Source organism: Thermoanaerobacter thermocopriae JCM 7501, assembly GCF_001310975.1.
Classification (GTDB): Bacteria; Bacillota; Thermoanaerobacteria; order Thermoanaerobacterales; family Thermoanaerobacteraceae; genus Thermoanaerobacter; species Thermoanaerobacter thermocopriae.
Genome location: NZ_BAZY01000009.1, coordinates 1 through 57,671, shown reverse-complemented (window position 1 = coordinate 57,671; position 57,671 = coordinate 1). Strand labels below are relative to the sequence as shown.

The 57,671-nt window shown below is 33.6% G+C and carries 39 protein-coding genes, 14 pseudogenes and 2 riboswitches (1 of these 55 running past the window's edge); of the genes and pseudogenes, 36 read left to right on the top strand and 17 right to left on the bottom strand.

The annotated features are described in order from the left end of the window. Both JCM7501_RS05485 and JCM7501_RS05480 read right to left on the bottom strand, forming a co-directional pair. Positions 1-902, bottom strand: partial view of an aminotransferase class I/II-fold pyridoxal phosphate-dependent enzyme gene (locus tag JCM7501_RS05485; RefSeq protein ID WP_028992127.1) — the 5' portion only. Its footprint begins 265 nt before the window's first position; the window shows 902 of its 1,167 coding nt (coding positions 1-902); the start codon lies at positions 900-902; the stop codon falls past the left edge of the window. Then, positions 899-1,385 (bottom strand): annotated as a pseudogene (locus JCM7501_RS05480) (Lrp/AsnC family transcriptional regulator). The gene JCM7501_RS05485 and the pseudogene JCM7501_RS05480 overlap by 4 nt, the downstream one beginning before the upstream one ends. Before the next feature lie 209 nt (positions 1,386-1,594). Between JCM7501_RS05480 and JCM7501_RS05475 the strand changes: the two are divergent. The 3 genes from JCM7501_RS05475 to JCM7501_RS14315 all read left to right on the top strand — a co-directional run bounded on the left by JCM7501_RS05475 (position 1,595) and on the right by JCM7501_RS14315 (position 4,062). Next, positions 1,595-1,834 (top strand): FeoA family protein, encoded by a 240-nt coding sequence (locus tag JCM7501_RS05475; protein ID WP_054644804.1) that lies wholly within the window; start codon positions 1,595-1,597, stop codon positions 1,832-1,834. An 18-nt stretch (positions 1,835-1,852) separates the two neighbouring features. Continuing rightward, positions 1,853-3,826, top strand: coding sequence for a ferrous iron transport protein B (feoB, locus tag JCM7501_RS05470; protein WP_028992124.1), 1,974 nt, complete (start codon positions 1,853-1,855; stop codon positions 3,824-3,826). Between the two features lie 131 nt (positions 3,827-3,957). Further along, positions 3,958-4,062 carry a nucleotidyltransferase domain-containing protein gene (locus tag JCM7501_RS14315; protein ID WP_245522845.1) on the top strand — a complete coding sequence of 35 codons (105 nt, stop codon included), beginning with the start codon at positions 3,958-3,960 and terminating at the stop codon, positions 4,060-4,062. A 228-nt stretch (positions 4,063-4,290) separates the two neighbouring features. Here JCM7501_RS14315 and JCM7501_RS05460 read toward each other — a convergent pair whose 3' ends face one another. The 5 genes and pseudogenes from JCM7501_RS05460 to nikR all read right to left on the bottom strand — a co-directional run bounded on the left by JCM7501_RS05460 (position 4,291) and on the right by nikR (position 7,289). Further along, complete coding sequence (locus JCM7501_RS05460) at positions 4,291-5,019, bottom strand: energy-coupling factor ABC transporter ATP-binding protein (protein WP_028992122.1); 729 nt, start codon at positions 5,017-5,019, stop codon at positions 4,291-4,293. Between the two features lie 11 nt (positions 5,020-5,030). After that, positions 5,031-5,845, bottom strand: a pseudogene (gene cbiQ, locus JCM7501_RS05455) (cobalt ECF transporter T component CbiQ). After that, positions 5,838-6,155, bottom strand: coding sequence for a PDGLE domain-containing protein (locus JCM7501_RS05450; protein WP_028992120.1), 318 nt, complete (start codon positions 6,153-6,155; stop codon positions 5,838-5,840). The pseudogene cbiQ and the gene JCM7501_RS05450 overlap by 8 nt, the downstream one beginning before the upstream one ends. After that, entirely contained in the window at positions 6,152-6,844 is a 693-nt protein-coding gene (cbiM, locus tag JCM7501_RS05445) for a cobalt transporter CbiM (RefSeq protein WP_028992119.1), read from the bottom strand. Before cbiM ends, JCM7501_RS05450 begins: the two co-directional genes overlap by 4 nt. 13 nt (positions 6,845-6,857) lie before the next feature. After that, positions 6,858-7,289 (bottom strand): nickel-responsive transcriptional regulator NikR, encoded by a 432-nt coding sequence (nikR, locus tag JCM7501_RS05440; protein ID WP_013149714.1) that lies wholly within the window; start codon positions 7,287-7,289, stop codon positions 6,858-6,860. 164 nt (positions 7,290-7,453) lie between these two features. Here nikR and trmL point away from each other — a divergent pair. From trmL to JCM7501_RS16540, 15 genes and pseudogenes are all read left to right on the top strand, one after another. After that, a pseudogene (trmL, locus tag JCM7501_RS05435) lies at positions 7,454-7,923 on the top strand (tRNA (uridine(34)/cytosine(34)/5-carboxymethylaminomethyluridine(34)-2'-O)-methyltransferase TrmL). Between the two features lie 17 nt (positions 7,924-7,940). Then, positions 7,941-9,110, top strand: a complete 1,170-nt coding sequence (locus tag JCM7501_RS05430) for a DNA polymerase IV (RefSeq protein ID WP_028992116.1) — start codon at positions 7,941-7,943, stop codon at positions 9,108-9,110. 56 nt (positions 9,111-9,166) lie between these two features. Beyond that, positions 9,167-9,511, top strand: coding sequence for an MATE family efflux transporter (locus JCM7501_RS14310; RefSeq protein WP_256201184.1), 345 nt, complete (start codon positions 9,167-9,169; stop codon positions 9,509-9,511). Further along, positions 9,502-10,479: an MATE family efflux transporter gene (locus JCM7501_RS05425; protein ID WP_256201183.1), complete on the top strand. Its 978-nt coding sequence runs from the start codon at positions 9,502-9,504 to the stop codon at positions 10,477-10,479. Before JCM7501_RS14310 ends, JCM7501_RS05425 begins: the two co-directional genes overlap by 10 nt. Positions 10,480-10,570: 91 nt before the next feature. Then, positions 10,571-12,382 (top strand): efflux RND transporter periplasmic adaptor subunit, encoded by a 1,812-nt coding sequence (locus JCM7501_RS05420; protein WP_028992114.1) that lies wholly within the window; start codon positions 10,571-10,573, stop codon positions 12,380-12,382. 3 nt (positions 12,383-12,385) lie between these two features. Continuing rightward, a pseudogene (locus tag JCM7501_RS05415) lies at positions 12,386-13,077 on the top strand (ABC transporter ATP-binding protein). Further along, entirely contained in the window at positions 13,074-14,249 is a 1,176-nt protein-coding gene (locus tag JCM7501_RS05410) for an ABC transporter permease (RefSeq protein ID WP_028992112.1), read from the top strand. The pseudogene JCM7501_RS05415 and the gene JCM7501_RS05410 overlap by 4 nt, the downstream one beginning before the upstream one ends. A 117-nt stretch (positions 14,250-14,366) precedes the next feature. After that, positions 14,367-14,765 (top strand): bacteriohemerythrin, encoded by a 399-nt coding sequence (locus JCM7501_RS05405; protein ID WP_028992111.1) that lies wholly within the window; start codon positions 14,367-14,369, stop codon positions 14,763-14,765. A gap of 84 nt (positions 14,766-14,849) precedes the next feature. Next, a complete protein-coding gene (locus tag JCM7501_RS05400; RefSeq protein WP_028992110.1) occupies positions 14,850-15,578 on the top strand; it encodes a fumarylacetoacetate hydrolase family protein in 729 nt (242 codons plus the stop codon). Between the two features lie 147 nt (positions 15,579-15,725). Continuing rightward, positions 15,726-19,185: pseudogene (gene addB, locus JCM7501_RS05395) on the top strand (helicase-exonuclease AddAB subunit AddB). Next, positions 19,163-22,855 (top strand): helicase-exonuclease AddAB subunit AddA, encoded by a 3,693-nt coding sequence (gene addA / locus JCM7501_RS05390; RefSeq protein ID WP_028992108.1) that lies wholly within the window; start codon positions 19,163-19,165, stop codon positions 22,853-22,855. Before addB ends, addA begins: the two are co-directional and overlap by 23 nt. Before the next feature lie 10 nt (positions 22,856-22,865). Then, a pseudogene (locus tag JCM7501_RS05385) lies at positions 22,866-24,082 on the top strand (exonuclease SbcCD subunit D). After that, the gene (locus tag JCM7501_RS05380) at positions 24,063-26,642 is read left to right on the top strand and encodes an AAA family ATPase (protein WP_256201182.1); all 2,580 of its coding nucleotides are present in this window, start codon (positions 24,063-24,065) and stop codon (positions 26,640-26,642) included. Before JCM7501_RS05385 ends, JCM7501_RS05380 begins: the two are co-directional and overlap by 20 nt. Then, a complete protein-coding gene (locus tag JCM7501_RS16545) occupies positions 26,608-27,447 on the top strand; it encodes an SbcC/MukB-like Walker B domain-containing protein (protein ID WP_256201181.1) in 840 nt (279 codons plus the stop codon). Before JCM7501_RS05380 ends, JCM7501_RS16545 begins: the two co-directional genes overlap by 35 nt. Further along, a complete protein-coding gene (locus tag JCM7501_RS16540) occupies positions 27,444-27,596 on the top strand; it encodes a hypothetical protein (protein WP_256201180.1) in 153 nt (50 codons plus the stop codon). The genes JCM7501_RS16545 and JCM7501_RS16540 overlap by 4 nt, the downstream gene beginning before the upstream one ends. A gap of 147 nt (positions 27,597-27,743) precedes the next feature. On the opposite strand, the gene JCM7501_RS05375 is transcribed toward JCM7501_RS16540, so the two are convergent. The 3 genes from JCM7501_RS05375 to JCM7501_RS05365 are packed head-to-tail and all read right to left on the bottom strand — an operon-like array spanning position 27,744 to position 29,037. Beyond that, positions 27,744-28,406: a peroxiredoxin gene (locus JCM7501_RS05375; RefSeq protein ID WP_003867082.1), complete on the bottom strand. Its 663-nt coding sequence runs from the start codon at positions 28,404-28,406 to the stop codon at positions 27,744-27,746. Positions 28,407-28,409: 3 nt separating this feature from the next. Next, complete coding sequence (locus tag JCM7501_RS05370; protein ID WP_012994387.1) at positions 28,410-28,844, bottom strand: Fur family transcriptional regulator; 435 nt, start codon at positions 28,842-28,844, stop codon at positions 28,410-28,412. A gap of 16 nt (positions 28,845-28,860) precedes the next feature. Continuing rightward, positions 28,861-29,037, bottom strand: a complete 177-nt coding sequence (locus JCM7501_RS05365) for a MarR family transcriptional regulator (protein WP_012994388.1) — start codon at positions 29,035-29,037, stop codon at positions 28,861-28,863. Between the two features lie 330 nt (positions 29,038-29,367). Between JCM7501_RS05365 and galT the strand changes: the two are divergent. From galT to JCM7501_RS05345, 4 genes and pseudogenes are all read left to right on the top strand, one after another. Beyond that, positions 29,368-30,331 (top strand): annotated as a pseudogene (gene galT / locus JCM7501_RS05360) (galactose-1-phosphate uridylyltransferase). 25 nt (positions 30,332-30,356) lie between these two features. Beyond that, positions 30,357-31,934, top strand: coding sequence for a hypothetical protein (locus JCM7501_RS05355; RefSeq protein ID WP_028992104.1), 1,578 nt, complete (start codon positions 30,357-30,359; stop codon positions 31,932-31,934). Beyond that, positions 31,927-33,088: pseudogene (gene glgA / locus JCM7501_RS05350) on the top strand (glycogen synthase). Before JCM7501_RS05355 ends, glgA begins: the two are co-directional and overlap by 8 nt. An 81-nt stretch (positions 33,089-33,169) precedes the next feature. Continuing rightward, on the top strand, positions 33,170-33,790 hold the full coding sequence (locus tag JCM7501_RS05345) for a DedA family protein (RefSeq protein WP_012994393.1): 621 nt from the start codon (positions 33,170-33,172) through the stop codon (positions 33,788-33,790). Positions 33,791-33,887: 97 nt separating this feature from the next. Here the strand turns inward: JCM7501_RS05345 and JCM7501_RS05340 are convergent, their stop codons facing one another. Then, positions 33,888-34,634 carry a DUF881 domain-containing protein gene (locus JCM7501_RS05340; RefSeq protein WP_028992102.1) on the bottom strand — a complete coding sequence of 249 codons (747 nt, stop codon included), beginning with the start codon at positions 34,632-34,634 and terminating at the stop codon, positions 33,888-33,890. Positions 34,635-34,926: 292 nt separating this feature from the next. Here JCM7501_RS05340 and JCM7501_RS05335 point away from each other — a divergent pair, with 292 nt between their 5' ends. From JCM7501_RS05335 to JCM7501_RS05320, 4 genes and pseudogenes are all read left to right on the top strand, one after another. Further along, a complete protein-coding gene (locus JCM7501_RS05335) occupies positions 34,927-35,862 on the top strand; it encodes an L-lactate dehydrogenase (protein ID WP_012994395.1) in 936 nt (311 codons plus the stop codon). Between the two features lie 84 nt (positions 35,863-35,946). Next, positions 35,947-36,405 (top strand): ferritin family protein, encoded by a 459-nt coding sequence (locus JCM7501_RS05330; protein WP_028992101.1) that lies wholly within the window; start codon positions 35,947-35,949, stop codon positions 36,403-36,405. A 1-nt stretch (position 36,406) separates the two neighbouring features. Continuing rightward, positions 36,407-37,507, top strand: a pseudogene (locus JCM7501_RS05325) (dehydrogenase). A gap of 2 nt (positions 37,508-37,509) precedes the next feature. Beyond that, a complete protein-coding gene (locus JCM7501_RS05320; RefSeq protein WP_028992100.1) occupies positions 37,510-38,577 on the top strand; it encodes an NAD(P)/FAD-dependent oxidoreductase in 1,068 nt (355 codons plus the stop codon). Between the two features lie 8 nt (positions 38,578-38,585). Here JCM7501_RS05320 and JCM7501_RS05315 read toward each other — a convergent pair whose 3' ends face one another. Continuing rightward, positions 38,586-39,014 carry a PPC domain-containing DNA-binding protein gene (locus JCM7501_RS05315; protein WP_013149730.1) on the bottom strand — a complete coding sequence of 143 codons (429 nt, stop codon included), beginning with the start codon at positions 39,012-39,014 and terminating at the stop codon, positions 38,586-38,588. Positions 39,015-39,262: 248 nt separating this feature from the next. Between JCM7501_RS05315 and JCM7501_RS05310 the strand changes: the two genes are divergently transcribed. The 7 genes and pseudogenes from JCM7501_RS05310 (at position 39,263) to JCM7501_RS05280 (ending at position 48,523) form a co-directional block, all read left to right on the top strand. Further along, entirely contained in the window at positions 39,263-40,270 is a 1,008-nt protein-coding gene (locus JCM7501_RS05310) for a sugar-binding protein (RefSeq protein ID WP_028992099.1), read from the top strand. Positions 40,271-40,279: 9 nt separating this feature from the next. Continuing rightward, positions 40,280-41,788 carry a sensor histidine kinase gene (locus JCM7501_RS05305; protein WP_028992098.1) on the top strand — a complete coding sequence of 503 codons (1,509 nt, stop codon included), beginning with the start codon at positions 40,280-40,282 and terminating at the stop codon, positions 41,786-41,788. Then, on the top strand, positions 41,781-43,394 hold the full coding sequence (locus JCM7501_RS05300; RefSeq protein WP_028992097.1) for a response regulator: 1,614 nt from the start codon (positions 41,781-41,783) through the stop codon (positions 43,392-43,394). Before JCM7501_RS05305 ends, JCM7501_RS05300 begins: the two co-directional genes overlap by 8 nt. Continuing rightward, a pseudogene (locus JCM7501_RS05295) lies at positions 43,384-44,461 on the top strand (sugar ABC transporter substrate-binding protein). The gene JCM7501_RS05300 and the pseudogene JCM7501_RS05295 overlap by 11 nt, the downstream one beginning before the upstream one ends. Positions 44,462-44,631: 170 nt before the next feature. Further along, entirely contained in the window at positions 44,632-45,777 is a 1,146-nt protein-coding gene (locus JCM7501_RS05290) for a sugar ABC transporter substrate-binding protein (protein ID WP_028992095.1), read from the top strand. Between the two features lie 17 nt (positions 45,778-45,794). Continuing rightward, the gene (locus JCM7501_RS05285; RefSeq protein WP_004400238.1) at positions 45,795-47,318 is read left to right on the top strand and encodes a sugar ABC transporter ATP-binding protein; all 1,524 of its coding nucleotides are present in this window, start codon (positions 45,795-45,797) and stop codon (positions 47,316-47,318) included. Between the two features lie 14 nt (positions 47,319-47,332). Beyond that, positions 47,333-48,523 carry a sugar ABC transporter permease gene (locus tag JCM7501_RS05280; protein ID WP_003870809.1) on the top strand — a complete coding sequence of 397 codons (1,191 nt, stop codon included), beginning with the start codon at positions 47,333-47,335 and terminating at the stop codon, positions 48,521-48,523. A gap of 54 nt (positions 48,524-48,577) precedes the next feature. Here JCM7501_RS05280 and gcvPB read toward each other — a convergent pair. The 4 genes and pseudogenes from gcvPB to gcvT all read right to left on the bottom strand — a co-directional run bounded on the left by gcvPB (position 48,578) and on the right by gcvT (position 52,877). Next, positions 48,578-50,031 (bottom strand): annotated as a pseudogene (gene gcvPB, locus JCM7501_RS05275) (aminomethyl-transferring glycine dehydrogenase subunit GcvPB). Continuing rightward, positions 50,028-51,370 (bottom strand): annotated as a pseudogene (gene gcvPA, locus JCM7501_RS05270) (aminomethyl-transferring glycine dehydrogenase subunit GcvPA). Before gcvPA ends, gcvPB begins: the two co-directional pseudogenes overlap by 4 nt. Before the next feature lie 4 nt (positions 51,371-51,374). Then, entirely contained in the window at positions 51,375-51,755 is a 381-nt protein-coding gene (gene gcvH / locus JCM7501_RS05265; RefSeq protein WP_028992093.1) for a glycine cleavage system protein GcvH, read from the bottom strand. A gap of 15 nt (positions 51,756-51,770) precedes the next feature. Beyond that, positions 51,771-52,877: a glycine cleavage system aminomethyltransferase GcvT gene (gcvT, locus tag JCM7501_RS05260; RefSeq protein ID WP_028992092.1), complete on the bottom strand. Its 1,107-nt coding sequence runs from the start codon at positions 52,875-52,877 to the stop codon at positions 51,771-51,773. Positions 52,878-52,951: 74 nt separating this feature from the next. Further along, positions 52,952-53,022: riboswitch (glycine riboswitch) on the bottom strand. A gap of 2 nt (positions 53,023-53,024) precedes the next feature. After that, positions 53,025-53,130: riboswitch (glycine riboswitch) on the bottom strand. A gap of 101 nt (positions 53,131-53,231) precedes the next feature. Between gcvT and JCM7501_RS05255 the strand changes: the two genes are divergently transcribed. The 3 genes and pseudogenes from JCM7501_RS05255 to JCM7501_RS05245 all read left to right on the top strand — a co-directional run bounded on the left by JCM7501_RS05255 (position 53,232) and on the right by JCM7501_RS05245 (position 56,556). After that, complete coding sequence (locus tag JCM7501_RS05255) at positions 53,232-54,212, top strand: lipoate--protein ligase (protein WP_028992091.1); 981 nt, start codon at positions 53,232-53,234, stop codon at positions 54,210-54,212. A gap of 157 nt (positions 54,213-54,369) precedes the next feature. Continuing rightward, a complete protein-coding gene (gene lpdA / locus JCM7501_RS05250; protein WP_028992090.1) occupies positions 54,370-56,025 on the top strand; it encodes a dihydrolipoyl dehydrogenase in 1,656 nt (551 codons plus the stop codon). A gap of 88 nt (positions 56,026-56,113) precedes the next feature. After that, positions 56,114-56,556: pseudogene (locus JCM7501_RS05245) on the top strand (OsmC family protein). A gap of 99 nt (positions 56,557-56,655) precedes the next feature. On the opposite strand, the pseudogene JCM7501_RS05240 reads toward JCM7501_RS05245, so the two are convergent. Beyond that, positions 56,656-57,508: pseudogene (locus tag JCM7501_RS05240) on the bottom strand (Rpn family recombination-promoting nuclease/putative transposase). Positions 57,509-57,671: the final 163 nt, after the last annotated feature.

Sequence of the window (57,671 nt, the reverse complement as noted above, 5' to 3'; positions counted from 1 at the left end):
AATTTCCTTCTCTTGTCATATGTTTCTCTCATTTTTACTATATCTTCTTCACATTCATATATACCCCTTATTGCAGCGTACTGTGCTGTAATTGGGGCGCATATAGTTGTATACTGGTGAATTTTATTCATTGCTTCAATAAATCCATGTTCTGCTGCGATGTATCCCAGCCTCCAACCTGTCATGGCGAAAGCTTTTGAAAAACCGTTTATAAGTATTGTTCTTTCCCTCATGCCTGGAAGCGAAGCTATGCTCACGTGTTTTCCTTCATATGTCAATTCACTGTAAATTTCATCTGAAATGACTATTAAATCATGCTCAATTATTATGTCTACAATTTCTTCTAATTCTTCTTTTTTCATGATGGCACCTGTAGGATTATTGGGGTAAGGAAGAATTAATACCTTTGTTTTCGAGGTTATTTTTGATTTTAAGTCATCGGGGGTTAGTATGAAATTGTTTTTTTCATCAGTAGGAACAAATACAGGGATACCTCTTGTCAAAGTTACACATGGTGCGTATGATACGTAACTTGGTTCAGGTACTAAAACCTCGTCGCCGTCATTTAAAAGAGCTCGCAGAGCAAGGTCAATGGCTTCACTAGCACCAATAGTTACCATTATTTCTTTTTCAGGGTCATAGGTTAAATTGTAATGAGTTTTTAAGAAATATGATATAGCGATTCTGAGTTCAAGAAGTCCTAAGTTTGAGGTGTATGTTGTGCTACCTCTATCTAGTGCGTTAATGCCTTCTTTTCTTATTTCCCACGGAGTTACAAAATCTGGTTCGCCAACACCCAGTGATATTATGTCTTTTGAATTAGTCACAAGGTCAAAAAATTTCCTGATTCCGGATGGTGGAATACTTTTTACTACGTTGGATATGTATTTATCTACATTCATGGTGTTATCACCAATCTTGTGTCGTCTTGTCCTTCTTCATAAAAAACTCCGTCTTTTTTATACCTTTTTAAAATAAAATGTGTGGTAGTGCTTAATACGCCATCAATGGGGGCAAGTCTTTCAGCAACAAAGAGGGCTATTTCTTTCATTGTTTTACCTTCTACTTCAACGGAAAGGTCATAAGTCCCTGAAATTAAAGATACAGATTTTACTTCTTCAAACTGGCATATTCTTTCAGCTATTGCATTAAATCCAAGTCCTTGCTGGGGTGCTACTTTTACATCTATGAGGCAGTTACGACTTCCCGGCCAGCCTTTTCCCAATCTACGAGAGCAGTGTATTTTAACAACACTTTTTTGTCCTCAAGACTTTTTATTGTGTTTTTAACTTCTTCTTCACTAAGCCTGTGATTGCTGCCATTTGCTTTTCTGTAAGACGGCTGTTTTCGCACAGAAGGTCAAGGATCTCCATGCTTTTATCCATTTTTGCACCTCCTAAAAATATATTTTATGCACATTATAATACAAAGATAGGCGTAATTCAATAATTTAATAAATTGAAGTATAAAAATTTAAATAAAAACGTTTGAAATTTAACGAATGTGTGAATTCTGGGTTGACATGTATGCATAAAGAATGTTACAATTTTTATATAGATATTGATAATTATTTTCAATTATGGAGGCATCACAAATGGCAGAGAATACTATTATAAATCTTATACAATTAAGGGAAAATCATGAAGGAGAGATTATACTAATAAAAGCTGGAAGGACAGCTATGCAAAGATTGAATGAAATGGGACTTGTCCCAGGGACAAAAGTTAAGGTAGTTAGAAAAGGCCTTTTAAGGGGGCCTGTTGAGCTTGAAGTTAGAAATTCTCACCTTGTGATTGGATATGGTCTTGCTTCAAAGATATATGTAAAAACTTGATGGGAAGGGGGATATGCGGTGAAAAAAGAAATAGTTATAGCTTTAGCGGGAAATGCTAATGTGGGAAAAAGCGTCATATTCAATCAATTGACAGGTTTAACTCAGATAATTGGTAATTGGCCGGGGAAAACGGTGGAAAGGGCAGAAGGGGTTTTGAGATTTAAAGGACGAACTATAAAAATTGTTGACCTTCCCGGCATTTATTCACTTTCTGCTTATTCTCAAGAGGAAATTGTCTCTCGTGAGTTTATAGCTTTTGAAAAGCCAGATGTTGTAATAAATGTGGTGGATGCCTCTAACCTTGAAAGAAACCTGTTCTTTACAGTTCAGCTTTTAGAGCTTCATGTGCCTATGGTTATGGCTTTAAACCAAGTAGATTATGCCATTAAAAAGGGTATAGATATAAATGTAAAAAAGTTAGAAGAACTTTTAGGGATTCCTGTTGTAAAAACTATTGCTACAAAGGGAAAAGGCCTTGAAAAATTGATAGATAAGGTTTTAGAAGTTGTAGATTCAAATAAAGAAACGACTGTAAATGACTATGACATAAAGCAAGAGAAAATTCTTAAATATGGAAATGAAATAAGCGAGTATGTAATGAGAATTTACAATATTCTTTTAAAACACAATGTAGTAAACATTATAAATTTGTTTCATCCTCTGTGGATTTCTCTAAAACTTATAGAAGAAGATAGCGATATAATTGAAAAGCTAAAAAGAGAGCCTGATGGTAAAAAAGCTTATGAAGAGATTCAAAAAGAACTAGAGGGATTAAAGGCGAAGACAGATGGCCCTCTTGTGACTTTAGTTACAGCAGCCAGGTATGATATTGCCTCTTTTATAGCCAGGCAGACAGTATCAGAAATTCACCATAGAATTACATGGACTGATTTGATTGACAATGTTGCTCTTCATAAAATATTTGGCTATATATCAATGTTTGCTATTGTCTTCATATCATTTTACGGCATATTTAAATTTGGAGAGTATTTCTCTGGCGTGTTGGAGGGATTTTTTGATGTATTAAGACCTTTGGTGTATAATTTGCATATTCCAAATATGTATAAAGATGTTTTATGGAATGGACTTGTTGAAGGACTTATTTCTGCTATAACCATCGTACTACCTTATATACTCCCATTTTATGTATTTTTATCAATACTTGAAAACACGGGTTACCTCGCAAGAATTGCCTTTTTAATGGATGAGATAATGCACAAAGTGGGACTTCACGGCAAAGCTCTCATTCCAATATTGATGGGCTTTGGGTGCAATGTCCCGGCAGTACTAGGCACAAAAATTTTAGAAACTGATAGAGAAATATTTGTTGCGTCTTTTATGTCCACTCTTGTGCCTTGTTCTGCAAGGATTGTGATAATTTTAGGTACAATAGGGGTATTCATGGGGCCGCAATACGCACTTGCTGTTTTTGCCTTAGATGTTTTGGTAATTTATATAGCAGCGTATTTTGCAGATAAAATAGCGCATGGAAAACCCTATGATTTGATAATGGAACTTCCCGGTTACAGAGTACCCGCGTTAAAACCAACATTAAAGCAAATATGGATTAGGATTAAAGACTTTTTGTATGTGGCACTTCCTATAATTGTTGTAGGAAGTCTTGTGCTTGAAATATTGAAATACACAGGTATATTTAAATATGTGACGTATGTAACGGACCCTATTGTAGTAAAATGGTTGGGATTGCCATCAATAGTAGGAATAGTATTGATTTTTGGGGTTTTAAGGAAAGAGCTTACCCTTATAATGCTTTTAGCTCTTTCTGGGACAAGTCATATTTCACAGATTTTGACTCCAAAGCAGATGATTGTCTTTGGTGTTGTTACAATGCTTTATATTCCATGCATTGCTACAATTGCGGCATTAAAAAGGACAATTGGCTGGAAAAAGACATGGTGGGTAGTTTTTGTTGACATTTTCGTTGCAATATTGGTAGGAGGAATATTAAATCAAATTCTTACTTTTATATAAATATGGTATAATATGAATAGGTGATAAAATTATGCCATATATAATGCCTCAAAAAGAAAAAAGATTAAAAGTGTTGAGAGATGAGTTGGAAAAAGCTATTGATTCTATTATATCTTTAAATCCCAAAAAAAGTGGTATTATTTGGTTCATTGGAAAAAGAAGATGTACATTTAAGAAGCGATATAGACCTCTTGGTAGTTTGGGAAACTTATGAAAAGATTGGAGATTTTTTATGATGCTATAAAACCCAATGTAGCTATGAAATATACTGGTATATACCCCAAAAGAAATCGAAGAATTATACAGGAAAAATAAATTTATAGCAAAAGTATTAGATGAAGGGCGTGTATTATATGAAAAGAAGCAATGAAGAGGATGCTATTTCGGCATTAATAAGGCGTCAAAAATAATAAAATTTGTAGAAGAGAAAATAGAGTAGGGGATAAAACCTACTCTTATTTTTATTAAATAAGATTAACTTTAAGCAATAACTCCTTATCTTTAAGAATTTCATCAGGCTTGCCTATAGCTTCTATGGAGTGGTTTTCGTTTAATACTATTATCCTGTCTGAAAGCATTGCTGCTATATCAAGGTCATGGGTTGCGATTACTATGGTAGTACCGTTTTTATTCAATTCTTGTAATTTTTCCAAAAGCCACTTTTTTGACCGTGGGTCAAGACCATTTGTAGGCTCGTCAAGAAGCAAAACTTCAGGATTTATCACCATGACTGACGCTAATGCGACTTTTTTCTTTTCTCCGCCGCTTAATCTGTGAGGGGGCCTATCTTTTAACTTTTCAATTCCAAAAGAGTTAAGGGTTTCTTCTACGGTTTTTTGAACTTTATTTCTTTCTAAACCCATTTGAAGAGGAGCAAATGATATTTCGTCAAAGACTGTAGTGCTGAAAAGTTGCACATCGGAATCTTGAAACACAAAACCCACTTTTTTTCTAAATTCATATTCATCAAAAGTTTTTTTATCGCCAAGCAATTTGCCAAATGCCCATATTTCACCGCTGTCAGGAGAAATTAAATTGTCCATCAATTTTAAAAGAGTGGATTTTCCACTGCCATTTGCACCGAGAAGAATTAATTTTTCTCCTTTTTTTACTTCAAAAGTTATGTCAGTTAAAGCAGGAACTGATTTATTATAAGAGTAATAGACATTTTTTAATTCAAATACTGTGCTCAATTTAAACCTCCTTATGGGTGGATATACCATAAGATGAATAAAAAAGTTATATTAAAACCTGTCCATATATAGTCATAAAAAGTTATTTTAAAAGGAGTTAGTGTTTTGTAATCTCCATTATAACCTCGTGAAATCATAGCGTTATAACTTCATCACTCAGTTGTTGAGATCTTATCAAAACATTTGCCATAGCAGAAGCGACAAATTTCCGTCCTTCACTACTATTACTTTTCCCGACATTTCTACTTTTTCTTGCGAGAAACATGTTTGTAGCAATTTCTAAAAGCAAAAAGATGTAACGTAAGGCCATTTCAAGTGTAGCAGTAAAAATGCGGGGGAGCTTAAAAGACCTCAATCCTTTTAATATTTCTACCCATTTTGTGGACAGTGCTAGTATATATACAAAGGATAAAGATATAAATGACCTCATCATAAAAATAATGGCACTATACAAACCTTCTTTTGTTATATAAAAATTTTTTGTGAAATATACTAAAGGATGTCCTTCTTTTACTACATTAAAAAGTGAAGGTATCAGGACAATACCTGTAAAAAATATTGAGACTGCTGATACCCTCATAACATATGCTCTTATAGGTATTTTAGAAAAATAAGCCAACAAAAGTGTATAAATAAGAAATATGGTCATAAAAGATATTGTTTTTCCAAAATTGACTATAATGATTAATATAAAAACGGAGACGAGTTTTATTCTCGTATCAAGAGACTGCATAATACCTTTTTTAGCAGAAATTGTGTCAGAATAAAACATATCTTCAAATGCATTTTGTATACTTAAGATTGTCTTTTCTAAAAAGTTATCCATTTTTCTTCTGGGGTTTTCCCATAATCCTCCCTAATATTGCAAATATCAATACAATAGCTGCAATTCCTACGATTGCTGAAAAAATATAACCTAAAGCTTGTTGGAAGAAATTAGCATCAAATCCTGGTATACTGTAATCGGGTAATATTGCTTTTATGACTTCTGAGAATCTATTCATTCCCTCAGGTACATATCCTATCATGTTCTTAATTTCATCAAGGCCCCATTCTCCCCATGCCGAACCAGGAGCTAAAAGCCCGAGAGGGGTGAGAAGTATTATAACTATAGCTGCAATGTGGAATTTTTTCATCTATTATCACCTCTAAGCTTGGATGAAAATTTATACAGTATATTTTCCTCATCCGCTTTTTGTAGATAATATACTACAAGGCCTGTTATAATAGCTTCTACAATACCAGCTACAGTAAGATGAGCAAACATCATTGCAGGTATTGCTACGTTTACTCCATAAGGAAAATATAGGGGTGTTCCATTTGCTGTATGAAAAAGCAATGGCTGAAGTCCAAGTTCTATTGCTGTAGCAAGAGCTGCAGCATTTATTCCTACATATCCCCCTATAGCAGATGATATGACTTTATTTAACTTAAGTGCCAACATAAGTTTATAAATTCCATATCCAACAAAAGGAGCTATAAAAGCTATATTAAAACTATTTGCACCTAAAGCTAAAATTCCTCCGTCACCAAAAAGCAATGCTTGAATAAATAAGGCTATAGTAAGAGATATACTTGCTGCCCACGGCCCTAAAGTTATTGCAAGGAGAGTTGCACCAATGGCATGGGAAGTTGTACCACCTGGTATTGGTACGTTAAACATCATTATTGTAAATGCAAAAGCAGACCCTATAGCCAAAGTAGATATGTCTTTTTTGTCAAAACTTTCATTGACTTTTTTTGCTGCAACTGAAATGACCGGTACCATAGCAGCACCCATAACAGCGCAGGTTTGAGGACTTATATAGCCTTCAGGTATGTGCATAAAAAATTCCCCCTTACAAATTTTTACCCGTTGTTGTCATCACTAGTTTTCCATGTTTTACTCCTTTTGTACTTATAATTTCATCTGCAATTTTTGTAATTTCCTTTGCGGTACCTTTTAGTACCATTATTTCGAGACAGTTATGCTTATCCAAGTGCACGTGCATTGTTGAGATTATGTTTTGATAATGTTTGTGTTGTATGTTTGTCAGCTTGTCATTTATTTCCCTTACTTCATGGTTAAAAACATAAGTAATTGTACCAATGGTCTCCGTATTTTCTGCTTCCAACTGATTTTCTATTATAAAATCTCTTATCAAATCTCTTATGGCTTCAGACCTGTTGTTATAGCTTTTTTTCTTTATAAGCTCGTCAAATTGATAAAGAAGTTTTGATTCCATTGAAACTCCAAAACGTGTTATTTCTTCCAGACTTATCACTCCCATAAAATAGTGTTATCTTCTTAAAAATAATAACACTATTATGAGGAGTCAATTTAAAAATTAACTAAAAGCTTCGCTATGAGTGGGAAAATTTTTCACTCTTTTTTTAATTATAAAGCTCTTGTGATATAATAAAATAAAGTTAGTTACAATACAGGAGGTAGAGCATGCCACTTAATGTAGTACTTGTTGAACCTGAAATACCACAAAACACAGGGAATATTGCAAGAACTTGTGTACTTACAGGCAGCAGGCTTCATCTTGTAAAACCTTTAGGTTTCAGTATAAACGAAAAATACGTAAAAAGAGCTGGCTTAGACTACTGGCCTCTTTTAGACCTTACTGTTTACGATAATCTCGAACAATTTCTTGAACAAAACAAAGGGAAAAAGTTTTATCTTGCTACCACAAAGGCTAAAAAGTATTATCATGAAGTAAAATATGAAGATAATTCTTATATACTTTTTGGGAAAGAAACTGCTGGACTTCCTAAATGGTTGATTGAAAAATACTACGAAGACTGTATACGGATACCAATGCATGAAGTGATATCTACAAGGTCTTTAAATTTGTCCAACTCTGTAGCTATAGTACTGTATGAGCCTTGAGACAACTGGGTTTTCCTAATATGAAATAAAAAATCGAGGGATGATTATGAAACGAAAGATTATTCATGTTGATATGGATGCTTTTTTTGCATCTGTAGAACAACATGATAATCCAGAATATAAAGGAAAACCTGTTATTGTAGGCGGTCTGTCGGGGAGAGGAGTAGTTTCAACTTGCTCCTATGAGGCAAGAAAGTACGGAATACATTCTGCAATGCCGATGTACATGGCGAGGAAACTATGTCCACACGGTATTTTTCTTTCTGTAAGGAGAAAAAGATATGAAGAGGTCTCAAAACAAATTTTTGATATCCTGTACAGTATAACTCCTCTGGTGGAACCTGTTTCTATAGATGAAGCCTATCTTGATGTTACAGATATTGACAAAAATCCTGAGGTTATTGCCAAGGAAATAAAAAAGAAAGTGAAAGAGACGACGGGACTTACCATTTCTGCAGGAGTTTCCTATAACAAATTTCTTGCAAAACTTGCTTCTGACTGGAATAAGCCAGACGGATTTATGGTCATAACAGAGGACATGATTCCCGACATTTTAAAACCACTTCCTGTTTCCAAAGTTTATGGCATAGGGGAAAAATCCGAAGAAAGACTTAAATCTATGGGAATAAATACAATAGGTGACCTTTTAAAACTGTCACAGGAGAATCTTGTCGAAATTTTTGGTAAAGTAGGTGTGGAGATATATTTAAGGATCCGCGGCATTGATGAGAGGCCTGTTGAGACTATGAGGGAGATTAAATCTATAGGAAAGGAAAAAACGTTAGAAAAAGATACAAAAGATAAAAAACTTTTGCTTCACTATGCGAAATTATTTTCCGACATAATATCGGAAGAATTGTTTAGAGCGGGGCTTTATGCCAGAACAGTTACTGTTAAGATAAAGACATCAGATTTTGCTATTCACACCAAAAGCAAAACTTTAAATAAATATATACGATTAAGTGAGGACATATACAATGTAGCCTACGAAATTATTGAAAATATAAAATTGGACCAGTATATAAGGTTGATTGGACTATCTGTTTCTAATTTGAGCGCAGTAAAGTATGAGCAATTGTCGTTTTTGGATAAAAGTGTTGTCAAGTCTATTAAGGCAGAAAACATAGTCAGAGAAATAAATAAAAAAATAGGGCAGGAGATAGTGAAAAAGGCCAGTGAACTTTTAAATAATAAAACGAAACAATGGAGGGATTAAATGGAAGCTAAAGAAAGGCATAAACGCAATATTGCGAAAGAAATTATAGAACTGGCATGGCTTCTATAACAGAACAAATGCTTATAATGACAGTTGGAATGGTGTCAACTATATTTGTAGGACGTGTGGGAACAAATGCAATTGCAGCTGTTGGGATGATTAATTCTCTTATTTTTTTCTTTCAAGCTATTTTTGCAGGTCTTGCTATTGGATCTACAGTAATTGTAGCAAGGCTTATTGGCGAAGAAGATGAGGGAAGTGCTCGCATTGCTGTTATGCAATCCCTTATTATGAGTATTGCTGTTTCTATAGGTTTTACTGTTCTTGGATATATTTTTGCGGTACCTCTTATTAAAATTTTTTTGGTAGTGTATCTCCTGATGTTTTTAAATTGGCTTTAATATATTATAAAATAGTGATTTTAGGTATACCTTTTATGATAGTTGAAATTGTAATAGCAGGAGCATTAAGAGGAGCTGGGGATACTAAAACACCAATGTATATAACAGCTATAGTAAATGTCATAAATCTTTTATTAAACAGTATACTTGTTTTTGGAGTACATTTTCATAGTGGATATGTAGTACCTCCTTTAGGCGTAAAAGGTTCTGCACTTTCTGCTACAATCGCAAGAACGATAGGAGGTTTTTTGCAATTATATATCTTGTATTTTGGCAAAAGAAGGATTAATCTTGACATAAAAGAAAAAATACGGCTGAACTTTGACATGATGATGCGGATTATACGGGTAGGGATACCAGCCTCTTTAGAACAAGTGATAATGCAAGGTGGTTTTCTTGTAGTTCAGATTATTGTCTCTACAATGGGAACAGTTTCGATGGCAGTATATCAGATTGGTATGAATGCGAATAGCCTTGCTTTTATGCCTATATTTGGTTTTTCCTTAGCTGCAACTAGTTTAGTGGGTAGAAGTCTTGGAGCAAAACGTTTGATGTTAGCAGAAATATATGCAAAGGTTTCAAGGAATATTGCTGTTGTTGTGATTTCTATTATAGGCTTTTTTATGTTTATATTTTCAAGACAGCTTGCAGCGCTTTATACTACTGACCCTGTTGTAATAAAGATATCTTCTGATATTATAAAGATTTTTGCGGTGGTAGAACCTTTGCTTGCTATATTAAATGTCATGGCAGGAGTATTAAGGGCTGCAGGCGACATTCCTTATATTGTTCTCACAACTTTTATTGGTTTATGGCTTTTTAGAGTGACAATTGGATATATTCTTGGTAAAGTGTTTGGTATGGGAGTATATGGAATATGGACTGGTATATGTATCGACTTTGTTGTAAGGTCAGTAATGTATAGCTATAGGTTTAAAGCCGGTAGATGGAAATATATTAAAGTTTAGAGTACACAAATTTATCACATATTCTTAATTTTTACATAACATTTTTCTGTTATTATAATGACAAAAGTCAATTTTTAAAAGAGGTGGCTTTATGAAGAGAAAATATTTATATGCAATTGTTGCTGTTTTAATCATTGGCATTGTCACTTTTTACTTTGTAGCAAGAGCAAAATCATCACAACCCCAGCAGCTTTCATATGTTACAGTTACTCGCGGTAATATTTCTATGAAAGTCACTGGGACAGGAAACTTAAGTGGCGATATAAGAGCAATTACGTTAAAAGGCAGTGGAACAGTAAAGAAAGTGTACTTTAAGGTAGGAGATACTGTAAAGAAAGGAGACCTATTATACGAAATTGAAGATGACAGTTTAAACAATCAGCTGGAGCAAGCGAAAATAAATCTTGACTTAGCTGAGCAGCAATTAAATCAAGACACACAAAACTACAATAGTAGCATTGCAAATTTAAACATAACTTCTCCTTCTAACGGGATTATAGATAATATACTTGTAAAAGAAAGACAGAATGTTACACCGGGAACACCTGTTGCAACCATTGCAGATTATTCCCATGTTACTGTAAAAGTTCCTTTCAATGGTGTTCAAATAAAGAATATAAAAGTTGGACAAAAGGCGGATATTTTTTTATACGACTCATTTACAAGTGTAACAGGTACTGTTGAATACGTTTCAGAGCAGCCGGTTCCTAATAATACAGTGCAATACTACTATGTGACAGTAGGGCTTGACAATCCGGGGGCATTAAGCGATGGAATGAGGGTACAAGTATCAATACACACAGATAACGGAATAGAAACAGCATTAGAAGATGGCACGTTAACTGCCAAAAACACAGTCAATGTCACAGCGCAAACATCAGGTACGGTAGATAAAATATATATTTCTCAAGGGCAAAGTGTAAAGAAAGGACAGCTTTTAATAAAACTTTCATCAGACAACATAAGCAATCTGCAGATGCAGATAGAAAATGACAAATTAAAAGTTATGGAAGCACAAAACAACTACAATCAGATTTTACAGCAAATCAACGACTTAAAAATTTATTCTCCTATAGATGGGAAGATCATTAGCCAGAACATAAACGAAGGAGATATATTAGGTACTTCTTTAGCGAGCACTAACATAAGCAATACAAATAGCCAATCACAGCAATCGAGTTTTGTGCCCGTTTTAGATATAACGCAATTATCTACTTATGAGAGTCAACCAGAAACTGCGGTAATAGCAAACAACAACAAATACATCATTAACCTTTCAGTGGACGAAACAGACATAAAGCACATAAAAGTAGGGCAACAAGCACAAATTACAACAGATGACTTACCAGGCAAAACATTTACAGGTACTGTTTCAGAAGTGTCACAACTTCCAACAATACAAAATGGAGTTTCTTCTTACAACGTAATTATTGAAGTCGATCCAAGCGAAGGATTAATGTTAGGCATGTCAATGAATGTTTCAATAATTGTTGCAGAAAAACAAGATGCTTTAATACTTCCAATACAAGCCGTTCAGACAAACGGAAATAGAAAATACGTAATACTCTATACAGACGATTTAAAAAATCAAAATATCAATAGCACTAACAATAGCACTAATAACGGGAACTTTTTCAGGAACAACATAAGATTTGTGGAAACAGGTATTTACAACGACAACTTTATAGAAATTGTGAGCGGTTTACAGGAGGGAGACAAAGTATTAATTCCAACACTTAATTCCTCAACAAACGCAAATAACCGTAATCCAAGTGCTTTTGGTATAATGGGTGGCTTTAGGCCAGAAGGCAATTTCAACAGGAATATGACTAATCAAGGTGGCAGTTACCAAGGCAGAAGCTTTAATGGGACAGGGCAAAATAACACTTCCACAGGGAGGTAAATGATGGATAACATTTTAATAAAAATAAGGAATTTAACAAAGATTTACAAAATGGGAGAAAATGAAGTAAGAGCGTTAGATGGTATAAACCTTGACATTGAAAAAGGAGAATTTGTATCAATTGTCGGTCAATCAGGTTCAGGTAAAACTACTTTAATGAATATAATAGGGTGCTTAGATGTAAAAACTTCTGGAGAATACTTTTTAAATGGCATAGACACAAGCAAACTTTCTGACAATCAATTAGCAGATTTAAGATGTAGCGAAATAGGGTTTGTTTTTCAAAATTTCAATTTGCTTCAAAAAATGACGGCTTTAGAAAACGTGGAATTGCCTATGATATACAAAGGTGTACCTACGAAAGAAAGGCGGCAAAGAGCAGAGATGCTTTTAGAGATGGTAGGACTTAAGGAAAGGATGCACCATAGACCTAATGAATTATCAGGAGGTCAGCAGCAAAGAGTAGCAATAGCAAGGGCGCTAGCAAACAATCCCCATCTCATATTGGCAGATGAGCGACGGGAAACTTAGACTCAAAAAGTGGTAGTGAGATAATGAAAATAATAAAAGAGTTAAACGAGAGAGGGAATACAGTAGTACTCATAACTCATGACCCTAATATAGCTGCACAAGCCAAAAGAATAGTAAAAATAAAAGATGGGCGTATTTTAGAAAACGAGGTGGTAACACCGTGAGATATGTAGAAGCTTTGAAAATAGCTATACGCAGTATTTTAAGCAATAAAATGAGGTCTTTTCTCACCATGTTGGGGATTATAATAGGTGTCACAGCTGTTATAGCCTTAGTAAGTATAGGCCAGGGCTCTACAAGAAGTGTTACTTCTCAGATACAGAGTATGGGTTCAAACCTCATAATGGTAAACGTAATGGGGAGAGGGGGAGAAAGCTCTTTAACTTATGACCAAGCCATTGTTTTAAAAGACTCAAACTTTATAGCTGCTATCTCTCCGGTCATATCTACCAGTGTAACGGCTATGTACGGAAATAATTCAGTGGACAACACAACGGTAAATGGAGTAAATGGAGATTATCAATCAATACGCGATATACAAGTAGCAGCTGGCAGATTCATTTTGCCAATGGATGATGAAGGAAGGAACAGGGTAGCAGTTCTTGGCAGCAATGTAGCGAGAGAGCTTTTTGGCTTTACTGATCCTATTGGCAAGACTATAAAATTAAATGGCCAAAACTTCACGGTAGTAGGTATTTTGTCACAAAAAGGTTCTTCAATTGCAGGTTCTGATGATGATTCAATATTTATACCCCTTAAAACAATGTTCTACTTTGCGAAAAATAGAGACATAAGACAAATATATATAGAAGCTACAAGCCCAGATACCGTTGAACTCGCTAAAAACGAAATAAACAGCAAACTGCTAACTATATTTAAAGGCGATACAAATGCCTTTAGAATAATTGATCAATCACAAATTTTATCTACAGTAAATAGTGTTACTGCTACATTGAGCTTGCTCCTTGGAGGAATTGCAGGAATATCCCTTTTAGTCGGTGGAATAGGCATAATGAACATAATGCTTGTATCTGTTACTGAAAGGACCAGAGAGATAGGGATAAGAAAAGCATTAGGAGCCAAAAAGAAAGATATATTACTTCAGTTTATAATTGAATCATTAACTTTAAGCGGATTAGGAGGAATAGTGGGAATTATAGTAGGATACGTATTGTCGATGGTACTAGGCTCAGCTATGAATATAAATGCTAAGCCTTCTCTCTCTACAGTATTAATATCCTTTTCCTTCTCAGTAATTGTGGGATTGTTCTTTGGCGTATATCCTGCAAATAAAGCTGCCAATTTGAATCCAATTGAAGCTCTAAGGTACGAGTAAAATACAAAAAAGGACAAATTTCTTAGTTTTACTTAAGAGTTTGTCCTTTTTAATATTGCTTTTTTGTCGATAAAAGTTTACAATGTAGTTAATGATAAAATCGGGAGGAGAGAGTAATTGAAGTGGACTGAATCTTTATCAGTTGGAAATGAACTCATTGACAGTCAACATAAAGAGTTAATAAAAAAAGTAAATGATGTTCTGGAAGCTTGCAATCAGAAAAAAGGAAGAGAAAAAATTGAAGAAGTGATAAAATTTTTAAAAGATTATACTATAGAACATTTTAGCGCTGAAGAAGACCTCATGAAAAAATATCAATACCCTTCTTATGAAGAACACAAAAAAATTCATGAAGATTTCATTAAAAAAGTAGATGAATTGGACGAAAAAATAAAGAAAGAAGGCATAAACTTATCAATCATAATGCTTGTTAATAAAACGTTGGTGGATTGGCTTATAAATCACATAAGCAAAGTAGATAAAAAATTAGGAGAGTACATAAAAAGCCAAATGTAATTGAGCCTGTAAATGCAGGCTATTTTTTAATCATAAAATTATATGGTAAAATATTTTTAAATCTAAGATTTAGGGGGTTTTATTGTGAGACTTGTGAGAATAGACAAGGCGCCAAATAAATATGGAATAATTAAAGGGGATAAAGTCATTACATTTGAAAGTGAAGGCTTTGATTCTTACAACTTGGAGGAAGTAAAGCTTTTGCCTCCTTGCCTGCCTACAAAAGCTATATGTGTAGGGCTAAATTATAGGGACCATATAGAGGAAATGGGTGACAAAGAGCCGGCGGAGCCGACATTATTCATAAAACCTTCAACGGCAGTTATAGGCACTGATGATTTTATAGTCCTTCCAGAGATGTCCGAAAGGGTTGACTATGAGGGGGAATTGGCTGTTGTCATTGGCAAGAAAGCAAAAAATGTATCTGAAAAAGATGCATTAGATTATGTCCTTGGATATACAATAGCTAACGATGTTACTGCAAGGGATTTGCAGGCAAAAGATGGTCAATGGACAAGAGCGAAGTCTTTTGACACCTTTTTGCCCATAGGCCCTTGGATTGAGACAGACTTAGACCCATCTTCTTTGGACATAACTACATATGTGAATGGTGAAGTAAAGCAAAAAAGTAATACCAAACACCTTATATTTAACGTTCCAAAACTTATAAGTTTTATATCCCACATCATGACTTTAAACCCCGGTGATGTTATATTGACGGGAACACCTTCTGGCGTCGGGCCATTAAAATCTGGAGATATTGTAACTATTGAAATAGAGGGGATAGGCAAACTGACAAACAGAGTAAAATAAAGATGGTTGCGACAGGGCTTATTTCGGCTGCTGACAATATTGTGATGTCAAGTATTGGATGCCAAATAAAGTCTGAATCTCTTCACCAAACCTCAATAATGTGGTAACATTTATATAGATGTCTTTTCACTTATAGAGGTGGACGATATGAGCATAAGGTTTATATATGGAAGAGCAGGTACAGGCAAGACTAGCTTTTGCCTTAATGATATAAAAAGAAAATTAAGTGATGGAAAATCCCATCCCCTCATACTTTTTGTTCCTGAGCAGTTTACTTTTGAGGCAGAAAAATATCTTTTAAATACAATTGAAAAAGATGAGAAGATAAGGGCGCAAGTTTTAAGTTTTAAAACTTTGGCAAACAGGGTATTTACAGAGGTAGGGGGTCTCACTCATCAACACCTGAAATCCTGCGGAAGGTCAATGCTTATTTACAAAATAATGGAAGACGCGCAAAAAGACTTAAAAGTTTATTCTCAAGCCTCCAAGCAGCAGGGTTTTATCAAAAAAATTTCAGAAACTATAACAGAGCTTAAAAGATTTGAAGTGTCCCCTGATAAGTTGCTAGAGATAGCTGAAACAATAGATTATTTGGGATTGAGAGAAAAACTGAGGGACATAAGTTTAATATATTCTAAATTTGAAGAGAGTTTACACCAAAATTATATAGACCAAGAGGATGAGTTGACTCTTTTAGCAGAGAAACTGGAATATTCTTCTCAATTTGAAGGTGCTGAATTTTGGATAGACGGTTTTACGGGTTTTACGCCAAAGCAGTATAGGGTGATAGAAAAGCTTTTAAAGAAAGCTTCAAGAGTAAATGTAACTCTTTGTATGGACACATCTTGCAATTTCTCTGAAATTGATACTACAGACCTTTTTTACACTACTAAAAAGACAGAAGATAAGCTTTTGGAAATATGTCAGAGAAATAATATATCTTATGAAAAACCGGTGGATTTAAATGGAGGAATACCTAAAAGATTCAGAGAAAGTGAAGAGCTAAGCTTTCTAGAAAAACACTTTTTTTCCTATCCTTACAAAGTATATCCAAGTGAGACAAAGGATATAAGTCTTTTTAAAGCTGTCAACGTATATAGTGAAGTTGAAGAAACTGCGAGAGATATCATAAGACTGGTGAGAGATAAAGGACTTAGGTACTCTGACATTGTGGTAGCTGCTCGCGATTTAAATAGATATCATAAACTTGTTAAAGCTATATTTTCTCAATATGGAATTCCTTACTTTATAGACCTAAAGATAGAAATAAAAATAATCCCATCATCGTTTTTATAACCTCCCTTTTTGACATTCATTTAAAAAGATGGTCTTATGAATCTGTTTTTAGGTATTTAAAGACAGGTTTTGCAAATTTAGAAATAGAGGACATAAGCCTTATTGAAAATTATGTACTTGCCAATGGCATAAAGGGAGATAAATGGAAAGAGGAGGCTTGGAATTATAGGCTAGATTACAGATTCGACAGATTGACAATGGAGGAAGAGGAAAAAGAGATAATAGAAAAAGTAAATGAGATAAAAGGGAAAATTACAATTCCATTGCAGGGTTTTTATAAAAAGTTTTCCAAATCAAAAAATGTTAGAGAAGCTTGTGGTACTTTATACGATTTTCTCGTTGAGATGGGGTTGCCTCAAAAGATTCAGAAATTGATTGAAAAATTCAAAGAAGAAAAGGAATATGATACAGCAAATCAATACGCACAGGTTTGGGATATTGTTGTAGATGTTTTAGATCAATTGGTAGAAGTGATAGGGGGAGAGAAAGTTACAGTAGAACAGTTTGCGAAGATACTCAGCATAGGATTTGACGAATACCAGATTGGGACTATTCCTCCTGCCTTGATGAAGTGCTGGTTACTAGCGTTGATAGGATGAAAAGCCACAATGCAAAAGCACTTTACATAATCGGTGTAAATGACGGTATATTTCCGGCTTCCCATTTTGATGAGGGAATTCTCACAGATGAAGATAGAGAAATTTTAACTTCTCACGATGTGGAGTTAGATAATGATACAAAGACTAAAGTTTTTGAAGAGCAATTTTTAGTCTACACTGCTTTAACTTCCACAAGCAAATTTTTAAGGATAAGTTATCCTATTGCTGACCATGAAGGCAAAAGCATGAGACCTTCCATAATAATTTCCCGTTTAAAAAAGATTTTTCCAAAAATAAAACAATTTAGCAACGTGGTAGAAATGGATACAGCCGAGGAAAATTTAAATCGCGTATCAACACCTTCACCTACTTTTAATGAAATGATAACTGCGATTAAAAAATGGGATGTGACAGATAAAATACATCCTCTGTGGTTGGATGTGTATAAATGGTATGCTAAAAATGATCGTTGGAAACCGAGATTGACAAGAGATTTAGAAGGTATTTATTACACTAATCAGGTGGAAAAAGTACCTGCTCATAAGATGAAAAAGTTGTACGGGGATAAATTACGTTTTAGCGTATCCAGACTTGAAAAATACGCAGCTTGTCCTTTTGCCTATTTTGTCCAATACGGACTTAAAGCAAGAGAAAGAAAAATATATAGTTTTGAGCCACCTGATTTAGGAATATTTATGCACAATATCCTCGATAGATTTTCAAAAGCGTTGGAGGAAGAAGAACTTACATGGCAAGAGGTTGATAAAGAGTGGTGTGATGAAGCCGTATCAATAATTGTTGATGATATGATACAAAAAATACCAGGTTATATTTTAAACAGCAGTCCTAGGTATAAGTTTCTTGCTGAAAGATTAAAAAGAATACTTTCTAATGCGGTTTGGATTGTATCTGAGCATATCAAGAGGAGTTCTTTTAAACCTGTTGACCATGAAGTTGCTTTTGGTGATAATCAAAAGTATCCTCCTATAAAGATTGAACTATCAAATGGTGAAGAGATAAATCTCATAGGGCGGATAGACAGAATTGACATATTTAAAAAAGAGGATGAAGCTTATATAAGAATAATAGATTACAAGTCTGGCAACAAAACTTTAGACCTTTCTGATGTTTTCTATGGTTTAGAGCTTCAACTTTTGATATATTTGGATGCCATATTGGAAAGCGCAATAAAAGAGGGTACGACTTTGAATCCGGCTGGTGTGTTTTACTTTAAAATAGATTACCCGATTATAAAGGCAGATAAGGATATGTCGGATGAAGATCTGCAAAAAGAGATTTTTAAAAGATTAAGACTAGAAGGGCTTGTTTTAAAAGATGAGCAAATTATAAAAGAGATGGACAAATCAATTGAAGGCACTTCTTATATAATTCCAGCAACAATCAATAAAGACGGGAGCATAGGCAAAAACACCAAAGGAGCTACAAAAGAGCAGTTTGAATTGTTGAGAAAACATGTTAAAAAAACTATACAGCGATTGACTGAAGAAATGCTGGAAGGGAACATCTCAATTTCTCCTTATAAAAAAGATAAAGAAACTCCTTGCAAATATTGCCCTTACTCTTCTATCTGCCAATTTGAAAAGAATTTTAAAGATAATGATTACAGGGTTATAAAGACTAAAGATGTTGAAGAAATATGGAGTATGTTAGAACAGGAAGTGAAAACAGATGGAGACTACGTGGACTCATGAACAGCAGTTAGCTATAAATACAAGGGGAAATAACCTATTAGTTGCTGCTGGTGCAGGTTCTGGCAAAACAGCCGTTTTGGTTGAAAGAATTATAAGACTTATTACAGACAAAGAAAATCCTGTAGATATTGATAGATTGTTGGTAGTGACTTTTACAAATGCTGCTGCCTCTGAAATGAGAGAAAGAATAGCAGATGCGCTGATTTCTAAGTTAGACCAAAATCCGGAAGATAGGCGGCTTAGTAATCAGCTAACATTACTTAACAAAGCTACAATCACTACAATTCACTCCTTCTGCTTAGAGGTTGTGAGAAATAACTTTTTTCTCGTAGATTTAGACCCTAACTTTAGAATAGGGGATGAAACAGAGACTTTGCTTTTAAAATTAGAGGCGGCAGAAGAGCTTTTTGAGGAATTGTATCAAAAAGAAGATAATCAGGATTTTTTGATGTTGATTGAAAGTTATGGAGGTACAAGAGACGATAAACCTCTTGTGGATGTTCTTTTAAGATTATATAATTTTGTAAAGTCACTTCCATGGCCTGAAAAATGGCTTATGGAGATGCTATTAAATTTTGAAGTGAAGGAAGATTTTAATTTTGAAAAGTCTCAATGGGCACAAGTCATCTTAGACAGTTTAAAAGTAGAAATATCGGGACTTTTAAATGGAATGTATGTGGCAATTGATAAGCTTCATGCTGAAATTGGGCTCCAAAGTTATCTTGATAATTTTGAAATAGAGGCGGGAAACTTGGAAAAACTTCTAGACTGTGAAAATTGGGAGGAATTTAGAAAACAGATAAATGCCATAAAATTTGATAGACTTCCCAGAGCAGGTAAAGATGCAGACCCTAAAGTAAAAGAAGAAGTGACAAAAATAAGGAATGAGGTTAAAGCTAAAATTAAAGAGATAAGAAATAAGTTTTTTTCAGATGACATAGAAAAGATTGAAGAAGAAATTAAAGTTTTGTACCCTATCATGAAGGCTTTGGTGGATTTGATTTTACTTTTTGATAAAAAATATGCTGATAAAAAAAGGGAAAAAGGCATTATAGACTTTAATGACATTGAACATTTCGCACTAAAAATTTTGACAGAAGTCGATGAAAAGGGTAAAATGAAGCCTTCAGAGGTAGCTTTGATGTATAGAGAAAAATTTCAAGAGATTTTTGTAGATGAATATCAAGACTCTAATTTAATACAGGAAGTTATACTAAGCACTATAGCCCGAGAAGATACACCTAACAGGTTTATGGTAGGGGATGTAAAACAGAGCATATACAGGTTTAGGCAAGCAAATCCGTATATATTTTTTGAAAAATACAATACTTATTCTTCAAAAGAGGAAGATAAAAATAAAAAGATACTGCTTTATAAAAATTTCAGAAGCAGATCCCAAATCATAGATGCGGTAAATTTCATTTTCAAAAAGATAATGTCTAAGAATGTAGGGGAGATAGATTATACGGATGAAGAAAAGTTAAACTATGGAGCAGATTTTGGAACACCTCCTCTTGGTGCCATTGTAGGTGGACCTGTAGAAATACATTTAATAGAGAAAAATGATGAAATCCCTGAGGAGGAAGAAGTAGAGGCTTATGAGGAAGAAGAGGAAGAGGTTATTGATAACATACAAGGAGAAGCAAGGGTTGTATCTCAAAGGATAAAAGAATTAGTCAACCAAAGCGAAAGAGGCATCTTTATGGTTTATGATAAAAACCTCAAAAATTACAGGCCTGTTGAGTATAGGGATATAGTAATACTCTTGAGGGCTACAGAAAGATGGGTACCTGTATTTTTAGAGGAACTTATAAATGCCGGTATTCCTGCTTTTGCGGACACAGGAACGGGATACTTTGAAACAACAGAGATAAAGACTATAATATCCCTCCTTCAGGTGATAGACAATCCAATGCAAGATATTCCCTTGTTGGCAGTCTTGAGGTCTCCTATTTTTTCCTTTACTCCTGAAGAGCTAATTGACATAAGGTTAGAAGAGCCTAATAAGACCATATATGAAGCTCTTAAAAAGGCAGCCCAAAGGCAGGATGAATTAGGACAGAAAATTGTGTTCTTCTTGAAATCTTTAAAAAAATGGCAAGAAAAAGCCATTTATATGCCGGTAGATGAGTTTTTGTGGTATTTATATCAAGACACTGGTTATTATGCCTATGTAGGGGCAATGCCTCAAGGAGTGCAGAGGCAGGCAAACTTGAGGATTTTGTTTGAAAGGGCAAAGCAGTACGAGGAAACAAGTTTCAAAGGATTGTTTAATTTTATTAATTTTGTAACTCGGCTAAAAGGCAGCAGTGGCGATATGGGAAGTGCTAAAATAGTAGGAGAAAATGAAAATGTGGTCAGGATAATGAGTATACACAAAAGTAAAGGTCTTGAATTCCCAGTAGTTATAGTGGCAGGGTTAGGTAAACAGTTTAATTTAAAGGATTTGAGTCAAAGCGTATTGTACCATCATTTATTAGGATTAGGCCCTGAGTTTGTGGACTTCAAAAGAAGAATATCGTATCCCAGCATTGTGAAAGAGGCAATAAAAAACAAAATAAAGTTAGAAAGCCTTTCTGAAGAGATGAGGGTTTTGTACGTTGCTTTGACAAGGGCAAAAGAAAAGTTAATATTAGTTGGAAGTGTCAAAGACATAAAGGAAAAAGTGAAAAAATGGTGCAATATTGCTATGTTGGGAAGTAAAGTGCCTGAGTATGAAATTTTAAAAGGCAAAAGTTATATAGACTGGATAGGGCCTGCTGTCATAAAGCATCCTGATTTAAAACCTTTGAGAGATTTTGCACATGTACAATGTGCTGCTTTGGAAGAGGATCGTTCTCAGTGGCAAGTAAGAATTTGGGATAAAAAAGATGTAATTATTGATAAAGAAAAAGCTGAAGAAGAAACAAGTTTCTCAGAAAAGCTTAAAGATATAGATTTAAATAGTCCCAGCAGTGAATTTTATGATGAAGTAGCAAGGCGTTTAAATTACGTGTATCCTTATGAAAAGGCCTGTCATTTGCCTGCAAAACTTTCTGTCACAGAAATTAAAAGAATTTTAAATGAAGAAGTAATAGATGAAGATACTACTTCAATATTTGAAAAAACAGTTCTTAAAACTCCTGCTTTTTTGGAGGAAAGAAAAGGGCTTACTGCTGTAGAAAAAGGGGTAGTTATGCACCTTGTTATGCAAAAATTAGATTTAAATGGGGATTTGACTGCAGAGGGTATAAAAAAGCAAATTAAAAATATGGTGGATAGAGAGATTTTGACAGTGGCACAGGCTAAGGAAGTGGACGTAAAGAAGATTGAAGTATTTTTTAAAACTCCTCTTGGAATGAGGATGTTGAATTCTCAAAATGTGAGAAGGGAAGTGCCTTTCCACATAAAGCTTAAAAGTACAGAAGTTTACAAAGATTTGCCTGAGGACTATGAAAATGAGTTCATTGCTGTCCAAGGCATTGTCGACTGCTTTTTTGAAGAAGAGGGAGAGATAGTCCTTGTTGATTACAAGACGGATTATGTTACAGAGGAAACCTTGGAAAAGATAAAAGAAAAGTATAAAGTGCAAATAGAACTTTATGGAAAAGCCTTAGAAAAGATTACGGGTAAAAAGGTTAAAGAGAAATATATTTATTTGTTTTTCAATGGAAAGATTCTGAAATATTAAGGGTGATAAAATGAGGATTTTACATACATCTGATTGGCATTTAGGTAAAAGCTTGAAAACTTTTCAAGGATTGAAGAGCAGGAAAAATTTTTAGAAGATTTTGTACAAATTGTAGAAGAGAACAATGTAGACCTAGTTATAATTGCTGGAGATGTATACGACTCTTCAAATCCTCCTGCGAAAGCAGAGATGCTTTTTTATAGCACCCTAAAAAGGCTTTCTAGTGGCGAGAGAGTGATTTTGGTTATTGCAGGAAATCATGACAACCCTGAAAGGCTTTCTGCAGCAAGTCCTCTTGCCTACGAGCACGGAGTGATACTTCTAGGTACTCCTAAAAGTATTGTGCACAAGGGAGACTTTGGAAAGTTTAAAATTTTAGATTCGGGAGAGGGATACTTAGAAATAGAGATAAAAGGTGAAAAAGCTGTAGTTATAGCCCTTCCTTATCCCAGTGAAAAAAGATTAAATGAAATTTTCACAGAGGAAATGGAAGAAGGTAAGAGGCAAAAAAGTTACTCTGAGAGAATTGGAGAAATTTTTAAAAGGCTTTCTGAAAAATATAGGGATGATACTATAAACATAGCAGTCTCTCACATTTTTGTTGCTGGAGGAGAAGAGGCTGGTTCTGAAAGACCTATTCAGTTAGGAGGGAGTTTCACTGTTGAAATAAAGCATCTTCCACAAAAAGCTCAGTATATCGCATTAGGACATCTTCATCGGCCTCAAAAAGTTTCTTCTACACTAAACGCCTATTATTCAGGTTCAGCCCTTCAATACAGCAAAAGCGAGATAAACCATTCCAAATGTGCTTATTTAGTAGACATAAAGGCTGGCACCTCACCTATAGTGAAAGAAGTTTATTTTAAAAATTACAAACCTATAGAAATATTTAAGTGTGACAATATTGATGAAGCAATTGAAATTTGCAAAGAATACCAAGATAAAAATATATGGGCGTATTTTGAAATAAAGACAGATTCTCCTTTGCCACCTTCTAAGATAAAAGAAATGAAACAAATTTTGCCGAACATAGTTGAAATAAAACCTATTTTGCCAGAAGATGAAGCTCAAGTAGAAGATTATGAAATAACCGAAAAAAGCATGCTGGAACTTTTTGAAGAATTTTACTTAAAAGAAAGAGGAGTAACTCCTTCACAAGACCTTATAGACCTTTTTGCGAGTATAGTAAAAGAAGAGGATGAGGAAGATGAGACCTTTGAAGCTTAGAATATCAGGACTTAACAGTTTTGTTGAAGAACAAGTTATAGACTTTGAGCGTCTTACTGAAAGAGGGCTTTTTGGAATATTTGGTCCGACTGGAAGTGGCAAATCTACTATCATCGATGCTATTACTCTTTCAATGTATGGGAAAATTCCTAGAAACAGCAGAGAATTCATAAACACTAACTCTACTTCTACATCGGTAAGTTATGAATTTGAAATAGGAATTGGTGCTGAAAGAAAGAGGTATATAGTAGAAAGAAATATAAAGAAAGATTTGAAAACTGGCGGTTACAAAACTACTTTAGCGAGAATAAGAGAAATGGGGGAAAAGGGAGAAAAAGTTCTATGTGAAGGAGATAGAGAAGTACAAAAGAAAATAGCCGAAATAATAGGTCTTACAGCTGAAGACTTTACACGCTCTGTGGTATTGCCTCAAGGAAAGTTTAGTGATTTCTTAAAGTTGACAGGTAAAGATAGAAGAGATATGTTAGAAAGAATTTTTGGATTGGAGAAGTACGGCAATAACTTGCTTAAAAAAATTAGAGAAGTAAAAAATGAAAAGAATCTTATTTTAAATAGAGTAAGTGGAGAACTCAGCCGTTATGAGGGAGTATCTTCTGAGGCTTTGCAGGAAATGACAAAAAAGTTGGAAATCCTTAAACAGCAAGAAGAAAAATTAGCCGCCGAAAAGAATCGGTTGGATCTAGAAAAAGAAAAATTAAAAGCAATATGGGAAAAGCAGCAAGAATTAAATCAATATCTTCAAAAAAAGGAACTTTTAGAAGGAAAAATTGAAGAGATAGAGAGAAAGAAAGTAAAAATTAAAAAAGCAGAAAAAGCCTTGTCAGTAAAACCTTATATAGATGCAGTCAATGAAACTAATTCCAAGATAGCTCAAAATAAAGAAGAAGTAGAAAAATATACAAAAGAATTGACGGTAATTGAAGAAAATCTTAAAAAGATTGAAAAGGAATATGATATAGCATTACAGAAAAAAGAAGAAAAAATACCTTTGTTGATTGAGAAAGAAGAGAAATTAAAAAGGGCTTTGCAAATTCAAAAAGAAGTTAAGACGATGAATGAAGAAAGAGAGAAGCTTTTAAAGAAATACAGGGCTGTCGAGAAAGAAATTGAAAAGCTAAAAAAGGAACTAGAAATATTATCAAATGATATAGAGACCACGAAAAAAGTATTAGAAGATAAAGACAAAAAAATAGAAGAATTAAAAATTAGCTCTGGGCAGAGAGAAAAAATATTCTCTGCGTTAGAAGTCCAAAAAGAATTTGAGAGAATCGAAAAAGACAAGAAGGAAAAAGAGGCAAAGATTTTTGAGTTGGAGGAAGCTATAAAAAGGCAACAGAAAGAGCATGAAAGACTTAAGAATCTGATAAAGCAAAAAGAGGAGGAAATACAAGCTTTAGAAGAAAAAATTAGAAATCTTGAAGGGCATATGCCGCCGACTAGCGATGAACTTCTTATCATGCAGCAGCAGTTGGAAGAACAAAAAAGTAAATTTTTAGAGGCAAAAGAAAATGATGAGTTAAGGCAAAACATTAAAGGAATTTTAGATGAAATTTCTGATTTAAAAGGGAAATTAAAAGAGCAAATAAATAAACTGGAAGATGACATAAAAACAAAAAGCAAACAATTGGAAAATCTAACTAAAGAAATAGAAGAGATTCAAAGACAAAATATAGCAGGGGAATTGGCAAAAGATTTAGAAGAGGGAATGCCTTGTCCTGTTTGTGGCTCAGTCCATCATGTAAAATTGGCTCAAAAAATAGATGAAGAATTAATAAATGAAAAAAGAGCTTTTGAGGAGATTTTTAAAAGAGAAATTGAAGAATTTCAAAACCAGCTTCTTAAATTAAAAGGGGAGTTGGTAGCTTTAGAAGCAAAAGAAGAACTTCATAAAAAGGAATATGATAGATTAGAGGAAAAACTAAAAGGTATTGATATAAAAGCCTTTGAACAAAATGTAGGGCAGTTGCAACTTACATTTGAAAAGGCGAAATTAAAAACAGAAAGATGGAATAAAGAAAAAGAGGAAATAAATGCTTTACTTAAAAAGTTGGGAGAAGAAAAGGCACAGTTAGATTTGGAGGAAGCGAGACTAAAAGAAAGCCTCGGCAAGGATGTCAAAGCTCTAAAAGAGTTGAAAGTATCAGTAGAAGAGCTTAGTAGAGCATATTCATGTATTTTAGACCAATTAGAAAGTTTAAAGACAGAATTAGAGATTAGAGATTTTAAACAAAAGGTTGTAGAAATAAATGAAAAAGATAGAGAAGTAGAAAAGCTTCAGAAGGAAAGTGAACTTTTAGAGAAGAAACTGGAGGAATTGGTGAATAAAAAAGAGATTTTGTCAAATAAAATTAATGAACTTTTAATAAAAAAAAGCTCAGATTGTAGAGATAGGCAAAGAAAAGTCAAAGTACCTCCAAGAAAGACAAAAAGAAATAGATATTTTATCAGAGGGCAAAGAAATAGAGAATTATTTAAAGGAAGTGCAGAGAGAAAGAGAAAATATATTGAAAGAAGAAAGAATATTAAAAGAGCAGTTTGAAAATGAGAAGAAGAAAAAGCAGGAGACAGAAAACAAAAAAGTATCAGCTTTAGAAAATCAAATTTTATTAAACAATATGTTAAAAGATCAGTTTGAAAAACTTAATGCTTCTATTTCGAAAAAAGGATTTAAGGATGAAAAAGAAGTTATGGAATGTTTTTTAGATGAAGATACGATAAAGTCCTTGGAAGAGGAGATAAAAAATTTTGAAAATGAGTATATATCCATATGTTCAAACATTGAGAGGTTGGATTCTACTTTGAACGGGCAGAGGATTGAAGAAGAGGTTTGGAGAAATTTAGAAGAAAAAATCAAAGAGACAGAACAAGCCTTAAGTGAAAAAAGAAAAGAGATAGGTGCTACACAAAAGGCACTTGAAGATATACAAAATAATCTCCAAAAAGTAGAAGGGCTAACTGAGCAAAAGAAAGAATTAGAGCAGTTATTAGATATGTTAGAAGATTTGGATAAACTGTTTCAAGGGAATCATTTTGTGGAGTTTGTGGCTACAAGGCAACTTAAGCTTATTACTTTTTCTGCTTCTAAAAGGCTAAAAGAAATTACAAGAGGAAGATATGCATTAGAATTGGACTCTGACAATAATTTTGTCATGAGGGACGACTTTAATGGGGGGACAAGGCGGTCTGTTGACACTTTATCTGGGGGAGAGACTTTTTTGACTTCTCTCTCGTTAGCTTTGGCACTTTCTTCTCACATACAATTAAAAGGTAGGGCGCCTTTAGAGTTTTTCTTCTTGGATGAAGCTTTGGCAGCCTTGATTCAGAACTTCTTGATGTGGTTATGACATCACTAGAAAGACTTCGCAATGATAAGATGGTTGTAGGTATAATAAGCCATGTTGAAGAGCTAAAGAATAGGGTGCCTGTAAAACTTATCGTAATTCCTCCCTCAACTGCAGGAGAAGGAAGTAAGGTGAGGATAGAGTATAGTTAAATAAAGAGAAGGAATATCTTATGTAATAAAGGGTTACGAATTTATTTAGTCTCATAAAGATTTCATTTGTCAACAAATTAAAGCGACGACCTACTTTGTTAAAGAGGTCGTCGCTGTCGAAAAGAAGGGATATTTTATGAGGGACCTTTATTTCAAAGGCTTGTGTACAAACCACCAGTCAAAAGCTTCAATTTCTTTTGATTTAATTTTTTCTTTTCTTTCATTTGCAGAAGCTTCATCAGTGGAAGGTGGGACTATTACATGGTCTTTAATCAAGTAGTTATTTGGCCATTTCTCAGGGAGTGCCACGCCGTATTGGTCTGCTGTTTGCAATGCTTTTAATGCTCTTAATATTTCATCCACATTTCTTCCAACTTCTTGTGGATAATACATTATAAGTCTTATTGTTCCTTTGTCGTCTACTATAAATACTGCTCTTACAGTATTGGTGCCTTTGCCTGGATGAATCATTCCTAATTGGTTAGAGACTTTTCCTAAGTCATCGGCTATGACTGGGAAAGGAATAGCTATGTTTGTGTTGTCCTTTATCCACTCTACCCATTTTATATGGGAGAAAACTTGGTCAACTGAAAGACCTATTAATTCAGTGTTTAATTCTTTAAAGTCATTAGCTTTCCTTGCAAATTCTACAAATTCTGTTGTGCAAACTGGTGTAAAGTCTGCTGGGTGGCTAAAAAGTACAAACCATTTTCCTGCGTAATCTTCAGGCAGTCTCTTTACTCCCTGAGTTGTTACTACCTCCATAGATGGGAATTTTTCTCCTAATAATTTCATTCTAATTTCCTCCATTTTTTAAGCCTCCTTATTTTTCTCATTACATTTTTTGCATATACCATAAACATTTATATCGACATTTTTAATTACAAATCCTTTTAATTCTTCCACATTTATAATTTCCTCTGATACAGGAAAATCATATACCTTGCCACATATTTCACATTTAAAGTGTCCGTGAAAATAAACATTGATATCATATCGCAATTCCTTTTCTTTCAAAGATAGAGCATTTACAACTCCTTTTTCCATAAACAATTCCAATGTGTTGTAAATACTGGTTTTTGAAAGGGTTGGTATTTCGTTTATTAAGTATTGATAAATATCATCAGCTGTTGGGTGTATTCTATTGTTTAAAAGGTATTCTAATACTTTTATCCTTATAGTAGAAGGTTTTATATCATGTCTCTTTAAATAATCTTTTAATTGCTCTATTGTATAAGTCATTTTCATTACTTCTTTCTCACGATTATTTTGCTGCGTAGTAGCATCTTTTGGGAGAGATTATCAGATCCTCTTTCTTAAGTTCTTTTATAGCTTTGTCTACTTCTTTTTTGTCTAAATTAGCTTTTTGTGCAATATCTCCTGGTCTTAAAGGTTCAGAGGATTCTTTTAAAATTTTTAACACTAACTCTTTTACTTCCATTTATCTCACCTCGTTTGTATTAAATTTAATTTTGTACTAATTTCAATTTTATTATAATATTAATTTTCTTTTTTGTCAACAGTTTTTTTAAAAATTTATTTTTATTTTTACCACTTAAAGGAGGATTATTAAATACAGAGAAGTAATCTTCAAAAAAACATTGACAATTTTAAAGGAAAAGTATATTATAGTAATAGAATGCATTCGGTTGCATAAAAGTTCTTGACATTTCTCCCCGATTTGATTAATTGTCAAAATTAATCAAATTCTTTTTTTAATATTGGATGCATTCGATTGCATTTACTAAAAAGAATAGGAGAGGTCTTACAAATGTCCGAAATAAGATATGACCTTATAACTGGTAAAAGGGTGATTATAGCTACAGAGCGAGGTAAAAGACCTCATGATTTCAATGTAAACTATGAGGAAAAGAAAAATAATACTTGTCCTTTTTGCCCAGGAAACGAAGAGATGACTCCTCCTACTTTAGTTGAAATTAAGGATAAAAAAGGGAACTGGTTAGTTAGAGGATTTGAAAATAAATTTGCAGCAGTGAACACAGATTTAAAGAGTTTTGAGGCCCCATCCTTTATAAAGCGGAATATGGCTATGGTGTAGCGGAAGTGATAGTAGAGTCACCAGAACACGATGTAACTTTTGGAAGTTTATCTTTAGAACAAATGCAAAAAGTTTTTATGGCAATAATTGAGCGTTATGAAAAAATTGCTAAAGACGATAAAATAAAATACATTCAGGTGTTTAAAAATTTTGGTGCAAGAGGAGGAGCTTCCTTAGAACACGGGCACTGGCAAATTATAGCTACTTCTTTTATTCCAGATGTAGTAGAAAAAGAAGTAGCAGGTACACAAGAATATATTAAGAAGAAGGGCAAATGTCCTTATTGTGAAATTGTCAAATATGAAAAAGAAGAAGGCAAAAGGATAATAAGTGAAAATGAGAATTTCATTGTTATCGCTCCTTATGCATCTCAATATCCTTATGAATGTTGGATAATACCCAAAGAGCATCAAGAGAGATTTGAAGAGTCAAAAGAAGAAAATGTTGCAAGTTTGACTAAAATTTTGAAGACTCTTATAGTAAAGTACGAGAGAGAATTTAACTTTCCGCCATATAATATTGTGGTTCATACATTACCAATTTATGATACAAGAAATTACCATTGGCATTTTGAAATTGCCCCAAGGCTTACTGTGGCAGCTGGTTTTGAGTTAGGGTCAGGAGTTTATATAAATCCAGTGCACCAGAATTGGCAGCATCAGTTTTAAGAATATAAAAATTTTATTGAAAGAAGTGGTCAAATGTATATTAGTAAAACTTTCGACTTTGAAGATATACCTACAAAACTGAAAGATATACTTAAAAATATAAATAAAGACAATTTTAAAAAGTTTAGGTGGTTTCAGGAAAAGGCTTATGATATTTTAGATATATTTTTATTTGATTATGCAATATTGTCTAAAAAAGAAGCTGAGGTCATAATTGCAGCTATTATAGCTTTTGTAGTGAAAGCTTCAACGAGTAATAAGGAGATTATGGTGCTTTATTATGTACCTTTAGTTATAACTCCTTATTTTAGGAATAATGATTTAATAGATATTATTGAGAGTCCAAATTTAAAAGCTTTTATATATGATGGAATCGACGATATAAATTATGTTAAGTTTTTAAATAAAGCGTTAAGTGAAGAAACAGTTATAAAATTTGAGTCTGGTGCCAAATTAATTCCTTATAATCTTAAAAAAGACGATATATACAGTTCAAGAAGGCTGAGCAATAAGTCCAGTAATAGTCTAACATTTTTACAAAAAGATGAAATAATAAAGACTTATAGGAAATTTGTAAAAGGAGTTAATCCTGACCTTGAGATGACTTTTGAACTTAAAAATGCAGGTTTTGGAAATGTTCAAGATATAAGAGGATATTTTTTATATGAAGACAGGAACAGAGAAAGGTATACTGTTGCTATAATAGTGGAACACATTAAAAACATGGGAGACATGTGGCAATATACCCAAGAGTATTTGTCTTCTGTAATTTCTACTTTATGCGATTATGATGAAATTAAAGAAAGTTACGTAGAAGGCTACTTGAACGATTACCTTGAAGAGGTAAGAGAGGTAGCAAGGATAATTGCCAATATGCATATTAAATTGTCTTATATTGATAAAGAAGATTTTGTTAAAAGAGATGTGGAAATATCAGATGTTGAAGAAATAGTAAAAAGTATAAAAAATAATTTTACTAAACTTCTAAATTTTGTAAAATTATCTACATTTGATGAACAAATAACTTCTATGATAGAAGAGATTATAAAGCAACAAGAGTTTTTAATGAGCAAATTAGAAGAATTTAAAAATAGTGCTGTTCTTGGCAAATATATAAGATGTCATGGAGACCTACACTTAGAGCAGATTTTAAAGACTGAAGAGGGATATGTGATAATAGATTTTGAAGGGGAACCGACAAAACCTATTGAGGTGAGGAGAAAAAAAATATCTCCCTTAAAAGATGTAGCAGGCATGGTGCGCTCTTTTAGTTATGCTGCTTATGCTGCTTATTTTAATTATCTTAATGCAAAAGGTAAGTTTCAGGATGAAAAAATAGAAAAAGCGCTGTTATGGTGGGAAAGAGCTGTCACAGAGACTTTTGTAGAAAACTATTTGGAATTGGTGACAAGGGAAGCACCAGACATTATACCAGATGGTGAAGATTTCGATAAGGCTTTAGCTATTTTTAAATTAGATAAAGCTCTTTTTGAAGGAATTTATGAGGTAAATAATAGACCTTCTTGGTTTAGAATACCTTTAAAAGGTATTTTAGAGTGTATTGAGGATTTGAAATTAGAAAAACACGGATCGGAGGTAAATTATGGATAAGTTAAAAGTTACAATGTTTACAAATGAATATCCTCCTAATATTTACGGTGGAGCAGGAGTGCATGTAGATTATCTTGTCAGGGAACTGTCTAAACTGATGAAAGTAGACGTAAGATGCTTTGGTGACCAAGATTATACAGCTGATAATCTAAGAGTCCGTGGATATAAGGAGTGGGATAAGTTAAAGGAAAATTCAGATCCAAGATATCAGAAAGTTTTGGGACCTTTTTCCATAGATTTGGCAATGGTGAAAGATGGGATAGACTCAGATATTTTACACTGCCATACCTGGTATACTTTCATGGCGGGCTTTTTAGCTAAAATTGTATGATAAACCCCTTGTGGTTACAATTCACAGCTTGAGCTTTAAGGCCATGGAAAGAGGAACAGTTAGGCAATGGATATAAATTAAGTTCTTGGATGGAAAGAACAGGGATTGAAGCAGCCGATAGGGTTATAGCAGTATCACAAGGTTCAAAAGAAGATATATTAAAGTATTACAATATTCCAGAGGAAAAAGTTGAAGTTATATATAACGGCATAGATTTGAACCAATACCAGAAAACAGATAGAAATATTGCTCGCAAAAAATATGGAATTGAGGGTAAATACATTTTCTTTGTAGGAAGAATATCAAGGCAAAAGGCATTACTCATTTAATAGATGCAGTAAAGTATCTACCTAAGGATATAAAGGTTGTACTATGTGCTAGTTCTCCAGATACACAAGAGGTTTTAGAAGAAGTAGAGCAAAAAGTTAAACTTTACGACAATATTATTTGGATAAATAAAATGGTGGAAAAAGAAGAAATTATAGAGTTATACAGCAATGCGGAAGTTTTTGCTTGCCCTTCTATTTATGAACCTTTCGGCATTATAAATTTAGAAGCAATGGCTTGCAAAACGCCGGTTGTTGCAAGTGCTACAGGAGGAATTAAAGAGGTTGTGGTTCATGAAGAGACAGGATTCCTTGTGGAACCAGGCAATTCTGAAGAATTAGCAAAATATATAAACATACTTTTGAATAACAAAGATTTAGCTATAAAGTTTGGAGAAAATGGGAGAAAACGTGTTGAAGAGATGTTTAGTTGGGAAAGTATTGCTAGAAAGACTTATGAGATGTATAAAGGTGTAATAGAGAAATATAAAAAATAAATGCGCTAAGGCAGGGGTGACAATTGCCCTGCTTTGTTTATTTGTGTTATAATAAATTTAAAAATAATGGATGGTGTGGCGATGGAAGGACAATCTTTTCTTTATAATGCGATAATAAATTATGGTTATATAGCGCTTTTTATAGGACTTTTAATTGAAGGAACTGGAGCACCAGGGCCAGTGCAAATACTGTTTTTTGCTGCGGCGTATTTGGCTACAAAAGGAGAAATGAACCTTTTTTATGTTATAGTCATCGCTACATTAGGAAATATAACAGGAAATGTGATAGCTTATTTGGTAGGCTATTATAAAGGTAGGCCTGTTGTTGAAAAATACGGTAAATATTTAAAAATAACAGTAAAAGACCTTGAAGCTATGGACAAATGGTTTGCTAAATATGGAGGTTTTACAGTTTTATTAGGTAGGTTAATAGGACTTCCGCGAACCCCGGCTATTTGGGCTTCAGGTATAACCCGTATGAATTTTACTGCGTATGTAATATTTTCTGCTATTGCTGATTTTATATGGTCTACTTTTTGGACAGTAGTATCTTATCTTGCCGCTGTACAATTGATTAAAATAAACTTTTTTGTAAAAAGCTACTCGGCTTGGGTGTATTTTGCTTCCACAATAGGGTTTATTATATTTTTATATATGGTTTGGAGGATACTTCTTTGGATGAAAGAAAGGTATCTGACATAGATATTTAAAAGATAACCACTTTAAAGTCATCAGAAAAATTAAGACAGGTTTAACAAAGGATAAACCTGTCTTTTCTATATCAACAAAATGAAAGTGCTTAATGAGTCACAGGTTTAGCGTAAAAGAATTTAATAGGCTCACTGTATTTAGGTATTACTATTCTATCAGAAATTTGTATGTCCACTTTAATACCATAAAATTTTAAAGTATCTATTATTCCACCTTTTATATTAAGAGCTGCTTTAAGTGTCTCAGGATCTCCTATTGCTTTTATCACGTAAGGAGGAGCATATCGGGTAGAGTTTATGTTTATTGTGGGACCCACACATCGTATTTCGGATGTTGCAATTAATCTTTGGTCGTTTATAGCTATTGCTTCAGCTCCACCCGCTTTCAATTCATTTACAATATTTAGTAAATCTTCATCATGAACTAAGTACAAGTTAGGGTCTTCCCCGTCTCGGGGCTGTAAGTCGCTGTCATTTACAGTTACTATAACTCCTGGGCCTTCCATATCTGTAAGTCCCGCTAAAGATTTATATTTTTCTATATCCTGTTGTAGATTTTTTAAAGCGGCATCATTTTTTGAGGCAGCATCTTCGTACTCTTTGAATCTTTTAGTGAGTTCTTCTAATTGTTGTTCTAAGTTTGCCTTTTCTTCTTGAACTTTTTTGAGCTGCTGAGTAAGTTCTTCTGACCTTGCATAATTTGTAGCTACAGTAGGGGTAGAGGTTCTATTGCTACCTTGAACAGTTTTAAATTGAATAGAAATCATTAAGCCCATTGCAATAAATACAAGCATAAAAGATAAAGTTTGCAATACCTTTCCTTTCAATTTTTCCACATCCTTTCTCTATATAAAAAGACGTCTTCGTCTTGCTTTTGTTTCAGCTTATGTTGCTTTTGTAAATAACTATGCCACTCTATAAATACTATAACATGGAAAATGTTAAAATTTATTAAGAAATTATTAAGTTTTTATTACAAGAAGGTTACAAAAGCCTTAATATTCCCCAGAGGAATCATTTTAAACGTGAATATATTAATTAATTTAGAGAAAAAATAAACTTGACTATTTTTTGAAATCTGATAAACTTTTATTAACAGAAAATTAATATTGAAAAGGAGAGAGTATTATGAACAAAATATCTATAATAGGTTCTGGATTTGTTGGTGCTACTACTGCATACACACTGGCTTTGAGTGGATTTGTCAAAACTATTGTATTAATAGATATTAACAAAGACAAAGCAGAAGGTGATGCTCTTGACATAAGCCACGGTGTACCATTTATTAGTCCAGTTGAAGTGTACGCGGGAGATTATGGTGATGCTGCAGGTTCTGACATAATAATTATTACAGCGGGAGCAGCACAAAAACCGGGGGAAACCAGACTTGACTTAGTGAAAAGAAATACAATGATTTTTAAGGACATAGTGGCAAAACTTATTAAAGTAAATGACACAGCCATATATCTTATAGTTACAAATCCAGTAGATATTCTTACATACGTTACCTATAAAATATCTGGCTTGCCATACGGAAGAGTATTGGGGTCTGGCACAGTTCTCGACAGTGCGAGATTTAGATATCTTTTAAGCAAACATTGCAATATAGATCCGAGGAATATACACGGATATATAATTGGGGAGCATGGCGATTCTGAACTTGCAGCTTGGAGCATTACAAACATAGCAGGTATACCAATAGATGATTACTGCAATTTATGCGGAAAAGCATGTGAAAAAGATTTTAGAGATGAGATTTTTAATGATGTTGTAAGAGCTGCCTATACGATAATAGAAAAAAAAGGGGCGACATATTATGCGGTTGCTCTTGCAGTAAAGAGAATTGTAGAAGCTATTTTAAAAGATGAACATTCCATTTTGACTGTGTCATCTCCATTAACCGGCCAATATGGCGTTACAAATGTGGCTTTGAGCCTTCCTTCCGTTGTTGGGCGAAATGGAATCGTGAATATACTTGAATTACCACTTTCACAGGAAGAAATTGATGCTTTTAGAAGATCAGCCGAAATTATTAAAGGTGTAATACAAGAGCTTGATATATAAGAGGGGAAACCCTCTTTTTTGTATATAAAAAGTCACAGTGTGAAAACATAATAATTAAATAATGATATTTAGGGTGTGATAAAAATGCAGAAAATAACACAGCAGGAAATTATTCTAAGTTCATTTGTTGAAGCACAAAATTTAGAAAAGATATTGCTAGATAAGGTCAGGGAATATGGGAAAGAGTCAGTTGACAATCAAATAAAGGGATTATTAAAACAAATTGAAATAATGATAAAAAACCATAAAGAAGATATACAGAAGGCACAAAAGACTATGCATATTAGTTCTCTTGTTAAAAAAAATATGTCTCAAGAGCCATTAGACATGCTTCAAGATTTATTAAAAAATTTAGTTAATATTCAAGCTTTTTACAATGAAACTGTTGTGAATGTTACTAATCCTTACGTTAGGCAGTTGTTTACTGAAATGAGGGATGATGTTATGAGATTCATTTCTATTCTTCAAATTGAAATTGAAAGTCTGGAATCGAAACCTTCTATTCCAAATAACACAGTTTTAAATACACCGGAGATGAGTTAATATGAAAGTGGCTATTATTGGGGCTGGAGTTTCAGGGCTGGCTGCGGCAATTACTTTTCAAAGGTATGGTATTATACCAGATATTTTTGAAAAAAGTGCAAAATAGGTGATTTGTATAACCATGTGGGAGGGTTATTAAAAGTAATAAACCGGCCTATAAAGGATCCACTTCATTATCTTAAAAATGTTTATGGAATAGAAATAAAACCAATTAACACAATTGACAAAATAGTAATGAAAGGACCAACTGTAACTGCTTCTGTAAATGGGAATAATCTTGGGTATATGATTTTAAAAGGACAGGATGCAAACTCTCTTGAAAATCAATTGTATAATAAGTTAGAAATACCAGTTAATTTCAATATAGAAGCTGATTACAAAAAGTTAAAAGATAATTATGACTATCTAATTATTGCTACGGGAAGTTCGCAGATTCCAAAAGAATTGGGCTGTTGGCAAGAGCTGGTGACGACCTGGGTGAGGGTAGCAAGTGTTTTAGGGAATTTTGATACAAAAACTCTTATAATGTGGATAAACACTCTTTACACTAAAAGCGGTTATGTTTATTTAATTCCTTATAATGAAAAAAGAGCCGTCTTAGCTATGGTAGTGCCTTATATTTCTAAGGAGGAATTGCAGTATTATTGGGACACATTTCTAAAGGTAGAAAAGATGAATGTGGATATTGTAAATATGGTGGATTTGGAGCATATTTCTGGCAATTGTTTTCCACATCAATATGAAAATCTGCTTTTTGTTGGGAATGCAGGGGGAGCGATAGAGCCTTTTTTAGGATTTGGGACTTTTAACTCTATTGTAAGTGGAGCTATAGCAGCAAAAAGTATTGTTCAAGGAGTTGATTTTGAAAGGGAAATAAGATTTTTGTCTGAGGCCAATATAAAGATGCTGGAGTTTAGAAAAGCTTTAGACCTTATAGACAATGATAAGTTGGATAAATTAATAAAAATTCTTACTTTTCCTCCTGTAAAAAAAATTGTATACCATACTAATTTTAATGTTATAAAATATGGCTCTATTTTTATGAGATATACAATGAATAAAATGAATAATAAACCCTTATGAACACAGAAAGAAGGTATGAAAATGAGAGTAGCAATAATTGGAGCAGGAGTAGCAGGGCTATGTTGTGCATACACTCTTGGAAAATTAGGAATATCTTGTGATATTTATGAAAGAAAACATACCATTGGAAGCCTGTATTCTTATGGAGAATTGTTATTGCACATTGCACATAGACCCTGTAAGGATCCTCTTAAGTTTATAGCTAAAGAGTTTGGAATTTTAATTGAACCTTTAAATGAAGTAAGGAAGATAGTTATCAAATCTCCAAAGAGGGAAGCTTTCATTGAAGGTAAACAATTTGGATATATTGTAAAAAGGGGACAAGAACAGGAAAGCATAGAAAACCAATTGGCAAAAAAAATAAATGCAAAAATAAATTTTAATATTAATGCGGATTATAGGGAATTAGCCAAATCTTATGATTATGTTGTAGTTGCTACAGGCAGCAGTATGATAGCAAAACAACTTACAGAAGTTAAAAATGTAGTTTCTACAAGGATTAAAGGAGGAATTGCATTAGGAGATTTTGAGCCTAGTACCGTATATTTATGGCTTAATACTATGTATGCAAGGTCAGGTTTTGGTTATCTTGTTCCTCTTAGTAAAAGTAACGCTTCAATAATTCTTGTGGCTACCTATACGCAAAAAGAAGAGATTGAAAATATGTGGCACACATTTTTGTATCAAGAAAAATTAGATTATGAGATGATAGAAACTTTTGAAACAGAATTGGACATCAGTATAACAGATAAACATCAAATAGATAATATGTTTCTAATAGGAAATGCAGGGGGATTTTTAGATCCTTTTTTAGGATTTGGACTTTTAAACGCTGTGGAGAGCGCAGTCTATGCGGCAGAATCAATAAAACATGGAGGAGATTATGAAAAAAAAGTAAAAAGAATAACAGATAGAGTTGATAAGCTTATAGGTTTTAGGAAGATGATGGATAGTATAAAAAATGAAGACTATGATAGAATAGTAAAGGTAATTGAAAATCCTATAGTCAAAAGAGTGATGTACAGAACTAATTTAGATGTGATAAAATATCTGCATTATTTTATAAAACATCAAAGACCCAGCAATTAGACTGGGCCTTAAATATTCCACAATTGAAGTCCTGTTGTTTCATCGTAAATTCTTTCTAGCTTATTTTCGCCATAATCTGATATTACAAATTCCGCAGCAAATATTATTGTTCCTTCCATTAAATGACCACCGAAAGCGTTTCCGTTTTTATCTGCTAATGTGATGTGGACATGAGCAAAGGGCTTGCCGTCTTTTACTGAGATATTTCCTGTGGCATTTAGTATTTCCATATGTTCGTCTTTTGATATGTAGATGTAGTTTTTGCTTTGTGCATCATAGTAACTAAATACTGCTTTTGATACAGCACCTATTATGCGTATTTCACCAGAACGTATATTTTCACTGGTAATGATTTTATTAATTTCTTCTAAAAGGTCTTTCCCGTATTGAAATCTTCCTATAAACCTTCTTTCAATTGATACACTTTTATACCCCATAAAACCACATCCTTTTAACTTTTATTTTTTATATAATTATATCATAAACTTGCTTAGATTTGGAATTTGCAAATTGCGCCTCATTTTTAAATTTTTTCAATAAAGGATTTTTGAAAATTTAGCGAATAAATATAAAAAAGTGGACAATTTTTGTGTGACAACTACTTAATAATTTTAAGTTGATATTTAATCGTCAATATTTTATTATGAGTGTAAAAGAGACGTAAGGAGGAAATAGTGTAAGTTTTATGAAAACGTTAAATGAGAACTTTTTTAAGTTAATAGACAAGGTCATTTTGATTTTGGTCATTTTGATAGCAGCATTGAGCATTTTTTTGTATAAGCTTGAAAAGGTAGAAGAACCTATTTTTGCAAAAACATCACAATATCACTTTTATATGGTAGCACAAAATTCTGTAGATCCTTTTTGGAAAGAAGTGAAAATGGGAGCCATGGATGCTGCAAAACGTTACAATGTTGCAATTGAATTTAATGCGCCAAAATTTAATAACATCCAAGAGGAACTTCAGTATTTGGATATTGCTATACTGTCTAAAGTTGATGGCATAATAACTCATGTTTCCAACAGTAAAGAGTTTGTAGACTTGATTGAAGAAGCCTATAAAGAAGGAATACCAGTAATTACAATAGAAAATGACGCAAAAGACAGTAAAAGGCAGGCTTTTATAGGTACAAACAGTTTTCAATTGGGGGAAGAAGCCGGAAAGCTTATGATTAAGGCTACCAGTGGTAAAGCTAACATTGCTATAATTGTCAGTAATGATTATCAATTAGACACTGTAAATCAAAATTTGAAAATCAATGGCTTTTTAGATGCCATAAAAGATTATCCTCAAATGAAAGTAGTAAAAGTTTATACTTCAAAATTAGGTACTTTAAGCGCAGAAGAGATTACTCAGTCAATTATAAGCAGTAAACAAAACATAAATGCTATTTATACTACAGATTCTGTAGATACCATTGGTACTGCACAAGTAATAGTTGATTTTAACAAAGTTGGAGAGATAGCGATTGTAGGTTATGGAGATACTGCGGATATTTTGAGGTATATCGACAAAGGAATAATATACGGCACAGTTATGAGTGATCCTTATAGAATAGGATATGAAAGTGTAAAGTCTATGGTGGAAATTAAAGAAAAAAATAATGTCTCTACATTTGTTGATATAGGAGTAAATGTTATTACTAAGCACAATGTCAAAGAATATTTCAAAAGAATACAATTAATGGAGTAAGGTGATGGCATGAAAAAAGATGTGTGGAGATTTACAGGCATAAGGCGAAAATTGATAGTTTATTACCTCCTAATTACTGTTTTAATGGGTATCACAAGTTTTTATTCGTATTATAATGCGAAGTCAGTTATAAATCGTTTAAAATCAATTTTTGTGGATTATATATACCTGAACAATTTAAATGCCGATGTAAACACGTTGGAAACAGAAGTGGAGAAGTATTTATCTACCAAATCCTCAGATGCCCTTTTAAATTATTATACTCTCTATAACAAGCTTCAAGAACAAGCCTCCGCTATTTTAAATAAAAAAAACTATGACCAGGATGGTTTAATGTTAAAGGATATAGGAAATATGATTGAAAGCCTTTTGAATGAAACTGACGCGGCAATAAATGCTAAAAGAGGTAGGATAAGCAGCGAATACATTGCGCATTTTACGAGGTCCATTAGAATAAGCGAATATATAAAACTCTACATTAACAATCTTCTTAACAGCAAATTGCAAGAGGGCTCTTTAAAGTACGCTTCTATATCAAAGAACATGGAGTTTATAAGCTATTTAAATGTGTTTTTAATAATAGGTTCTATTCTTTTTAACATATTTCTTGCAATATTTTTTACCTATCGAATTACAAAACCTCTTATGGACCTTTCTTATTTGGCAGTGAGAGTTTCAAAAGGAGATTTTGATGTACGACCGGTAGAAATAAAGACAAACGATGAGATAAGCATCCTTGCAGAAGCTTTTAATAAGATGGTGGTAAGTATAAGAAATTATATAGGAGAAATAAAAAATCAGGCAGAAGTGGAGAAAAAATTAAAAGAGCAAGAAATGCAGAATCTCAAGATGAGAAATATTTTAAAAGAGGCAGAACTTAAGGCTTTGCAATCCCAGATAAACCCTCATTTTCTATTTAATACCTTAAATGCAGCTGCACAATTGGCAATGATGGAGGGGGCAGATAAGTCTTCGGAGTTTATAGAAAACGTTGCAAAGCTTTTTAGGTATAATTTAAAAAAATTGGATACTACAGTTACATTGCAAGACGAAATAAACAATGTAAAGACATATATGTACATTTTAAAAACAAGATTTGGAGACAGAGTTGATTTTAAAGTAGAAGTAGATGAAAAGGTTTTAGATGTAGAAATGCCTTGTACAATAATTCAGCCCGTAGTGGAAAATGCTTTTATTCACGGATTAGAGGATGTAGAAGAAGGAGGCTTTATTAAACTTACCGTAAAAAGAGATGATGATAAAGTTTTAATAGAAGTTGTTGACAATGGGAGGGGAATGAGCAAAGAAAAAGTAAAGGCAATATTATCAGCAGACTATGAGGATTTGTCCAAAAAGCATGTTACAGGTATTGGCATGCACAATATCATAAACAGGCTAAGGCTTTTTTATAACATTTCTGCTATAGAAGATGTAATTGAGATAGATAGCAAAATAGGAGAAGGAACAAAAGTTACTTTAAAAATTCCTTTAATGAAGGGTGATAAAGAAAATGATTAAATTGTTTATTGCGGATGATGAGCAAATAGTTATAGATTCAATTAAATTTATCATAGAAAAGAATAATGTAAAAGCTGATATAATTGGTTTTGCTAAATCTGGAAGAGAAGCCATTGAAAAAGTGGAAATTTTAAAACCTGATGTAGTTTTTATGGATATAAAGATGCCGGGAATAGATGGAATTGAAGCCATAAAGCAAATTAAAGAAAGGCATAAGGACATAATTTTTGTTATTATTACCGCTTATGAGTATTTTAATTATGCGAAAGAGGCAATAGACCTTGGAGTGTTAGATTATCTTTTGAAACCTCTTAATAGAAATAAAGTCGTAGAAGCTATAAAGAAAGCTATTGAGGTGATTGAAAAAAGAAGAGAGGCAATGTTAAAGGAGTTAGAGTTAAAGGAGAAACTCAATAAGATTATTCCTTATTTAGAAGGGCAATTTTTGTATACTACTCTTTTTAGTGGTATAACCTATGATGACTTGTCCTTTTATGAAGAAATATTTGGAATTAAATTACAACGTGGTTATGCGATGATAGTGACAGTAGAGGATGTTGATAACAACCTCAAAGGTCAAACTCTAAAATTAAGCATAGAAAAACAAAATTTTTATGATCATTTTAAAACAATTGTAAAAAATATAAAAAAATGTTTGGTAGGTTACTTTTTTATTGACAAAGTATTTGTGTACTTTCCTGTGGTGGAGGAAAATTCATTTGAGATTAAAAATGATTCTATAGAAACAGCGGAGAAAATAATAGAAGCTATAAACCAAAAAGTGAAAATTCCTTACAGGATTGGAATAGGTAGAGTTTACAATTTCGAAAATATTTTGAAATCTTATTATGAAGCAGAAATGGCATTAAAAATGGCAAAAAATGAACTGATTGTACATTTTGATGATATTGCAATGCCACAAAATAGATTTAAGCCTTATCCTATTAATAAAGAAAGACTTTTTATTGAGAGGCTTATGGCTGGAGACCTTCAAGGATCTTTTACTATATTTAATGAAATTTACGAATGGATGGTTTTGGAATACCAAGAGGATGTAGATAAAATAAAGTCCAAACTTATAGAAATAATCGGTGTTATTAAAAGGAATCTTTCCTATTATGCTGAGGAGGAAAAATTTATTGAAAACCGAGAACTGGAAGAAATTTTAAAAATAAACGATGTTGGCAAAATAAAGTTTATATTTATCAATACTCTGAAAAATCTATTCGACAGCATAAAAACTATCAACAAAGAAAAAACGGATACCTTTATGGCCAAAATAATTAGATTTATAGAGGACAATTTCAATAAAGACATTACACTGGATGACGTTGCAAAAGAAGTCAATATGAGTTACCACTATTTTAGTAAATTTTTCAAAGATCAAACTGGAAAAAATTTTATCGATTACTTGACAAATTTGAGAGTAACTAAAGCCAAAGAACTATTAGAGGATGAAACTGTAAGCATAAAAGAAGTGTGCTACAAGGTTGGCTACAGCGACCCAAATTATTTTAGCAAGATATTTAAAAAAGCTACAGGGATGACGCCTACAGAGTACAGATTGGCTATTTACAAAAAAGGGGGTGTAGTTGGTGGAGAGTAAAAATGTAATCAAAGTGATAGTAGCAATTGTCCTTATGATTATTTTTGGTGTTTTAGTTTTTTTGACTGTTAAGCATGTAGTAGCATATAGAGAAGTAAAGAACCTAAACTCTAACTTAGATAAAAAAGAACACAAAATTAAAATTGGTTTTTCTCTTGGTACCTTAAAAGAAGAAAGATGGATTAAAGATAGAGATATAGTAATGGCAAAATTACGGGAATTTGGGGCAGAGGTTTTAGTGCAAAATGCTAATAATGATGACCAAGACCAATTAAAACAGGTGAAATACCTTTTGGACCAAAAAATTGACGTACTTATCATTGTTCCAAATGACCTTGAAAAAGCCTCTTATGCGGTATCATTGGCACAAAAAGAAGGGGTAAAAGTGATATCCTATGACAGGCTTGTTACAAAATCAAATGTAGACCTTTATATATCTTTTAACAACATAAAAGTTGGGAAACTGATGGCGGAATATTTAGTGAAAAGAGTACCGAGAGGGAATTATTTAATAATAAATGGTGCTACGACGGATAACAACACAAAAATGATAAAGGAAGGATATGACAGTGTTCTAAAGCCCAGAATTGAAAGTGGAGACATAAAAATTGTAAAAGAAGACTGGGCACCTAATTGGATGACAGAATACGCTTTTAATTCTACAGATGAACTGCTGCAAAAGGGCGTGAAAATTGATGCCGTAATAGCAGGATGATGCTTTAGCGGGAGGAATTATAGAGGCTTTATCAGAGCACAGATTGGCGGGAAAAGTATTGGTTGCAGCTCAGGATGCTGACCTTGCTGCATGTCAAAGGATAGTGGAAGGAACTCAGGCTATGACAGTGTACAAACCAATTGATAAATTGGCAGAAGCCACCGCAAAAATGGCTATGAAACTTGCGAGAGGTGAAAAATTAGACGTTAAAAATACCATATATGACGGGAAATATTACGTTCCTTATTATGTTCTCGAACCTATTGCTGTTGATAAAACTAATATAGATGATACTGTAATAAAAGACGGTTTTCACAATCGCGATGAGGTATACAGAAATGTATCTAAATGATTATTCAGGCTTTAAGCCTGTATTTTTTTGTCTTAAAAAATTACAGATAAGTAAGTTAAAAAATTTAAGTTGCCAAAAAAGTAAAGGATAACAAAAAAAGTTCCAGAGGCAATTTGAGGGGGGAGGTAGAATTATTAAAATAAAATTTTAGAAAGGAGAGGTAATGTACAATGAGTAACAAGCGCAGACTTATAGTAGTAGCAATAGCATTCCTATTGTTAGTATCTGCTTTTCTTGGTGGTTGTTCTTCTTCCTCAAAACAAACTTCTAATTCCTCAGAGCAAACTTCTGAGAAAAAACAATTGGCTGTTGGTATTGTATTACCGACAAAAGATGAACCCAGATGGATTCAAGATGAGACACGCTTTCAGGATGCATTAAAGAATACCCCTTATTCTGCTGAAATTCTTTTCAGCCAAGGTGACCCTGCTAAAGAAAAAGCTAATGTAGAAACTTTGCTAAGTAAAGGTATAAAAGTGCTTATTTTGTGCCCTCACGATGCAAATGCGGCAGCAGCTTCTGCAGAGGCAGCTAAAAAAGCAGGTGTAAAGGTTATATCTTATGACAGGTTAATACTTAACACAGATGCAGTAGATTATTATGTCACTTTTGATAGTGTACAGGTAGGTAAAGAACAAGGTCAATATTTAGTTGATCATGCAACAGGTAAAGGCAATCCTCTATATCTCTATGCTGGTGCTTTATCTGATAACAACTCTTTCTTATTCTTCCAAGGAGCATGGGAAGTTTTACAGCCAAAGATCGCTGATGGTACTTTTGTAATTGCAAATTCTGACAAAGCAGTTGCATTAAAAGATAAAAAAGACTTAACTCGTGATGAAATGGCAAGTATTATAGGACAAATTACTACAAATTGGGATTTCAATACTGCTAAAAACCTTGCTCAGGCAAACCTTGCTAAGGCGCCAAAAAATTTAAAGGGTAATGTATTTATACTTGCTCCTAATGACGGTACCGCAAGGTCAATAGCAGATACTTTTAAAGCAGATCCGGACATTAAAAGTTATGTAATTACTGGACAAGATGCTGAAAAACCATCTATTCAATACATTATTGATGGCAAACAATCCATGACTGTCTTCAAAGATGTTAGGATTCTTGTTAAGGATGCAATAAATGCTGCTTTGACATATTTAGACGGAAAAACCCCAGAAGCTACGAAAACTTATAATAATGGTGTAAAAGATGTTCCTTCTAAACCATCTCCTGTACAAGTAGTGGATAAGAATAATGTAAAACAAGTTCTAATAGATTCTGGATATTACCAAGAAAGCGATTTTACTTGGCCTAAATAATGTTGGAGGTGTAAAGAATGGGTACCCCGCTTATAGAGCTTGTAAACGTAAGTAAAAGTTTTTCAGGTGTACAAGTATTATTTGGTGTAAATTTTAAAGTTCAACCAAGGGAGATACATTGTTTAGTTGGAGAAAATGGAGCCGGCAAAAGTACTTTAATGAAAATCTTAAGCGGGGTATACCCTTATGGTGAATACGAAGGAGAGATAAGACTTGAGGGATACCCTGTAAGATTTTTTAGCATAAAAGACAGTGAAAAAGCCGGAATTTCCATTATCCATCAAGAACTTTCTTTAGTTCCAGAGATGACAGTATATGAGAATATCTTTTTGGGAAATGAAATTAAAAAGGGAAGTATAGTAGATACTTTTGAGGAAATAGAAAGAGCACGACAACTTTTATTAAAAGTCAAAGGTGAAAATATTAATCCTACTGTAAAGGCTAAGGACCTTAGTGTAAGTATGCAGCAGCTTGTTGAAATAGCAAAAGCACTTTCAAAAAATCCCAAAGTGTTAATTCTGGATGAGCCAACTTCTGCTTTAAGCGAAACTGAAAGTGAAAATCTCCTTATTCTTTTAAAAGGACTTAAAGAACAAGGAGTTACAATTATTCTTATAAGTCATAGATTAAAAGAAGTTTTGAAAGTGGCGGATTCTATAACTGTTTTACGAGATGGGCAAACAGTAGCCTATTTTAATTGCAAAACTGAAGAAGTAGATGAAAAAAAGATAATAAAACATATGGTTGGAAGAGAGATTACAAATCTTTATCCAATGCCTATAGCCGAACCTCTAGATGAACCTATAATGGAAACTAAAAATTGGAATGTAGTTGAACCCAATACAGGCCGCTATTTAGTAAAAGATGCAAACATTGTATTAAAAAAAGGAGAAATAGTAGGGTTATTTGGATTAGTTGGTGCTGGACGTACAGAATTTGGACTTAGCCTCTTTGGGAATCCATATGGCTACATTATTTCTGGAGATATAATATTAAAGGGTAGAAAAGTAAAGTTTAAGACTCCGGAAGATGCAATTAAGCAGGGAGTGCTTTATTTAACGGAGGATCGAAAAGAAAAAGGGCTGATTTTGATAAACAGCATAAAGGAAAATATAAGTTTGGCGAATTTAAAAGCTTTGAAGAAAGGAATTACAGTTGATGAAGCCAAAGAGATAGAAATAGCCCAAGGTTTTCAGAAAAGACTTAATATAAAAGCTCGTAATGTTGAAGTTAATGTTTCTACTTTGAGCGGAGGGACTCAGCAAAAAGTTTTGGTAGCTAAAGGCCTTTTTGCTGAACCAGATGTCATTATTTTGGATGAACCTACAAGAGGTATAGATGTTGGCGCAAAATATGAAATATACACATTAATAAGAGAATTAGCAAGTGAAGGCAAAGCCATTCTCCTTATATCCTCTGAATTACCGGAAATATTGGGAATGAGTGATAGAATATATATAATGAGCAAAGGTAAAATTACAGGGGAATTGAAATCAGAAGAAGCCAATCAAGAAATCGTAATGGCTTATGCCGTGAGCTAAAGGAGGGTTTAAGATTGAAGGAATTTATTCGCCATTTAAAAGAATTTTTGAAAGATCATGTAAGAGATTATGCTATGTTTATAGCACTTTTTGCAATAATGGCTGTTTTTGCGGCCCTCTCTGGCGGCGATTTTTTATCACCTGTAAATATTAGTAATCTTGTGGACCAGACGGGATATATAGCTGTTCTTGCAATTGGAGAAACTTTAATTATTGTTATACGACATATTGACCTTTCTGTAGGATTTTTGTCTGGATTTTTAGGAGCAATTGCAGCTATATTGATGCAATTTTATCACTTTTCTGCTTTATCAGCCATTATAATAGTGCTAGGATTAGGAACATTAGCTGGATTACTAAACGGTTCGCTAGTAACCTACTTAAGAATCCCAGCTTTTGTTGCTACTTTAGCAGGTTGGTTAGCTTATCGTGGCGCTCTTTTGTTGGCTACAAAAGGATCTGGAACTATTATAATTACCAATAAAACTTTTAATGCTATAGGCAACGGTTTTATTCCAGACTTGCCTTTTATAAATAATATTTTACCTAATTATCATAAGCTTACATTGTTAGTGGGTATTGTAGCAGCAGTGCTAATTGTTTATTTTTCTCTTAAGAATAGAGCCCAACAAATTAAAAGAGGATTTGATGTACTTCCACTAGACATTTTCCTTATCGAATTGCTTTTTATTGATGCTTTATTGTTATATATAACTTTTATTTTAGCAGCTCATCGAGGGATTTCATGGACCCTTGTAATTATGATAATTACCACAGTTATTTATAGTTTTATTACTAATAGAACCGTTTTGGGAAGACATATTTATGCAGTAGGTGGTAATCCAGAAGCGGCTGCTTTAAGTGGAATTAATGTGAAAAAAATTACCCTTATTGTCTTTGCTTCGATGGGTTTTCTTTCAGGTTTATCAGGAATATTGTTTGCTTCCAGACTTCAATCAGCTACAACTACTGCTGGTACTCTTTTTGAACTTTATGCTATTGCTGGAGCTTATATAGGAGGAGTATCTGCAGCAGGCGGAGTGGGAAAAGTAATCAACTCATTGATTGGAGCATTTGTTATGTCAACTTTGACTAATGGAATGAATCTTCTAGGAGTGGATATTTCGCTTCAATATATAATTCTTGGAATAGTTTTGGCTGCCGCTGTCATATTTGATGTAGCAACTCGCAGCAAGGAAAGATAAAAAAGACGGGTATGTCCCGTCTTTTTTATCCCCCGCTTTTTCAATGGTCCCCCTCTATTTGCTCCACTTTAAAACAGGATTTCTTGCAGCCAGTACCTCATCAACCCTTCTTACAGGCGTGTTGTGTGGAGCTTCTTTTAAAAGTTGCGGATTTTCTTTTGCTTCCTCTGCTATTTTAATCATTGCTTCAATAAAAGCATCCAGTGTTTCTTTGTTTTCAGTTTCTGTAGGTTCAATCATTATGGCTTCTTCAACAATTAGTGGGAAATATATTGTAGGTGGATGAAAACCGTAATCTATGAGCCTCTTAGCGACATCTAATGTTCTGATATCATTGACTTTTTCTAAAAGACCTGCTAAAACAAATTCATGCATGCATACTTTGTCAACAGCCACTTTATAGTGATTTTTAAGTTTTTCTTTAAGATAATTAGCATTTAAAACGGCCATTTCGCTGGCTCTCTTAAGTCCTTCAGCTCCCATAGTCAGAATATACGAATAAGCTTTTACAAGTACATTGAAATTACCATAAAAGCTTCTTACTTTTCCAATTGAAAGTGGTCTGTCATAGTTTAGGGTGTACATACCGTCCTTAAACTCTATTACGGGCACTGGCAAAAAGTCGGCAAGCTCTTTTTTGACACCTACAGGTCCAGAACCTGGTCCTCCACCACCGTGAGGTGTAGAAAATGTCTTATGAAGATTTAAATGTACCACATCAAATCCCATGTCACCAGGGCGTGTGATTCCCATTATAGCATTCATATTTGCACCGTCGTAATACAAAAGCCCTCCTGCTTCGTGTACTAGTCTTGCGATTTCTACTATATTTTCTTCAAAAAGTCCTAAAGTACTTGGATTTGTGAGCATAAGTCCTGCTACTTCCTCATTTAAAACGGTTTTTAACGCCTCAAGGTCTATTGCGCCTTCTTTAGTGACTTAATTTCAATGACGTCAAAACCCGCAACTGTTGCACTGGCAGGGTTTGTACCATGGGCAGAATCTGGAACGATTATTTTTTTACGCTTTTTGTCATTTCTGTGCTCGTGATATGCTTTAATTATCATAAGACCTGTCAATTCCCCATGGGCACCTGCAGCAGGCTGTAATGTGAATTTATCCATTCCCGTTATTTCAGAGAGCATATTTTCTAATTCATACATGAGTTTCAAAGCGCCTTGTACAGTTTCTACTGGTTGATAGGGATGTAAAGCTGTAAAACCTGTGAGGGATGCCATGTCTTCGTTTATTTTAGGGTTATATTTCATTGTGCAGGACCCTAAAGGATAAAAGCCTGTGTCGACGCCATAATTTTTATTTGACAACAAAGTGTAATGCCTTATTATATCTACTTCACTTACTTCAGGAAGCTCTATTTCTTCTTTTCTTATCATCTGTTCCGGGAGTATTTCTTCTAAAGTCTTTTCCTCCACATCTAATCTAGGAAGAGTATAGGCTTTTCTTCCTTCCTTTGACAATTCAAATATCAATTTATTGTACTCTTTCATTCTATCGCCTCCAGCAGAGCTTTTAATTTATCAATTTCTTCTTTTGTTCTCTTTTCTGTAAAAGCCAGTAACATTGTATTTTTGTATTTATCGTAATCTCTGTGGAGGTTGTATCCGCCTAGTATCCCGTTTTCTAAAAGCTTTTGATTAATTATGTCTATATCTATCTCACTCTTTATTGCAAATTCCATGAAAAATGGTTTATCAAAAGCCGGTTTATACTTTCCTGATGCAGTAAGTACTGAAAAAGCGTAATGAGCTTTTTGTGTACATTGATAAGCTACTTCTTTTATGCCTTTTTTACCCATGGTTGCAAGATATAGTGCAGCAGTCAAGGCATTTAAGGAATGGTTGGAACAAATATTTGATGTAGCTTTTTCTCTTCTTATGTGTTGTTCTCTTGCTTGCAGGGTAAGAACAAAGGCTCTTTTACCGTCTACATCTTTTGTTTGGCCTACTATTCTTCCTGGCATTTTTCGTACAAGCTTTTGTGTAGTAGCTAAAAAGCCGAGATAAGGACCACCAAAGTTTAACCCATTTCCAAGAGACTGACCGTCTCCTACAGCTATGTCTGCACCAATTTCTCCTGGCGATTTGAGTATGCGAGGGGTATTGGATGTACATAGGTTATCAACATCGCCTTATTTTCATGGGTTATTTTCTCAATTTGCTGTAAATCTTCAATAATTCCAAAGAAATTAGGATACTGTACAATTACTGCCGCGGCATTACTCCCAATTTTATTTTTTAAATTTTCTATGTCAGTTACGCCTTCTGTGTCCTCTATTTCAATTACTTGTATATCTCTAAAGTGCATGTAAGTTTTTAAAACTTTTCGAGTTTCAGGATTTACAGTTTTTGAAACTAATATGGTTTTTCTTTTTGTGTTTTCACATGCCATAATTGCAGCTTCTGCACAGGCAGTTGCACCATCATACATTGAGGCATTTGTGACTTCCATTTCCGTGAGGTTGCAAATCATCGTTTGATACTCAAATATAGCCTGTAAAGTTCCCTGGCTTATTTCTGGCTGATAAGGAGTATATGCTGTGTAAAATTCAGAACGGGAGATTATGTGTTTTACAATGGAAGGGATATAATGATCGTATACTCCTGCACCTAAAAAACTTATCAATTCTTCAAGATTTCTATTTTGTTCAGCATATCTTTTAATATGTCTTTTAAGCTCTATTTCTGACATTGGTTTAGCCAAATTTAGGGATCTATTTAAACGTACTTCTTTAGGAATGTTTTCGAATAGTTCTTCTACAGAGCTTTTTCCTATGCTCGTAAGCATTTCTTTTTCGTCATGAGAGGAGATGGGAAGGTAGGGAAACATATTCTCACTCCTCATCCAAGAATTTTTTATACTCTTCAGCTGTCATTAGATTTTCAAGCTGTGATCTATCTTTAAGTTCTACTAATATCATCCAACTATCATAGGGGTCATTGTTTACTAAAGATGGGTCATCAACAATAGCATTGTTTACTTCAAGTACTTTTCCATCTACAGGTGTGTAAACATCAGATGCAGCTTTTACAGATTCTACAACTCCAAGTACATCCCCAGCATTAAGTTCTGCACCTACTTCTGGAAGCTCGATGTACACTATGTTTCCTAAAGAATGCTGAGCATAGTCAGTTATTCCTATGTATGCTTTATCACCTTCTACTTTAACCCACTCATGGTCTTTTGAGTAATACAAGCCTTCTAAAACTTCCATAATTATACCTCCTCCTTACTTTTTATAATTTTTTTTGTAAAAGTTTTTGCTTATTATTGAAGCCTTAAGTGGCTTATTTCTTACTACAATTTCAATTTGATTTCCTAATTTTGCATATTTTACATCAATCAATGCAAGACCTATATTTTTCTTTAGTGTAGGAGAGAAATACCCTGTTGTTACATAGCCTATTTTCTGATTGTGAGCCCGCACTTCATAACCATGTCTTGGAATTCCATTGTCTATCATTTCAAATCCCACGATTTTACGCTTAAGCCCTTCTTCTTTTTGCTTTAATAGAGCATCTTTTCCGATAAAATTGCCCTTGTCAAATTTGACGAAAAACTCAAAACCTGCTTCTAAAGGAGTTATTTCTTCTGAAAGTTCATTTCCATAAAGAGGTAGACCTGCTTCAAACCTTAATGTATCTCTTGCTCCCAAACCTGCTGGTTTAAGTCCATATTCTTTTCCAACTTCAATTATTTTTTCCCACAATTCTATTGCGTATTTATTGGGGATGTAAATTTCAAATCCGTCTTCACCTGTGTACCCAGTTCTTGAAATTAAGGAGTTTATACCTGCTATTTTGACATTGTCTTTGAAGTAGAAAAATTTAATTTGAGAAAGGTCAGTGTCTGTAAGTTTTTGAAGTACTTCTTCTGCTTTTGGACCTTGTATTGCAAGCTCTGAAATTTCATCTGAAATGTTATTTATTTCTACTGCATATACTCCTTTGTTGTCCTTCATCCATTTATAATCTTTTTCTATATTAGCCGCATTTACAACAAGTAAGAAGTGTTCATCAGAATATTTGTAGATTAATAAATCATCTACAAGGCCGCCATTGTAATTGCACATGAAAGTATAAAGGACTTGGTTTTCTTTTAGCTTTGACAAATCATTTGTTATGAGATTTTGCAAAAAGGCAAAAGCTTCTCTTCCTTTTACAATTATTTCTCCCATATGAGAAACATCAAATAGTCCTGCAGCGTTTCTTACAGCTTCATGTTCAGAGATTATGCTTTCAAATTGAACAGGGAGAGCCCATCCTGCAAAGTCGATGATTTTTCCATTATATTTTTTGTAAAGGTCAAAAAGAGGTGTTTTTTTGAGACTATCCAAACATACCACACCCTTTCACAAAATTTAAAAGAGGAGTTATGATGAGCACAAAAAGACTAGGTGCCATCATAACTCCTCTGTTTTTAACCTGAGAGCTTCTACTTAAAGTATTGCTCCTTCGGTGCTCTTGCGAGCTTTCCAGAGGCCTATCCGATAGCGATACTTTTGCCTGAGAGCTTCTATAAAGGCTTGGCGGGCCTTTATATTTCCCCTTCGGCTATCTTTTTTTAAAGATATCTCTCGCTATCATCATCTAGAACAGTATTCAATTTTTTTAAAATATGCTATATTTTTATTATATTATATTCCATCAAATAGTCAATAATCGTTAACCTAAAAGGAGGAGAGGTGGGTATGTTATATATTTACAATAAAAACACAAATCCCTATTTTAATTTAGCTGCCGAAGAATATATTTTAAAAGAATTCCAAGAAGAATGCTTCATGCTGTGGAGGAATGAACCCAGTATTATAATAGGCAAAAACCAGAACACGCTGGCAGAAATAAATTTGGATTATGTAAGACAACATAAAATTCCAGTTGTCAGAAGATTATCAGGAGGGGGAGCGGTTTTTCACGACCTCGGCAATTTGAATTTTACTTTTATAGTCAATGAGGGTGTCAGTAGTTTCAGCGATTTTAAAAGATTTACACAGCCAATCATAGACGTGCTTAGAAAACTTTCTATCAATGCTGAGTTTTCTGGGAGAAATGACATAACAATTGACGGTAAAAAAATTTCGGGAAATGCGCAGTATTATTACAAAAATAGAATATTACACCATGGAACACTTTTGTTTTCTTCTAGCATTACGGATTTGTCAGCGGCACTGAAAGTGCGACCTGTAAAATTTGAAGACAAAGGTGTGAAATCTGTGTCTAAAAGAGTTACAAACATAAGTGAGCATCTAAAAGAGCCTATTACAATAGAACAGTTTATAGACCTCATTATGAATCACATTAGAGAACAAACCGGTGGGAGTGAAATGTATGAATTTACGCAAGAAGACATAAAAAAAATAGAGAAATTGGTTAGGGAAAAGTATAGCACGTGGGAATGGAATTTTGGAACATCGCCAGATTACAAATTTAAAAATGAGAAAAAATTTGCTGGTGGTACCGTTGAGGTAAATTTAAATGTAGAAAAGGGAATAATAAAAGATGTAAAAATTTGCGGGGACTTTTTTGGAAAATACGATGTTTCAGAGGTAGAAAACCTTTTGAAAGGAGTAAAGCATTCAGAAGAGGAAATAAAAAAAGTACTTTCAAATATTGATATAAACGATTATTTGGCCAACATAACTGTTGACAATTTAATAGAAGTGATGTTTTAATAAAAATACCTTTAGATTGTTGAATTTTTAACTAAAAAGTGATAAAATATATATAGAAAAAATTGTTAAATAAATGACGTTTTTATTTTATCAAACTTACCCCTTCTAACGGGGGGAACATGCAGAAGATACGATTTAGAATTGGAGGTATATATAGATGGACATAGAAATAAAAGTACCTGCTTTCTCAGATACGATGAAAAGTGGACGAATTACAAAATGGTACGTGGAAGAAGGACAATACGTAGAAAAAGGGGCTTGTCTATGTGATATAGCAGTAAATAAAGTAAATTTTGAAGTGTACAGTGACTATGAAGGCATTATTTCAAAAATTGTTTGCCATCCTGGGAGTACAGTGGAGCCGGGAGATGTTATTGCAATAGTTACACAGTCTGAAGAAGTAAAGCCTTCTGTCACCCAAAAGGAAATTAAATATGAATGCAAAGAATATGATTTAGCTGTCATAGGGGCAGGTCCTGGAGGATATGTTGCTGCTATTAAAGCTGCTAAAAAAGGTGCAAAAGTAGCTTTATTTGAAAAGGATAAATTAGGTGGTACCTGTCTAAATAGAGGATGTATACCAACAAAAGCTTATGCAAGAATTGCCGAAGTGTATGACATTTTAAAACGAGCTGGAGAATTTGGATTTGATGTAAAAGTAAACTCTTTTGATTATACTCAAGTTGTAAAGAGAAAAGATGGTATTGTAGGAGAGCTTGTTGAAGGCATAAATGCTTTACTTAAAGCCAATGGAGTGGACTTGTTTTACGCTGAAGCAAAAGTTGACAAAGAAAAGAATGTACTATTTGGAGAAAACAAAATTAAAGCGAAAAATATTATCATTGCAACTGGGTCATCACCTGCTGAACTTCCTATCGAAGGCATTAACTCCAAAAATGTCATGAATAGTGATACTATTCTTGAAATGACCTCTTTGCCACAAAGTTTATGCATTATAGGTGGCGGGGTAATAGGCATGGAATTTGCTTTTATAATGAATCAATTTGGAATAAAAGTTTCTGTTGTTGAAATGATGCCTGACATTCTTCCCACCCTTGATAAAGAAGTAAGTTCTTTTATTAGGGCAATAGCTCAAAAAAGAGGAATCAGGATATATACTTCTTCAACAGTTGAGAGAATAGATGAAGAAGAAAACGGAGGAAGTATAGTAACAGTTAAAAATGGTGAAAATATAAAGCGCATATACGCAGATAAAGTGTTTGTGTCTATAGGGAGGAAGTTAAATACAGATATTGGCCCAATTACGGAACTATTAGAATTTGAAGGAAGAGCTATTAAAGTTGATAAGCACATGAGAACAAATGTAGAAGGGGTTTATGCTATAGGTGATGTCACAGGCAAAATGATGTTGGCACATGTTGCATCAGCACAAGGAGAAGTAGCAGTAGATAATATTTTTGGTGAGTCAAGTACATTAGATTATATGAAGATACCAGCAGCAGTATTTACAGAGCCAGAGATTGGGTATTTTGGCTATACCGAAGAAGAGGCGAGAAACAAATTTCAAGAGGTAAAAGTAGGAAGATTTAATTTTGAGCACAACGGAAGGGCTAAGACATATGGAGAGACAGAAGGTTTTGCAAAAGTGATTTCAAATGAAAAGGGAGAAGTAGTTGGCGCCTGGGTGGTAGGTAGTGGAGCTTCTGAACTTATTCACATACTTTCAACAGCCTGCCAAGAAGGTGTGGATGCGGAAGCTTTGAAGAAAGTGGTTTATGCCCATCCTACCAGGAGCGAAACGATTATGGAAGCTGTTAAGGACATTTTTGGGGAGTCTATACACAAAGTGTAATTTTAACGCCATTTATCTATACGCTTTCAGAGCTCTTATAGAGCTTCCGAAATAAATAAAATTTAAAAAATAAAAGGAGGAGTTTAAAATGGCAATTGAAACCTTCAAAGCGGTTTCAAGAAGTTACCAGAGGGGTTAGCAGTTGAAAGCGAGGTAAGAGGCTTTAAAATAATCTTAGATGAGCCTAAAGAGCTAGGCGGTACAAACAAAGGAATGAATCCTGTAGAGGCTTTGCTTTGCGCTTTAGGTTCTTGCCAGACAATTGTGGCATCAGTTTTTGCAAAAGCAAAGGGTATAAATTTACAAGATTTTTGGGTAGAATTAGAAGGAGACCTTGATACAGACGGATTTATGGGAAAAGCTGGTGTAAGACCAGGATTCCAAGAGATAAGATTTAAAATGCACATAAAAACAGATGCCCCAAAAGAAAAAGTAGAGGAATTTGCTAAATTTATAGAAAAGACTTGCCCAGTAGGAGATTCATTAGCAAATCCAGTAAAATTAGTTTTGTCAGATGTGATTGTTGAATAATAATCAAAAACACTCCACCTTTTTGCGGTGGAGTGTTTTTGACATTTAATTAATTTTGCTATTTTTTCTTTTGAGAGTTCAGTGATTTCTAAAACATTTTTAATTCAACAATTTTTTTATTTCCTCTTTCGATAACTCTGTAATTTCCGCTATTTCGTCAATATCCATCCCTTTCTCTAATAATTTTTTTGCTACAGCTATTTTTCCTTCTTTTTTGCCTTTTTCTATACCTTTTTCTATACCCTTTTTTATACCTTTTTCTATACCTTTTTCAATTATCATTTTATATGTTTCTGATTCCTCTAGTCTAAACATCTTTTCCACCTCCCTAAATACTCTCTCAATAACTTCCTTCTTATATACTATGCCAGCCAATATTTCTGCTTTAAAAGCTATGTTCCTCTTTTTATCTATATCTACTTGCATGTTTTTTATTGCTTTCACGCATTTTTCCAGATATTTTTCTCCTTCTTCTTCACGTCTTTTTTTTATCTATCAACGGAAGCAGCGAATACAAATCATAATAATTAGTTTGTGTTATCTCCGAAAATTTTATATTCCCCATATCAATTATTTTATATCTGTAATTTAGCAAATTTTCTTTGCTAAAATTAAAATTAATGCTATCAACCATCTTGAGCTCATGTCTACCCAGATAGATTACCACCTGATAAGGCATTAGATTATACTTTTCTATTACTTCAATTGCGTATCTTAACATTCTATATGGCATTTTATTGTCATTGCTTGATTGAAATTCTATGTGTACAGCAATATCTCCTGTGTCTGTGGTGCATTTGAATATCATATCACTTTCTCTTTTTTCAATTTTTGCGAACTCTATATTAAGTTCATCTATTTTGACGGACGTAAGTCCCAAAAAATAACTCATTATATCATCTGCCATGTCAGAAAAGATATTTTTCATAGCAATGTCATATTTTTGTGACATTTGATTTCTTCCTTTCATTTCTCATCCTCACTGTCTTATAAACATTATACCATAAAAAATTAAAAGATACGCATATTTTGAATTTTTATTTAAAATCTTACAAGTGAATAAATAGAGGATTTTTAAGATTTCTGTAGAACTAATAATTAATAAAACTATTATA

Bases quoted from the DNA above. Each gene is read 5' to 3' on its own strand.
- JCM7501_RS05475 (WP_054644804.1), top strand. From the start codon at position 1,595: ATGGCAGAGAATACTATTATAAATCTTATACAATTAAGGGAAAATCAT.
- JCM7501_RS05450 (WP_028992120.1), bottom strand. From the start codon at position 6,155: ATGAAAAAATTCCACATTGCAGCTATAGTTATAATACTTCTCACCCCT.
- cbiM (WP_028992119.1), bottom strand. From the start codon at position 6,844: ATGCACATACCTGAAGGCTATATAAGTCCTCAAACCTGCGCTGTTATG.
- nikR (WP_013149714.1), bottom strand. From the start codon at position 7,289: ATGGGAGTGATAAGTCTGGAAGAAATAACACGTTTTGGAGTTTCAATG.
- JCM7501_RS05430 (WP_028992116.1), top strand. From the start codon at position 7,941: ATGAAACGAAAGATTATTCATGTTGATATGGATGCTTTTTTTGCATCT.
- JCM7501_RS14310 (WP_256201184.1), top strand. From the start codon at position 9,167: ATGGCTTCTATAACAGAACAAATGCTTATAATGACAGTTGGAATGGTG.
- JCM7501_RS05420 (WP_028992114.1), top strand. From the start codon at position 10,571: ATGAAGAGAAAATATTTATATGCAATTGTTGCTGTTTTAATCATTGGC.
- addA (WP_028992108.1), top strand. From the start codon at position 19,163: ATGGAGACTACGTGGACTCATGAACAGCAGTTAGCTATAAATACAAGG.
- JCM7501_RS05380 (WP_256201182.1), top strand. From the start codon at position 24,063: ATGAGACCTTTGAAGCTTAGAATATCAGGACTTAACAGTTTTGTTGAA.
- JCM7501_RS16540 (WP_256201180.1), top strand. From the start codon at position 27,444: ATGACATCACTAGAAAGACTTCGCAATGATAAGATGGTTGTAGGTATA.
- JCM7501_RS05375 (WP_003867082.1), bottom strand. From the start codon at position 28,406: ATGGAGGAAATTAGAATGAAATTATTAGGAGAAAAATTCCCATCTATG.
- JCM7501_RS05370 (WP_012994387.1), bottom strand. From the start codon at position 28,844: ATGAAAATGACTTATACAATAGAGCAATTAAAAGATTATTTAAAGAGA.
- JCM7501_RS05365 (WP_012994388.1), bottom strand. From the start codon at position 29,037: ATGGAAGTAAAAGAGTTAGTGTTAAAAATTTTAAAAGAATCCTCTGAA.
- JCM7501_RS05355 (WP_028992104.1), top strand. From the start codon at position 30,357: ATGTATATTAGTAAAACTTTCGACTTTGAAGATATACCTACAAAACTG.
- JCM7501_RS05345 (WP_012994393.1), top strand. From the start codon at position 33,170: ATGGAAGGACAATCTTTTCTTTATAATGCGATAATAAATTATGGTTAT.
- JCM7501_RS05335 (WP_012994395.1), top strand. From the start codon at position 34,927: ATGAACAAAATATCTATAATAGGTTCTGGATTTGTTGGTGCTACTACT.
- JCM7501_RS05330 (WP_028992101.1), top strand. From the start codon at position 35,947: ATGCAGAAAATAACACAGCAGGAAATTATTCTAAGTTCATTTGTTGAA.
- JCM7501_RS05320 (WP_028992100.1), top strand. From the start codon at position 37,510: ATGAGAGTAGCAATAATTGGAGCAGGAGTAGCAGGGCTATGTTGTGCA.
- JCM7501_RS05315 (WP_013149730.1), bottom strand. From the start codon at position 39,014: ATGGGGTATAAAAGTGTATCAATTGAAAGAAGGTTTATAGGAAGATTT.
- JCM7501_RS05310 (WP_028992099.1), top strand. From the start codon at position 39,263: ATGAAAACGTTAAATGAGAACTTTTTTAAGTTAATAGACAAGGTCATT.
- JCM7501_RS05305 (WP_028992098.1), top strand. From the start codon at position 40,280: ATGAAAAAAGATGTGTGGAGATTTACAGGCATAAGGCGAAAATTGATA.
- JCM7501_RS05300 (WP_028992097.1), top strand. From the start codon at position 41,781: ATGATTAAATTGTTTATTGCGGATGATGAGCAAATAGTTATAGATTCA.
- JCM7501_RS05290 (WP_028992095.1), top strand. From the start codon at position 44,632: ATGAGTAACAAGCGCAGACTTATAGTAGTAGCAATAGCATTCCTATTG.
- JCM7501_RS05285 (WP_004400238.1), top strand. From the start codon at position 45,795: ATGGGTACCCCGCTTATAGAGCTTGTAAACGTAAGTAAAAGTTTTTCA.
- gcvH (WP_028992093.1), bottom strand. From the start codon at position 51,755: ATGGAAGTTTTAGAAGGCTTGTATTACTCAAAAGACCATGAGTGGGTT.
- JCM7501_RS05255 (WP_028992091.1), top strand. From the start codon at position 53,232: ATGTTATATATTTACAATAAAAACACAAATCCCTATTTTAATTTAGCT.
- lpdA (WP_028992090.1), top strand. From the start codon at position 54,370: ATGGACATAGAAATAAAAGTACCTGCTTTCTCAGATACGATGAAAAGT.